Here is a 57,671-nt window from a genome sequence, read left to right as displayed (position 1 = left end):
ACTGCGGAAGTATCTGGATTTTGAATTTTTTCATACGCTAACTGTGCATCTTTTTCAACTGGCGCATCAATTCCTGGCGTATCGATAAGTACGTTACCATCTTGTAAAAGCGGATGATGACAATAATATTCAATTCGTTTTAACACAGCACTATTACTACCACGACGCGCATAATTTGCTGCTTCTTTAATATTGCTAAAGTTAAATTGTGCCATTGAATAAGTAGCATTATTAACTGTGTGGATATGTTGACGATTGGCGATATATCCTTCCAGCAATAACATTAAAGCCTTGGCTTGTTTTGCGCGTTCCGATTTATTTTCCCCACCCTCTTGTTGGAGAATTGCTTTACAACCTTGATTGAGTAAATTAATGACATCTGGTTGATTAATATTAGCAACTGTGGTAAATCCTAATTCTTTACATAAAGATAAAGCTTGTTCGCGAATTTCCGCTTCATTTAAAAATGTGAACACTACTCTTTCTTTTTCGGCTTCAGCATAGGCAATTTTACACTCTGTACCTGTAGCATGTCCTTCAGCGCTATATAATAATTCTCTTTCTAACAGCGCATTAATTAACATTGATTTACCAGCACTAAATGCACCAGCAAAAACAATTTCAAATTGCGGAGAAATCGCTTTATCTAAAGAAGTTTGAATAGGTGTAATCTCATAAGAGCGAAATGTCGGTTCTTGCTGTAAAAGTTTTAGGATATACTCAACTTGTTCTTTTAAATTTTGGCAATGAAGCGACAATTCCGACATAGTTCTATCCCGACTACATTACATATATATGCTATTCAAGTTTTTAGCTAACTTGAATCAGTGACAATACTGATAAGCTGGTAAGTGCAATTAAAGATAGCTGTCATTAGTCATTGGTAATTAGATGTAGGTTGGGTTGAGGGACGAAACCCAACGCTTTAATACCTTTAGAACTTACGCACACTCTATGAATTCTTCTCCCAAGAGGAGACGCTGCGCGTTGGCGGAAGCCTCTCGCAGAGACGGCGGTTCGATAAATTAAGCTTTTTGGCAATTTTTGCGTAAGTCCTTACCTTGTAGATGTTGGGTTTCACTACCCTACCCTTCGGGAACGACTTCGTCGAACGGGAAGCCGCTCCGCGTCTACGTTCTACCCAACCTACGGATTTAGATTTATATAAATGCAGAGAACACAGAGGAGAATTTCAAATTATTTGCAAATATTCAGGCGGTACATTATCAACTAACCAAACACCATTATCGGAACAATAAAATTGATAACCGGCTTGATACATTGAGGCTGCATCTATAGCAAAAACTACAGGTCTTCCATGTCTTGCACCAACGGTTTTAGCTGTGGCAATATCGGCAGATAAATGCACATGGTGGCGTGACATTTTGGCAATTCCTGTTTGCATAATTGACTCCACAGATTTGTGTCCTGTACCGTGATACAACACATTTGGCGGTGTCAATGGTTCTAACTGCAAATCAACTTCTACACTATGTCCTTGATTTGCACGGATGAGAGTACCTGTAGAGTCGAAGGAAAAGCGTTTTTTATCATTATTAGCCACTACTTCTTGTAATTCCTGCAAGGTAATGGGGAATTGATGTTTTGCACAAGCTGCTAGTAGTTCTTGGACATTCACCCAGCCACCAGATTCTAGTTTAATTCCCAGGCTTTCGGGTTGATGGCGCAGATATTTGCTGAGAAATTTACTGATTTTAATTAAACGGTTGGTCATTATTTTGGTCAATAGTCAATAGTCAATAGTCAATAGTCATTTGTTAATTTAATTATGAATTACAAATTACGAATTACGAATTACGAATTACGAATTACGAATTACGAATTACGAATTATTAATGATTGTTGACCAAATCTGTTTGCTGATGATGGTTAATGCGATGAAAATCATGATAGTGAGTGTGGCTTTACCACCGGGGACGAGTGATTGATATACTTTATTTGTATGTTCCTTTCGTTGTTTCCATGTCATCAATGCGGGGATGATTCCGCCTAAAACTGAGATGTTAAATGTACCAACATAATCTAATGCAGTGAAGAAAATTTTGGGACTGATGACACCGACACTCATCGCTGGTAAAAGAATCATGGAGTAGAGGCGCAAGCGGCTGGTAAATTGGATTTGCGTAGATAAAAATATTTCTTGAAAAAAGTCTAGCAATCCATAGACAAAGCCGATGAATGATGTGGCGATCGCAAATTCTGAGAAAATTGACACTAGCACTCCTAACCATTCTCCCGCACCACCAGAGCGCAAAGTTTCTAAGGGGTCAAATATTCCTTGACTATTACCAGCATTATGCAGGATATCTGGGCTAACACTTCCCAAAATGACTGCATTCCACGCTAGGAACATAATTAAGGGAATCGCTGAACCAATGACAATTGATTGACGAATTTTTTTGGTGTCTGCTTCTAGCTGTGTTACGACCACTGGCACAATGTTATGGTAAAACAAGGCTACTGCCATGACAGATACAGCGCTACCTACTGCACTCCAATTCTGAAATAAAAACTGTGTAGTCTTAACTTGTCCGCCAGCGAGTAATAATAGTCCTAAAAATGAAGCCAGAACAATGGCGACAAATACGCTATTTAGCTTTTCGACAAACTTATCTCGCCCAAAATACATGATTCCACCAAATACCAGGGTAAACGCAGTGGTTCCTACCCATGCAGGTACAGCATTTTGAACACCGAATAAATTAGCGATCGCATTTCCTAAAATCTCGCCGCCTTGGGTGGTGTAAGCTACTAGTAAGGCATAGTGTAAAAATAAGTAAGTACCCGCAGCAATTCGCCCACCAATTAAGCCCAAGGTGTTCTCAATCATCGCTAACATCCCCACATTTGGACGCCCTGCTAGCCGCATAGTATTGACTGTGGCTTCTGCAATCAATAAACCAGATACTAAAGTGTATACCCAAACCGCAATTAATAAGACTGTGGATGGAACAATACCAGAGGGTAAAGTTACCGCCGGTAAGGCGAGAATTCCCGCACCTACCGTAGTTCCCGCAATTAATGCTGTACTACCTAATACGCTTCCTGGTTGATGACTTAGACGCTTACCATCAAATTCCAGATTAGAAAACAAGCGATTATTTGGTTCTTCATCGGATTTGATTGCAGTTTGCATAGGTGTCTTGCTCAAGTATGGGTGCAATTTGCCAGGTTAACATTACATTATGTAACCAATCTTAGCAAAACTCTAAAAGTAGTTTTAAGCAATCCCCTTTCCTTGTCCTCCTAGTAGTCTGTCAGGGTTGAAATGAGGGACAGTAGTGTGAGCGTCTCGCTCACGCGGGCAAGATGCCCGCACTACCAAAAACCCCTCAAAACAAAATTGACAGAGTACTAGTAGTCTGGCAACTCAACTTTAAAGGGTAAAGAAACGAACCACGAAGGCACGAAGGGCGCTAAGAAAGAGGTAAAGAAGAGAAGTAAAAAAATGATTCACCCAGCAAAGTTGGGTTGCCAGAGTACTAGTATGCCAATCATTAACTTAAGTCGGCAACTCGTAGGGGCGGGGTGACCCCGCCCCTACAATTTGGGATAATTTATTTTTGGATTTCCCTAAGAACAAATCCGTAGGCGTAACCCAACCTAGACATCGCCAAAAACAACAAAGCATAACTAAACAAGCGCTTATTGTCAAACATGGCAATTTTTTCGCCAGCAATATACCTTTTTACCTGCGGAAAACACTAAAATGAGTGCGTGATTTACCCAAATGAGTAGGTGAAATGGCTTTTCACTTGCGGAAAACACCAAAACGAGTACGCGATTTACCCAAACGAGTAGGCGATATAGCTTTTTGAGTAGGTGAAATGGTATTTCACTTGCGGAAAACACCGTTAGGAGAACTCGTTAAGGCTTAACGAGAAGGTGAAATGGCTTTTTGCTTACTTAAAACAGGAAAATGAGTACTTGATTTTGATAAATGAGAAAGCGAAATGCTTTTTTGTTTACGAAAAATTTAAAAATGAGTCCTGAATATGTGTAAATGATAAAGTTGACTCATTTTGTGCAAAAAAACTTAACTTCAAGACTTTGCCCTACACAATCGAATTGTTTGTCAATGGGATGTCTACGACAAGCCACTCCGCGTCTATCCATTTTCAGCCCATATACCATTCCATAAATTATTTAGTAGTTTGAAAAATCTAACTATAATAACTGTGAAATGAATCCCAATAACCAAGATGAACCTACTCAGCCGCAAAAAATAGATCCCTATGAAGAAATTTTATTTAGTGGATACAAAGATGCAGAGATTGCTGAAATGAAGACACTTATGGTGAATTGGGATAAAAGCACTTATCCAACATTGGCTCATAGCATTGTTAATCATGCTGATAGACATGATTTTACCAACAATTATTTAAAATATTTAAGAAAAGCAAATAATTTCAACAAAAAAGGCGCTCGTAAAAAAATCCTTAGTGATGGTGCAGAAAGATGGAATAAGGGAAATGAATTTATAATTGAAAGAAATGGCAAAATTGTTTCCTACGGTGAAAACTAGCAATTTGTATGCAAAACCTGACAGAATCTAATATACCCAAAAAATCCCAGATTGCTAAACAATACATTAGTAATGTATTGCAGCAGTTGTTAATAGATTATAAAAATACGCGCGAAGAAAGGCGAAAAATAGCTATTTGGGAAGAATCGCAGGATTTCAGCATATTAGGAGAAATAGAAATTTTCACAACTGATATTGAAGGATACGCATCTCAAGTAATTGCCAATGATGACTTAGAACAATATCAGAAAATGATGCAAAAATTAACAAAAATGAATATATTTGATATTGCTGATTTTGCCGATTGGTACTTTGCTGAAGAAAGTCAATTTCCGCAAGTAAAATTATATATAGAAAAACTTAACTATCTGCGGTTGTTAGTGATTGAGTATATAAATGATACCATCGCGCTGCAACCGCAATAGACAATTCACGTCGCCAATTTACATCGCATAGCTTCTTTCACTTGCAGGCGATCGCCTGAGCGCGAAATATTTTAAAATTGAATAGGGACGAGAAAACTTTAGCCCCAAATGCGTTCGCTGCAATTAAAGTTGTAATTTCGCTTGTTAATGGTAGAATCCTTGGAAAATCGACTCTTAGTGAAAGAAAAATTACAAGCCAAGCTAGAGCAGCTGCAAACCAAAAGCAAAGGCTCACCTGTTACTAATTTAAAGCTAGACCAAGCCGTAGCTGCAGAAGTTGAACAACTGACGGTGGAACTAGAAAGCCTCAATCCCAATCCATCCCCCCTACTGAATGCAACTGCATTATTAAACGGTGCTTGGCAATTGCAATATTCTACTGCGAGAGAGATTCGCGCTTTAGATTCATTACCTTTTGGATTAAAGGTAGGTACAGTTTATCAAGTAATTGATGTTGCCAATAAAGCATTTTTTAATCTCGCTAATGTCAAACATCCTCTGGGGCTAATTTCTGGCTTTGTCAAAGTCACCGCTAGCTTTGAACCAGCACCGGAAGATGTATCACCACCAGCAAATAAACGCATCAATGTTTATTTTGATAAGCGTTACTTAGCAATTGAGCAAATAGTCGGGATTAACACGCCCAAACTCAATCCTTTTAAGGTAGTTTCCGCAAATAATCCGCAAAATCGAGTTGCTAGCCTTGACATTACCTACCTGGATGAAACCTTCAGAATCGGTAGGGGTGGCGATGGGAGTTTATTCATTTTGCGTAAAGCTGATGATTTTGTTGATACTATCAAATCTCAATGATTTATCTACATTTACTATATCTAGATTTGCAAATTCCCGACATTCCGCCAAGAACTGAAGTTCTTGGCTAATAGCATAAGTCCACTTAAGTGGACTGAAATCAACAATTGAGTCTACTTTAGTAGACTTTAGCTATTAGCCTGGGAATTGATTCCCAGGCGTTTTAGCGGGGAAGCACGATCAGATTTGCCAAATGTGACTAATAAGGGACTTCCAAATAAAAAAACATCCCAATCATTAACTTACCAAGCCCGCAACTCGTAGGGGCGGGTTTACCCCGCCCCTACAATTTGGGATAATTTATTTTCTGGAGTTCCCTAAATATGCGTCAACCTGCGAGCGATATATCGGGTAGGCGATATTAAGATTTGTCAAAATATGCAGATTTCTCACTTACCCGACAAACCGCCGTCACCCTCAAGGGTGCGGCTAACAGTACAAAGCCTGCCTCCGCAGGCTTAATTTAGCCCACAAAGCTGGGCTTGCTAACAATAGCCCCATGCCCCATGCCCTATGCCCAATAATAATCAACCCGGCGGCCATTTTAACGGACGCCCGCCAAGAACGTGCAGATGCAAATGATACACAGTTTGCCCGCCATCATTCCCACTATTAATCACCACCCGATAACCATTTTCTAACCCAACTTGTTCTGCAACTCGCTTGGCTGTTAATAACAAATGTCCTAATACTGCATGATCCTGCGATTCTGCATCAGCTAGTTTAGCAATTGGCTTTTTCGGTATCACCAGAAAATGCACTGGCGCTTGGGGTTGAATATCATTGAAAGCTAAAGCTAAATCATCCTCATAAATAATGTCGGCGGGAATCTCGCGCCGAATGATTTTGCTGAAAATTGTCTCTGTAGTTTCACTCATGTCAATCGATTTACTCATCTGCTAGAGATTTTAAAGGTTTATTCTTATATAAGAAATGCTAGCTAGAGTCTGGAGTGCATCAATTGTTGGCATCGACGCCGTTAAAGTAGGTGTGGAAGTCGATGTATCAGGGGGATTACCAGGAATTGTATTATTAGGACTTCCAGATTCAGCCGTGCAAGAATCCAAGGAAAGGGTAAAGGCGACGTTAAAAAATGCGGGTTTTGCTTTTCCCCAACGAAAGATTGTGATTAACTTAACACCTGCTGATTTACGTAAGGAAGGCCCCAGCTTTGATTTACCCATCAGTGTAGGCATTTTAGCCGCTTCCGAACAAGTTAACGCCGATTTACTGGGTGATTTTTTATTCTTAGGTGAAGTTTCCCTTGATGGTAGTTTAAGGGCTGTTGCTGGCGTACTCCCCATTGCAGCCACAGCGCAAAAAATGGGAATTGCAGGTTTAGTTGTCCCCATTGATAATGCCCAAGAAGCAGCAGTAGTAGAAGGTTTAACTGTTTACGGCTGCAAAACTTTATCGGAGGTAGCCGATTTATTAAATCGTCCTTCCGCCCACAAACCAGTAAAACTTGATGAAACTATCAAAACTGGTGAGAATCCAGGGCTACATTTTGCTAATGTAGATTTACAGGATGTCAAAGGACAAGCTCACGCGCGTCGTGCTTTGGAAATTGCTGCTGCTGGCGGACATAATTTAATCTTTGTCGGCCCTCCAGGAAGCGGTAAAACCATGTTAGCAAGACGATTACCGGGTATTCTGCCGCCGCTAAGTTTTGCGGAAGCTTTAGAAGTGACGCGGATTCATTCGGTAGCTGGGTTATTAAAAAATCGCGGTTCCTTAGTACGCGATCGCCCTTTTCGCAGTCCTCATCATTCGGCTTCTGGCCCTTCCCTTGTCGGTGGTGGTAGTTTTCCCCGTCCTGGCGAAATCTCCTTATCTCACCGGGGTATCTTATTTTTAGACGAATTAACCGAATTTAAACGGGATGTCTTAGAATTTCTCCGCCAGCCTTTAGAAGATGGCTATGTGACGATTTCCCGCACTAGACAATCAATTACCTTACCAGCGCAGTTTACCTTAGTAGCGAGTACTAATCCTTGTCCTTGCGGTTTCTACGGCGATACAATTCAACCATGTACTTGTTCGCCTCGACAAAGAGAAAGTTACTGGGCGAAACTTTCCGGCCCTTTAATGGACAGAATAGATTTACAAGTAGCTGTGAATCGCCTGAAACCAGAGGAAATTACCCAACAACCCACAGGGGAATCATCGATATCAGTAGCCAAACGAGTCCAACAAGCACGCGATCGCGCCCTCACCCGCTTTCAATCCGAACCAAATCTGCGTTGTAATGCCCAAATGCAAAGTCGCCACTTACAGAAATGGTGTCAACTCGATGATACTGCCAGGAATTTATTAGAAGCTGCTATAAGGAAATTAGGCTTATCAGCCAGAGCAAGCGATCGCATTCTCAAAGTAGCCCGTACCATTGCAGATTTAGCGGGCGAAGAAGAGTTGCAAGCTAATCACGTAGCCGAAGCAATTCAATATCGGACAATCGATCGAATGCAGTAATTTTGATATCTCAGCTAGAGACAATGCAACAAATTGTAGGGGCACTGGCACTGCCATGCCCTCTAGAATATATTAATGTATCGCCAATATTTATTATAAATTCTTTATTATTAATGTATTCTTAGAGCAGATTTAATTAGATTTTTGCCAAACGTAATCAATTTATCTGTTTGCAAACCCTAAATATGAATCAATAAAGATATAAATTAAATTTTATTCACTCGCTACCAGGAATTTAAATATTCTAACGCGATGCACTGAGATAGCGAAAATGCTGTTTAATTCCTGAATATCAGAGCAATGATGTATTCAGAATGAAACCCAATTATAAATAACAACAAATATATCTCTTATCATCCTTAAATAAGTTTTTTAAAATTCCTAAATCCACATTAAATAGGACTCACAAAACTTATCCCATAAAAATTAAAGTTATTTGCTTGTAGTCAATACATCAATTCGATTTTTTTGAGTACTTTAGTCCTCACTAACAGACCAGAGATGATATGCCAGTTACGTTACTCCTGTCAAGAATACTGCGATGCAAATAACAAAAGAAAAATATCAGTATTAATTTCAGTGCGTCTACTGCCTAATCTCTGCCATAAGTATATTGTGTAACAAGGGAGTAAGGAAACAAACTGAAAAAAACAAAGTAAATTTTATCTCCTTCCCAATCCTTTGTCAGACTCCAAAACTAGTTGAATTTTTAGCCAACAAATAAAAAAGGTGACACTTCATGCAAAGTAGAAATCAAAGTAATTGGTTACGATACTCAAGAAATTTCTGTACAAGTACAGTTTTAAGCTTGGTAACATTATTCTCTTGCTTACCACCAGTTACAGTTGACTCCAACTTTGCCAAAGCCAACGCAGCCTCCCCAGAAAATCAGCAAAAATCCGCACCTCGTTGGATTGAAATTGATCTATCAGAACAACGGTTAATTGCTTGGGAAGGTAAAAAACGCATCTATTCATACCGCATTTCCACGGGTAAGCGTACAACTCCCACACCCAAAGGTAAATTCTGGATTAATTCTAAATATCGCACTCACCGAATGCGGGGTCAAGATTACGACATTCCCGATGTCCCCTATGCCATGTACTTTTACGGTGGTTATGCAATTCACGGTGCTTACTGGCACAACAAATTTGGCACACCAGTTAGCCACGGTTGTGTAAATTTGCGCGTCAAACAAGCCCGTCAACTTTACAACTGGGCGAAAATTGGGACTTTAGTTGTAGTACATAAATAAGTCAGAGACGCGATTAATCGCGTCTCTACAAGAGTCATTTGTCTCCCTTCCCTTCCACTATGTACGCCACGGCTCATTCTCATCTAAAATCTAAAAGCTCAAGTTTAAAACTGGCAGTGTAGGATATGGCAAAAGGTGACAAAATTAATTTCTCTACCCCAAGCGGGTTTCCTGAGTTCCTCCCTAGCGAGAAACGTCTAGAAGTATATTTGCTTGATATCATCCGCAGAGTTTTTGAAAGTTACGGCTTTACGCCCATCGAAACCCCTGCTGTCGAACGTTTAGAAGTATTACAAGCAAAAGGCAACCAAGGAGATAACATCATTTATGGTATCGATCCCATCCTGCCACCAAATCGGCAAGCGGAGAAAGACAAAGCCGGGGAAACTGGTTCAGAAGCTAGGGCATTAAAATTTGACCAAACAGTACCTTTAGCAGCATACATTGCCCGTCACCTCAATGAATTAACCTTTCCCTTTGCGCGTTACCAAATGGACGTTGTATTTCGTGGCGAACGGGCAAAAGATGGAAGATTTCGCCAATTTCGCCAGTGTGATATTGATGTCGTAGCGCGGAATCAACTCAGCTTGCTTTATGATGCGCAAATGCCCGCAATTATAGCTGAAATATTTGAGGCTATTAACATCGGTGATTTTGTTATCCGCATCAATAACCGCAAAATTCTTACTGGATTTTTTCAATCTTTAGGTATTGCCGAAAATCAAATTAAATCTTGTATCGGCATCATTGATAACTTAGAAAAAATTGGCGAAGCTAAAGTTAAACAAGAATTAGATAAAGAAGGAATTACCCCAGAACAAACCCAACAAATTATTGAATTTATTAACATTGATGGTGCTGTTGATGAAGTATTAGATAAACTCAAACACCTATCACAAAATCTCCCTGATGCCGAACAATTTAATTTAGGTGTGAGCGAAATCGAAACAGTAATTGCAGGCGTGCGGAATTTAGGCGTTCCCGAAAAGCGTTTCTGTATTGATTTATCTATAGCTCGTGGTTTAAATTACTATACTGGCACAGTTTACGAAACAACTCTCATCGGACATGAAGCTTTAGGCAGTATTTGTTCTGGTGGTAGATATGAAGAATTAGTAGGCATGTTTATTGGTGAGAAAATGCCTGGTGTTGGCATTTCCATCGGCTTAACTCGCTTAATTAGTCGCTTACTCAAAGCAGGTATTCTCAATACCTTAGCGGCTACACCTGCACAGGTGATGGTTGTGAATATGCAAGAAGATTTAATGCCGACTTATTTAAAAGTGTCACAAAATCTGCGTCAGGCGGGAATTAATGTTATAACTAATTTTGATAAGCGTCCCTTAGGAAAACAATTCCAGTTAGCAGATAAGCAAGGAATTCAATTCTGCGTCATTATTGGTGCTGAAGAAGCAGCAGCGCAAAAGTCATCGCTGAAAGATTTGAAAACAGGCGAGCAAGTAGAAGTGATGCTGAATAATTTGGCAGAGGAAGTTAAAAGAAGATTAGCGTAAATCTAAAAGTCATCAGGGTGCTATGAACAAACCAATAAAAAGAGCCTTTTTAGATACTGAAGATGGGCAAATTCTTTACCGCATTGCTGGTGAGGGAGAACCTCTACTTTTACTACATCAGAACCAACAGAGTAGTAATGAATATCTAGAGATGATGCCAATTTTGGCAAAAAATTATTTTGTCATAGCAATGGATTTTCTGGGTTTTGGTGATTCAGACAAGCCACCTAGAATGTATGGAATTGAGGACTATGCTAAGACAGTTATCTTGCTGCTAGACAAATTAGAAATTGATCAAATCAGCATCTTAGGTAATCATACAGGTGCTTTTGTCGCTGGAGAAGTAGCAGCAGCCTATCCTCAAAGAGTTAAACAACTGATATTATCGAATCCAGTTGTCTTTGCAAAAGAAGGAAAAGCAGCTTTATTAAAAAGATTTGACCAAGGCTTCCAAATTAAAGCAGATGGTTCTCATCTTATGGAAAGATGGGCTGCTCGTATACAGTATGTGGATTCAGCAGAATTAAATCATCGGTTAATTTTAGATGATTTAAAGTGCTTTGGCTACCCTTTATATGCTGTTTGGGCTGTAGCAAATTACTGTCTGGGTATGGAACAGAGATTTTCTAAAATTAAATTTCCTACCTTGATTCTTTGGGGAACAGTTGATATGAAACAGTTTGAGAAACTGGGATTAGCAAGGTCAGATAATAGGTATCTAGTTTTAAAAGCCATTCCTCAAGCAAAGATTCAAGATATTGAAGGCGGAACAATATCTATGATGAACCAGATGCCTGAAGAAATATCAAAAGTAGTATTAGAATTTTTAGAATATACAGGTATTTAAAAATTAAATTAGTATCTTTATCCAAAAGATTATGGCAAGAAATCACGTTGAGTTTATTCAGTCAGCAGATGTCACTCCAAAACCTTGGCTTGTCAATGGTTTGTTAGAAGGTGCTTTGGCACGTATTCTAAGTTTTGATACTGAAACTGGTGCTTCTACCGAACTAATCGAGTGGACACAAGACTGGGAAAGTAGTTCAGGTTATTTCAACTGCAATGTGGAAGTGTTTGTTCTCAGTGGAGAAATGCGAATTGGACAACTTCGGCTTGGACGCTACACTTATGCCTTTATTCCAGAAGGTGTCTGTATTGAAACATGGAAAGTTAGAGGAGATACTACAGCTTTGTGGATGCCTGAACACCATCCCCATTTTACAAAATCATTGAATGATGCATCAGGAGCAAAAAGAGAATTATATATACCCTCATCCAGTTCTGAACTGATTCCTTGGTCTGCTACTATCACTCCTGGCTTTCCCCCAGGCGCAATGAGAAAAACTTTACGCAAGGGGCTAGAGGGTCAAAGAAGCACTTGGCTTTTGGGGTGTTTGCCTCAGTTTGTCGAACCTTTTGCAGAATATCATCCAATTCCCGAAGAGGAATTTGTCCTTCAAGGTAGTCTTACAACACAAGCTGGTCATATGACTCCCGGTTGCTATTTTTGGCGTCCGCCATTGATTTCACATGCCCCAGCATACACGGAAACTGGTTACTTTGCTTTTGTGCGAGGAGGCAATCCTCATCTTTCTTACCATGCATGGGAACCGCCATTACATACATACTATCCTTGGGATTGGAATAAGTAGACATCAGAATATGAAGTCATCTTGTCTCTATTCTCAACTTGCAAATACTTTCATGTAGAGGGAGTTATTTAAGACAGTCGCTACGTCCTTGAAGGTTTTTGGCGCTAACCGGAGATACGTAAATGATTAGACAAAATAATTTTTTTAGTGTTTTTTGTGGATTGACTATTTCAGTTTTGATTTTACCACTTGCAGCTTTTACCCAGTTGGAAAATCTCGCGGCTTCGGCACAAAATATACCAAATAATTCTACTACTACCCAATCAAAGAAAGTAGTCGCACGCATTTGGCATGGTATAGTCCCGACTTCAAAAGCGGATGAATACTATGGTTATTTGGTAGAATCTGGAATTTAAAAAATCGAGTCAATTCCTGGTAATTTGGGAGCGCAAGTACTTCGCCGCATTGATGGAAATCATACAGAATTTACTGTTATTTCTTACTGGGAATCGCGGGATGCAATTCGTAAGTTTGCTGGTAATGATATCCAAAAAGTCAGACCTCTTCCTAGAGATAACGAATATCTTATAAACCCGGAAACCACAGTTAAACACTTTGATGTCATGCTCGACGATCGCAAATAATTTTTTAATCTGGGGGTATCCCTGTTTCCCCCTGTTAATACTGATTTAGCTCAAGTAATTACTGCTGCTCTGAAAAATCAATTACTACTTTGAATATTTCTTCCGGCATTTGATTAACCATCCACAGGGTTCCACCTTCTAGTTCAACACTTTGACTATGAGGAATGGCTTCCTGAGTCCAAGATTGATTCTCAGCTTTAGCTAAACCATATTTTTCTAAAGGTTCTAATGCTTTTTCTGCCGACAAAATCAAAGTCGGACAATTAATCAAACGAAATCTTTCTGGGGCAGAAAGACAATAGTTTGCTACTGCTAAACCAGGATATATAGGAGAGCCAAAGGACTTCAAATCATCTAAAACACAACGGTGATTTAACTCTCCATTTCCGACGTAATTGACGCGAGACAACCATTGTGGCATCAAATGAGAGCCATCTTCTTTAATTTGCGATCCTTGAGAATATCTCTTGAGGATTTTTGCTTGTTCTTCTGCATCAAATCCAACTACATTGCAGAGAATAAGTTTGTCAACTCGTTCTGGATAAGCTGCTGCAACTTCTCCGGCGATATAGCCTCCTGTGAGACTGCCGAAAATGCTGGTTTTTTGTATGCCTAATTCGTCCAAAAGTGCGATCGCAGTTTTAGCATAATCTGCAACAGAATAAACTCTTGGGGGTTTATCAGAATCACCTAACCCCATTAAATCCATTGCAATGACTAATTTTTTGGCAGCCAACAGAGGCATCAATTCTTTAAATTCATCACTACTGCGGGGAGTCATGTGCAGTAAAAGTATGGGTTCACCTTCTCCACCTATACGGTAAAGAATTTGTCCATCTTCTGTGTCTAAAAATGCTCGTTTGATTCGTTGGCTCATTTTTTATACACCCTACCTGACTAGAGTTTAGATCTAGATTTGAGATTACGGAACCACAATAATTTTCCCGTTCAAATCTCGATTTTGTATTTTGATCAGTGCGCCAGACACCCCTTCTAGATTAACTATCTCATCAATTGTGGGCTGTATCTTTCCCTGAGCAACTGCGGGAATCACTAAATTCCGAAGTGTCGCCAAACTTGAGTGATAATCGCTGTTATACCAGAGAGCGATGCCGTAAACTGTAATATTGCGCCCCAGCAGTTTCCCCAGAGGCAGGGCAGCATCCAGGCCAGTTGTAGTGCCATAGCTGATAATACATCCATTATTGGCGATCGCTTCTAAACAATCAGCAAATGTTACTTTTCCCGCACCATCGAGTGCCACCTGTACCCCTGAATTGTCAGTAATCCTCCGCACCTCGGAAGCTACATCTTGAATACTGTAATCAATTCCATGTAATGCACCTAAATCGAGTAATCGCTGTACCTTTGCTTGATTACCCGCAGTCGCGATCGCTCGCGCTCCTAGCAACTGCGCCAGTTGAATTGCTGCGCTGCCAACACCGCCGCTACCTGGATGTACCAAAACCCATTCTCCAGGCTGGACATTGGCTTTGTGAATCAGTGCCATCCCAGCAGTTAGATAGACGATAGGCAAGCTGGCTGCTACTGTAAACGATACTTCATCAGCCAGAGGTAACAACTCAGTTGCTAGAGCATATGCCATTTCTGCAAACGCACCCCTCACACGTCCAACTACACGCATTCCTGGCACAAATTCCTTCACCCCCAATCCCACAGCATCAACCTCACCAGCTGCTTCTTGACCCAGGATACAGGGTAGTTCTTTATTACGGTATGCTTGATAAGTTCCATAGGTTGTCTGTAAGTCAGAATTGTTAATTCCTGCCGCCCCTACCCGAATTCTGACTTCACCGGGGCCAGGTGGCAAAACTTCTACCTCATCTATCTGCACAGCAGTTGCACCACTGTACTCATAAATACGTGCTGCTTTCATCTTATGAACACCTATGGTTTTATTCCAGAATGGGAGCGTTTTAAATAACGTCCTGTAGGTGAACCTAATACCTGTCCGTTGTGATAAATTAGGTTTCCGCGCAAAAATGTACTCTTAACTTTTCCGGTTAATTCTACACCTTCAAATGGTGTATAGCCTTGTTTCGACTCAGATTCAGCCGCTCTGACTATAAAGCTTTCATGGGGATTTACTAATACTAAATCAGCATCATAACCAATAGCAATATCCCCTTTTTGTAATACACCAAAACGTCGCGATGGGTTCCAAGATAATAATTTAGCCATCTGATTGTAAGACATTCCTCGTTTACTTCCTTCACTTAATAAGCCAGAAAGTAAATATTCTGTACCGCCAAAACCAGATTTTGCTAACCAAATATTATCTGGGTATTTTGCACTACGTTTTTGTTCAGCAGAACAGCAAGCATGATCGCTAACTATCCAATCTACTTGATTATTAAGTACTGCTTGCCATAAATATTCCACATCAGCACGGGGGCGAATTGGTGGATTAACTTTTGCCCAAGTACCATTAGGAGTATCAATATCTAATAATAAATGTCCAACGGTGACTTCGCGCCTAAAATTGATGTGAGGAAAAGCAGTTTGCATTGTTAAAGCTGCTTCCATTGCTTTGCGCGAACTCAGATGTAATAAATTGATATTTGCACAATTTGTTTCATGGGCTAAATAAGAAGCAATACATATTGCTAACCCTTCAGAATGAGGTGGACGCGCTGCGCTGTAAGCTTTTAGTCCGCTAAGACTGGAATCATTTTCGACAATTTTTGTATAAGCGTTGAGAATTTCTGCAATTTCACAATGCAAACTTAAGCTAATAGTTTCTCTCGCTTCTGGATGCGCTTCTATTAAACGTGTCAGACCGCGCATAATAAATTCAAAATGAGCGAAATCATACCTCTCTTCTTTATTGATCATTAAAAAGAGGTTTTGTTGGTCTGATAAACCATGTAACCCATAACCGCCATAAAACATGAATATTTTAAAGGAAGAGACACCAAACTGTTCATAAAGTAGGGGTATTTCTTCAATATGCTGACTCGCTATAGGTGCGATGTGATAACTGTAATCAACAAAAAAGTTACCTACAGATAAGGCTAATACTTCTGGGAAAAAATCTTGATAGGAGCCGCCTTTGTTGAGATAATATTGCCCAGTACGGATGTAATTGAGGCTGGTAGTCACACCCCCCATTGCAGCTGCTTTACTTTCCGTCAGCGCATCTTTATCTAAGGGCTGATAGATACCGATATGCATGTGAGCATCTACCACCCCAGGAAAGCCTAGCAGATTTTGAGCATCAAATACTTCTTTGGCTTGCTCTGGGCTAATATTAGGAGCAATTTGGGCAAATTTGCCATCTTTAATCCCTAAATCTAGTAATTCGACAGTATCATTATGGGGACGAACTACACGCACATTCTTGATAATTTTATCTAATAGAGAAGTTTCTGACACAATAGACCTCACATAAAAATGAGTACAGAGCCTCAAGTTTTAATCATCAAAGACTATCTAAGGCATCAAGTAAAAATAAGTAGTGCGAGCATCTTGCTCGCGCGGGCAAGATTTCGGCGTGAGCGCTCAGTCGAACGCTGCCTGCACTACAAATATTAAATTGTTCAACTTATTTTTACACGACTCCTAAATACAAATATTTTACAAGTCCAGATTTGAGAACTTTAGCAACTAATCTTTTAACTGTGATAACTACTCTACTATAGTGCGATCGCTCTTGCATTTCTTTAATTTTATTCATAACCGTTATCGCACATGGCTTGGACTGCGAGATGAGTCGATACGAACTGTCCCAAGCTTGTTGAAATTCTGTAACCGCTTGTTCGCAAAGTTATTCACTGTAGGCTAACCAAATTTGGACTTACACAAAAGTTGACTATGTAAATAATTTCAGATATCAAACCGGATTTCTAGTGAATCTTGTTTTGATGACAGAGGATATGGATAAAATATCAAAATTGGTAATTGTGATAAAATTCTTCAGTCTATGCAACATAAATTAATTATCAGAGATGCTCAACCCACCTCCAAATTGTTCGCTTTATTAATAGGGATTGATGCTTATCTCCCAAACAGATTAGCTGATGGTTCTTCTTACAAAAGCCTTTGGGGATGTTCACGCGATATTAATCATGTAGAATTTTTTTTAAAAAATACCCTGCAAGTACCAGAAGCGCAGATTTTTAAATTAACAGCTTCTCACTCGGATACTCCTAATCAGCCAAAAGAGACAGGGGAAACCTTACCAACCTATGAGAATATTATTATCCAATTTCAAAAACTAATTGATTTGGCTCAACCTCAAGACCAAGTATACATTCACTATTCCGGTCACGGCGGACGTGCGGCAACAATTTATCCAGAAGTTAAAGGAAAATATGGTGTTGATGAGGTCATTGTACCGATGAATATTGGCAACTCAGAAAGCCGCTATATTCGTGATTTAGAATTAGCAAAAATCCTCCAGAATATGGTGGATAAAGGGTTAATTGTCACAATGGTGCTAGACAGTTGTCATTCTGGAGGTGCAACAAGGGGAGGAGTAGATGAGCCTGGAATTCGCGGTTTGAGTAGTAATGTCATAGATACAACAATACGACCCCAAAATAGTCTAGTTGCATCTGCTGAAGAATTATTGCAAAACTGGCAACAGTTAACACAAAAACAAGTAATAACCCGCAAACTGACAGCCACCAGTGGTTGGTTACCCCAACCCCAAGGCTATGTTTTATTAGCTGCTTGTCGGGATAATGAGTATGCTTATGAGTATCCTTTCAATGGTACAGAACGCAACGGTGCATTAACTTATTGGCTATTAGACTCTCTGCAAACACTAGGAAATGAAGTTACTTACAAGGTATTACACTCACGTATCCTCGCAAAAATCAATAGCCAGTTTAAACAGCAAACACCTATGTTGCAAGGTGAGGGAAATCGCATTATTTTCAGTGGAAAATCAATAGTTTCTCCCTCTGCTGTGATTGTTAAAAAAGTAGATGTAGCAAATAATCGAGTGCTGTTGCAAGTAGGGAAAGCACAAGGTTTGTCTAGAGGTGTAGAGTTTGCTATCTACGAATTAGGCACAACAGATTTAACCCAGACTCACAAGCGAGTTGCTCTAGCTAAAATTGTAGAATTGAATGCTGAGGAATCCTGGGCAGAAATTACTCAACTTCTGGTAAAACAAGAGGTAATTCGTACACTGATTCAGCCAGTACCTACTTTAAAAGCAGGAATGATTCAAGATGGAGCTTATGCCTTACAACTTAGTTCTAGTGTAAAGCTTGTCCGCAGGGTACGCCTGTTATCTTCTACAGATAATCAACTGATTTCAGAAATCAATATTACACAAGCCTTGGCAGCAGTCAAAACCGCAAAAACAAGAGTTGAAGGCAATAGCTGGATAGAATTTTTGTCTGTTGATGAACCTAGTGATGAACCTGTCAGTTATCAGGTATCTGTCAATACACAAGGCGAGTATGAAATTCTTGATGCTGGGGGAGAATTAATTAATTTGCGACCATCATTAATAGTAGGTGAACTAAATGCTGCTAGTAAAGTGGTCAACCGCTTGGTACATTTGGCTAAATATCAAGCCACTTTAGAGTTAGATAATAATGATCCCTTGTCTTCATTAGCAGGTAAGCTGCAAATTGAGTTATGCCAAGGAGAAAATCGACATGAATTATTACCATTGAATACTTCTGATAATTATCCTATCCTGAACGTTGATGAAAACGTCATTCTACGTATCCGTAATCAATCTGCTCAAATTTTAAATATTACCGTTTTAGCAATTCAGCCAGATTGGAGTATTTCTCAGATATATCCTAGCGGTGCAGCTGACTTTGAACCTTTAGATTCAGGAATGGAAACATTTGTTCGTATCCATACTAGCCTTCCAGATGGATATCAAGAAGGTGTGAATTTTATTAAGGTGTTTGCAACTGTAGGAGCAACTAATTTCCGTTGTCTAGAATTACCAGCTTTAGATAAACCTCGTAGGGTAACACGTGCATGGAGAGCAACAAGTAACCCATTGGAAGAATTGTTGGCGGTTATTGCTAGTGAAAAACCCCCCAATAGAAAGTTGAGCGCGGCAGCTTATACCAGCGATAATTGGACAACAGAGCAGGTACAGTTTGTTATCACTCAGGTCTAGAGCGTTTTGTCAAGACCTATTTTGAGAACCATAGTTTTAAAAGTAGTGGGAGCATCTTGCTCCCTGGTGGTAGTAGCGGGCAAGAATTCGGCGTTAGCGCTCAGTCGAACGCTGCTTACAAAAAATAAATTACCCATATTCCGTAGTGCGTAAAGCCTTCTCCTATCGGAGACGCTACGCGAACGGCATAGCTTCGCTTAGCGCGTAGCGTGTCCGTAAAGCCTGCGGCATAGCTTCGCTTAGGGCGCAGCCTCTCGCAGGGAAGGACAAACATCTTGCTCGCTGGTGTTCAAAAGCGAGCAAGACTTCGGCGTGAGCGCTCAGTCGAACGCTGCTCGCGCTACAAATTTATTGGGTATTTAAAAAATTGGATGTCCCTTAAATAAGGTTTCAGACCCTAAAATCCTCGCTTATGCTTCCAGATTCTGACAAATTTTGGGTCTAGCTACAGTCAATTTTACTACAGGAGGTTAAATTCACCAAATTTAACAAATCGTGCCAATCAGCACCTAGCCATGCAGTAATTTTAGTTAGATGTGGCTGAAGTCTTCCTATTGCAGAGGCAAACCCTTCGGCTTTTTTGGCATATTTCAAAGCTCGGTTTAATGCATCACCCACCTCATCTTTATCTGGCTGTGGCTTATTTAGCTCCTCCTGGGCATCTTCAAAGGCATTATCAATTTTACGACGGTCTGAAGTTTCTAATTTCGCCAGTATTTCACGTAAAGCGTTGATTTCTGCCTCTATGTTGACAGTTGCAGGTGCGGGTAAACTGACTGGTTGAAAATTGATGCTTGCAGTGTTGTTGTCTCCCGTGATAATTGCGCCACCTGTGACATTATTACCAACAGAAACTGAACGGTTTTGTCCGACCTTGCGATCGCCTATGATAATTACACTATCTTTGACACGACCCCCGACAGAAACGGAACTGTCTTCTTTGTCTTTGTTATTGTTACTACTATTAATATTGTCAGATTTGACGGGATTTATTGCCTGTTCTGTCTGATAACGTCGTCGCCGAATTTTTATTTCTGGGGTTGCGTATTCGGGAATTCCCTGCAAGTCAATGGAGGTACAACCCATTTGAAAACAATCTTCATAATTCATTCCAGCCCCGAAAGCGGTATAAAATCCGACGCTAAATTTAATTGCTGCTTGATCCCCAATCGCTTGATTCATCCCCACCACGCAATCAATATATTGGTGAATAGAATCAGCTTGTGCTTCACTGTAACAGGCGTTGAGTAAAACACATTCAACTTGTTGCTGAAACAAATCAAATAGTTTTGCCAAAGCTTGGGTACTGACAAGTTGCACGTTTCCAGAATTATCTTCCAAGACTAATCCATCAGTACCAGAGCCATGTCCCGAAAAGTGAACAATTGTTGGTTGATGGTAAGACAGGAAGCGGGTTAAATCATCGACTCGTACCGCAGATTCTGTGATGATTTGAAATTCGTCTCGATGGGGAGATATAGCAAGTGTGTTTTTGATTTCCCGCACTTCTTCATCTAGGCGCAGATTTGCTGTGTTTTTGGGGTTAGCGGAGAGGATGAGGATTTTTTTCACGGTGTTATTTGATATGGTTTTTTAATTACGAATAAGACTTACATAGCTTGCTTCTGCGTAGTGGTATTACGAATTACCAACACCATCACACATGTGCTTGTCACTCTCATGATTAGGGGGATTAACTTTATAATACTCGCGCATAAAATTGCACCCTTTCTGGAGTAAATAATCAAAATCCAGCTTCCACAGTCTTACCGTGTTGTCATCACTAGCAGAAGCTAGCATATTGCCATCCTGGCTGAAGCTGATTCCATTAACTGGGTTTATATGCCCGGTAAGAATTTTGATTTCGTCGTAGGTGCTGGCGTCCCACAGTTTCACCGTCTTGTCAACACTGGCAGAAGCAAGCATCTTGCCATCGGGACTAAAACTGACGTTCTGAACCGTGCTTGTATGCCCGGTAAGGGTTTTGATTTCGTCGTAGGTGCTGGTATCCCACAGTTTTACCGTGGTGTCACCACTGGCAGAAGCAAGCATCTTGCCATTCGGGCTGAAGCTGATACTCCAAACCCACCCTGTATGGCCAGTAAAAGTTTTCATTTCCTCATAGGTGCTGGTATCCCACAGTTTCACCGTCTTGTCATAACTGGAAGAAGCAAGCATCTTGCCATTCGGGCTGAAGCTAATGCCCCAAACCTCTTTTGTATGCCCGGTAAGGGTTTTGATTTCGTCGTAAGTGCTGGTATCCCACAGTTTCACCGTGGTGTCATCACTGACTGTTGCTAACATCTTGCCATCGGGACTAAAGCTGACACCATTAACCGAACCTGTATGCCCAGGTAGGGTTTTGATTTCATCGTAGGTGCTGGTATCCCACAGTTTCACCGTCTTGTCAGCACTGGCTGTTGCTAAAATCTTGCCATCTGGGCTAAAGCTGACACCATTAACCGAACCTTTATGCCCAGTTAGGTTTCTGATTAATATGCCGGTGCTAGTATTCCATAGTTTTACCGTATTGTCAGCACTGGCAGAAGCAAGTATCTTGCCATCTGGGCTAAAGCTGACATCATTAACCGAATCTGTATGCCCAGTTAGGTTTCTGATTAATGTGCTGGTGCTGGGATTCCACAGTTTCACCGTCATGTCCTCGCCACCACTGGCTGTTGCTAGCTTGCCATCCCGGCTAAAGCTGACATCCATGACTAAGCCTGTATGCCTAATTAGGGTTTTGATTTCCTTGCCTGTGCTGGTATCCCACAGTTGCACCTTGTTGTTATCACTAGCAGAAGCTAGCATATTGCCATCTGGGCTGAAGCTGATGCCCATGACATCCCACTTCCCAGCCAGGGTTTTGGTTTCCTTACGGGTGCTGGTATCCCACAGTTTCACCCTGTCGTCTTGACTGGCTGTTGCTAACATCTTGCCATCTGGGCTAAACCTAACGCGAGAAACCCACTTTTTATGCCCAGTTAGGGTTGTGATTAATGTGCGAGTGCTGATATCCCAAAGTTTCGCCGTCTTGTCACCACTAGCAGAAGCTAACATCTTGCCATCTGGGCTAAAGCTGACATCATTAACCGAGTCTGTATGCCCAGGTAGGGTTTTGATTTCATCGTAGGTGCTGGTATCCCAAAGTTTCACCGTGTTGTCAGCACTGGCAGAAGCAAGCATTTTGCCATCTGGGCTAAAGGTAATGGCTTTAACCCAGCGTGTATGCCCAGTTAGGGTTTTGATTTCCTCGTAGGTGCTGATATTCCACAGTTTTACAGTCTTGTCGTCACTGGCTGTTGCTAACATCTTGCCATCTGGGCTAAAGCTGACACCATTAACTGAACCTGTATGCCCAGTTAAGGTTTTGATTTCTTTGCCAGTGGTGGTATCCCAAAGTTTCACTGTGTTATCAGCACTGGCAGAAGCAAGCATCTTGCCATCTGGGCTAAAGCTGATGCCTCGAACCTCGCCTGCGTGTCTTCCCAAGGTGTTAGGTGCGGCAACACGGTGAACTGTTTTTAATAATGCGAGTTTTACCTGAGTGCGGGTATTCTCATCTACCCCCCATAATTGACCTCGCATTTTTACAGCAGCTTTTACGCTTGATTCAAGAGCTTTTCGCCCATCTAAACCCACAAACCCATCAGAACTTTGGGCAAAGGCATTAATTTGACTGATTTCAGCATTCCCCCAGCCTATACCCGCTAGTCCAGATAAACCCAAAGCTAACACCAAACCCCCTGCCAGTCCGGAAAAAGTCAGCCTTCTTCTGCGTTCCCGTTGCTTTTGTTCCCTATCCCTCAATGCTACACTAGCTTGAATAAACTCTTGCTCGGCTGCGCTAATATCCTCTCGCCGTTGTTTTAACTTTTCTTCTCCCTCTACCAACGCTGCACCCCGCAACAATGCCCCTTCATCCCGTTGCGTCTGTTCCCATTGATACATTGCGGAGCGCAAACGGTCTTGCCAAGCCCGGAAGCTACGGTCTGCATTCATCCATTGCCGAAGTTCACCCCAATTACGGATCAACGCTTCATGGACAACTTCTACTGTCTCTTGGTTAGCAGAATTTTGACTGGTGACTACTAATCGATTATCCGCCAACTGTTTCACCAATCCCCAGCTGGCTTCACCCAATTCCGCCTTCATCGCCACCCGTCGCGTATCCTCCGTTCCTTCCCCTGGATGCACCAACTGGATAAAAATTCGCCGCACCTGTTCTTGTTCATTGGCGCTCAACTTACCATAATTCTCATCTGCATGACGAGCCAAGGCTCCTTTTACCTCACCAATTTCCTCATAAGCTGTATGAGTTAACTGTTTACCCGTTCGCCGCTTCCACAACTGAGTTAAGGCAAACTCTAAAAGGGGTAAATTCCCTGGGTTATCTTCCACATCATCCAAAATGCGTTTTACCAGCCCATCTTGAAATGTTACCCCCAGCTTAGAAGCAGGCTTTGCAATCACCTGTGAAAGTTCCTCACGGTTCATCGGCCCCAGCTTGATGTCAGCATTTTTCAACACATCAGCAAGTGGACGATAGGAAAGGAGATTCCCCAAGAAATCCGCCCGCATGGTTCCAACCAGCACAGTATTATTGTCAGGGTCAGATTGAAAGCAAGTTAATAAGGTATCTAGGAAACTATGGCGAATTTTTTGATCCGCACACAAAGTATAAAGTTCTTCAAATTGGTCGGCAATCAACAACACCCGATGATTGGGATAATTCCGTGTAATTTTGGCGAAAACATCTTGCAGAGGAACAGAACCATTGGCAAAGTATTCAGCTAACTTACGAGCTTGAAACATTTGCTCAGTAGCATCTTTATCTGGCTCGTAAAGGGGAACCAGTGACTCAGCCAGAGCTTGGAATGGTTCTGAACCCGGACGGAAGTGAGTAAATTTCCAATAACCTTGTTTTTGTAACTTCGGCACTAATCCCGCCAACACTACCGAAGATTTACCACTTCCCGATGCACCCAACACTGGTATAAACTTCCGGCTTTGAGTCGCCGCAAATAGTTCTTCTACAAATACCTCACGTCCAAAGAAAACATCAGCATCATCGGGGCCAAAGTGAAATAAACCGCGATAAGGACAGGGAAGATTTTCGTCAGCAGCATCCGTAGAGTCAACAGGTAATACTGTTGTATTTTCACGGTAATAGTAATTGGTGATGGTGATAGTGGCAGTATTGCGATCGCCCGTAATAATAGCACTGCTGAGGGCACTCCCTCCAACATTGGCGCTGTGGTCTTCTTCTGTCATACTCCCTCACTTATCGATTCTGTATTGCTTGTACTGATTTCATCCGTCACACTTTGATACAGAGGTTGGCGAAAACCATTAATAACCGCCTGCTGAGTAGCATCTTTATCTAAGAGTGTATGTAAATGGATCTGATATCCACCCTTATCTACCCGTCCTTGTAAATAGTCTTTGATTGCAGTTACATCGTTTACACAAGCCTGCAATGGAGAAACAGGAAGTAAATATTCATCAATTCCAACCAAAAAAGCATATAAATTAAGCGTCATAGTCTTTTCTTGACGTTCTAGTTCAATTAGTGAAATTTGTCTAATTTCTGTTTTGATTTACTCTGCTCAAATCTGGCTAGCTCATTGTTAGTCCACACAAACTATGAGTAGTAGCTCCATACGTCTTAACTCGTATGCAACACAAAATTATATAAACCACATCTATTTTGAGAACCATAGTTTTAAAAGTAGTGGGAGTATCTTGCTCCCTGGGCTTCTTAGCGGGCTTTCCGGCACGCACTACTCCAGGTTTCAAAATGGACGAGGTTTAGCTACTATTTTTCAGATGATAATTGTACAAATTTATAGAACAGCGTTAAAAAGTATATTAACAGCATTAGTAAATTTACGATAGTCATTTACTATAAGAAATTTTAATTTAAATAATTGCTATTCCAACGTTACTACAAGCTGAAGAATCGAACTGATTACACCAGCATTGCTGAAAACTGCAATAGCAGTAGCAGCAAACTAAAATCATAAGTAAAACTTTGCCTGTTGACCGGCGGTAATGTATTTATGGGGGTGAAGTGGCAAGTATTTATATTCAAAAAGCTGAAAATTTATGCCATTGCTGGGGCTGAGGTTATGGTGTAGTTGAGGGACAAAATTACTGATATGACTGGCTGGAAATTCAAAATTATCATTGATAATCAATATAAGTAGGTCAAGGACAAACGTCTCGCTCACTGGTGTTCACTCATCGTGCAAGACTTCGGCGTGAGCGCTCAGTCGAACGCTGCTCGCACTACGAAATATGGGTAATTTATTTTTTGGAAGTCCCTAAGGTAAATTACTGCAAGTCATGCTTTTATTAGGCAACGAAGAAAATATTTTTCTCATATTATCTTAAGCTCCATCACTTATTTGCTTTTGTATGAGTATTTGCATGAGATTGGTATGAGATTATCCAGTAAGATAATTGTTAAATTCAAAAGTAAGCTCAAATTGTTGCTCTAAAAAACCTTTCAAGACTTTTCTTAACAAGGCTTGAAGAATTTACTAATTGAAGATTGCTTATGGTTTGTACATCTGGTACTGCTTATACTGTACAGGTAGGAGACACGCTTTATTTAATTGCCGAGCGCTTATTAGGTAATGGTAACCGTTGGACTGAAATCACAAACCCAGATGGCAGCTCGCCCAATCCCGCTAGTTTGCAACCTGGGCAGGAACTCTGCATTCATAGCACTGTTGTAACGCCACCATCAGGTAGTGGTTTCGCAAGTATTGTGTCGCGCCAGACTTACGAAGCTATGTTCCCAAACTGTAACGCTCTGTACACCTACGATAGCTTAGTTACAGCCGCCCAAAAATACCCGCAGTTTTGTAACGAAGGTTCAGACGAACAACGCCAACGCGAGGCTGCTGCTTTCTTAGCTAACATTGCCCACGAGACAACAGGAGGATGGGACACGGCTCCTGGTGGGCGCTATGCTTGGGGTTTGTACTTTATTGAAGAAGTAGGTTGCGAGAATGGCAATTGTACTCAATACTGCGATCCCAGCAATAGCATCTATCCCTGCGTACCAGGTAAAACATATCACGGTCGCGGCCCAATCCAATTATCATGGAATTATAACTATGGTGCCGTGGGTCAGGCTCTAGGTATAGATTTACTCGCTAACCCCGATTTAGTGAAATCAGATGGTGCGATCGCCTTTCAAACTGCTTTATGGTTTTGGATGACTGCTCAACCTCCCAAACCATCCTGCCACGCCGTCATCAGTGGCGGTTGGACTCCTTCGGCAGATGATGCCAGCAAAGGACGTATACCTGGATTTGGTATGACTATCAATATTATTAACGGTGGACTTGAATGCAGTATTCCTACAAATGCCAAGGTTGAGGACAGAGTAGGCTTTTATCAGCGTTTTTGCCAAATGTTGGGCATAAGTATGGGTGAGAGCATCTACTGCGATCGCATGGCGCACTATTAATCCCCCGTCTCGACTTTCATGCATGGGGGTGAAATAGTATTTCGGTTACGCATAGATGAAAGCAATCGATAAATAATTAAAACAGAAACCATGACCGCACAAACAAACCAAACCAGTAACCTTTACGCCTTACTGATTGGCATTGATTTCTATTTACCTAACCGTCTACCTGATGGTAGTTCTTACAAAAATCTTGGTGGTTGCGTGCGAGACATCAATCATGTGGAAGCTTTTCTCAAACAGATGCGGAAAGTTCCAGATGCTCAAATTTTGAAATTAACAGCTTCTCAAAATCCTGCCGAAGCCACAAAACCACTGGAGCCGCCAGAAAAATTACCGACGCGCCAAAACATTGTCGATTACTTTAGAAAACTCGGCGCGATCGCTCCACCCGGATCGCAAGTATATATTCACTATTCTGGACATGGTGGACGCGCAAAAACTATTTTCCCAGATATTAAAGATCCAGATGGCATTGATGAAGGATTAGTCCCCGCAGATATCGGTACTTCAGAAGGGCAGTATTTGCGCGACTTAGAGCTAGCACAATTGTTGCAGGATTTAGTAAATCAGCAATTAACTGTGACGCTGGTGTTGGATTGCTGCCACTCCGGAGGGGCAACCAGAGGTGATGCAGAAATTCGCGGCATGAATGTGGTTGACGATAAGCCCCTGCAAGCAGGTCAAGAACTTGTAGCACCCCTAAAAACTCTGGCAACAACTTGGCAATCTTTAACAGCCGGAGAAACTCGCGGACTGAAAGCAGGAGGTTTGCCACAATCAGAAGATTATGTAGTATTAGCAGCTTGTCGTCCCAATGAATTTGCCTTTGAGTATGCCTTTAACCGTGAAACCAAAGAACGCAATGGAGCGCTTACCTACTGGTTGTTAGATACCTTGAGGCAACAAAATCCCGGACAGACATATAAGGATTTATACGATCGCATCAACGCCAAAATTCACAGTCAGTTCCCCCAACAAACCCCAATGCTGATGGGTACAGGCAATCGGGAATTGTTTGGTAGTGATTCAGCAACAACTGTCTATGCTGTACCTGTGCTAAAAGTCCAGACCTTACCCACAGGTGAAACCCAAGCGGAACTAGGAATCGGTCAAGCAAACGGGGTTGGCAAAGGAGCAGAATTTGCCATCTACCCGCGTGGAACAACTAACCTGAGCGCCCAAGAAAATCGCATCGCGATCGCCAGAATTATTCAACGGGGAGCCACTGAATCGCAGTGTCGGCTAGAACCGATTGAAGGCAAGGAACTGAAAGTTGAACAGGGAGACCAAGCTGTTTTAATCTCTGCTTCGGTGAATCTTGTCCGCAAAATTTCCCTTTCCTTGGAAGCACAAGCCACAGTTCAACAAGATGCTTTAGAGCAGATTAAGCAAGCCTTAGCTGGAAATGGTTGGATAGAACTAGCAGAAGATGTTGCAACTACCGATGATGATGAAGGCGTTGCTTATCAGGTGGTAGTGAACAAAAACGCAGAGTATGAAATTTGCGATCGCACTGGTTATCCTTATGAAAATATGAAGCCAGTTATCAAAGTTGGCGACCCAAATGCTGCAAAAACAATCGTCAACCGCCTTGTGCATCTAGCAAAATATCATGCAACAGCAGAGCTAGATAATACTGATAAAGACTCCCCCTTAGCTGGCAAGTTGGCGGTTGAATGGCTAGGCACATCCGACACCTACGAATTAGGCGATAAAATTCCACCCAAGTCGCAGTTGAAAATGTTTGCAGTCCCCAGTCAGCCAAAGGTGACAACTGGTGAATATATTTTCCTGCTGATTCGCAATAATTATTCCCAACCTCTAAATATTGCCGTCTTAAACTTAGCGTCAGACTGGGAAATTGAGCAAATTCACCCTAGAGGACAAGGAGAATATTTCACCACCCTCGACCCCGGTAAGACAGAAGTCATACCCTTAGAACCCTCACTCGAAGGGGATGGTGCTGCCGTAGAAAACACTGTGAAAGTTTTTGCCACAGTTGGTGCGGCTAACTTTCGCTGGTTAGAGCTACCATCCCTCGACGAGCAACTGCAATCGAAGGGATTTAGTATTCATTTGGGAAATCCACTCGAAGCCCTATTGGCAGCAATTGATGACGAGCAACCGCAAACACGTAAGCTTACCGTTGCTGCATCTGCCAGTAGTGAGTGGACAACCAAGCAAGTGACACTCAAAATTGCCAAATAATCAAATCTATATTACGAGGTCAACCATGAATATACAAGGTTTTGTGGGCACAAAGGAAAAGTACAGTGTTGAGGCGATCGCTCAAGACAGTATGCTAGCTTATGAAATTCAAGAGATACTCATTGAAATTGGCGATCTACAACCTCCATCTGGGGAAGAATCCTTATCAGAAAAAGGTTTTGATGATGTTTGCATAGCTGCCTTGTTGAGATTTCAAGCTGAATACTTGCCAGAAACTAGTACAGAACGGCTGTATGGCTTCTTCGGCACGGAAACTGCATCCAGCCTTATAGATGCCAAACCCAACGCTAGAGCCGCAGTTCAGCTCAAGAGTTCCAAAAGTAATGGCAAATCCCAAACTGGCGACATGGCTAGTCGGATTTACAACTACATGGTAAAAAAGGGCTACACCGTCTTCACAGAAAGACAGGAATACAACATCGTCTATATAGAAGGCATGAATGTAGATCTGACACTCAACGACGATCGCCCAAACTCTTTCAACGATCTGCGCTTGGTGCTGGAAATTCAAGAAGGCAAGCCTGTAATCTTAGACCAATGGGAGGGAACAACCGAACCAGGAGTCAGGTACACTAATACACCTCTAAATCCCAAGGGTGCTGCCAGGATTAAGTTTGGACAGTATCGAGCTTGGCAGGTAGGAACGCACCAAGCAGGCAAACCAACGGCACATGAGGCATTAGTGCAAACAGGCGGTGAGGTGAACGTTCATAGAGACTTTGATAAAAACTTCTTGCGTACTAATGACAAAATTGATACTGGATTTTTCGGTATTAACCAGCATTGGGGATTTGACTTTCCCCAAAACGATATTAAGACAGCCAGTGCTGGTTGCCTAGTGGGGCGCACGACAGCAGGACACAGACAATTTATGGAATTGGTGAAGCAAGATAAGCGCTATCAAGCAGATAAAAAGTATACATTCTATTCAACTGTAATTGCAGGTGATGACCTGATGAAGCCGGAAAATGATGTCACCGTAAGTTAAAAAATTCTCGTCACAGCTTAAGGGACTTCCAACTAAAAAAATATTCCATCGCTGTGTATGCAGAGGAAGCAGAGGAGGCAGAGGAAGCAGAGGAGAAATAATTTGCCACTATGAAAATGGGATAATTTATTTTCTGGAAGTCCTTAAGGTAATGTAAATCAACGCAGATATGGAGCGATCGTAGCGAAGCTTAAAGCCATGACGCACAGTGCAGTGAAAATGGTCAGAGAATGAGAGCGATCGCGTCTAAGCTAAACCACATCTAGTTTGCATAATCTGAAATTGTATATTTCTTGTGGGGTGGGCATCTTGCTCGCCCAATATATATAAATTAAGAAATCTGATCGGCTGTTAACTCTATTAAATACTAGATGATAACATGAATACTATTTTAGTAATAGATGAGAATCACGAAACTAAAAACCTCTTACTTAAATGTTTGAAAACAGCAGGATTTGAGGTAATTAGTACAGAGAATGGTCTTGTTCGCGTGCATTTAGAAAAGGATAAATTGTCTACTATCGAAGAATGTAAAAAATTAAATAATCCTCAATCCATATTTCCATCAATACCTCGGCTACGTAAAGTATTTGAATTTATAGAATCAAATTATCATCAACCTATTAGTTTAAAAGAAGTAGCTCGCGCTGTTGGTTATTCCTCAGCTTACTTAACTGATTTAGTACGAAAAATTACGGGAAAAACTGTCAATGATTGGATTATTGAGCGTCGGATAGCCCAAGCATGTACTTTGCTTTTAGAAACTAACAACTCCGTTAATCAGATTGCTTTACAAGTAGGCTATCAAAATATCAATCATTTTTATTGTCAGTTCCGGAATTATCATAGCACTACCCCCCATGCTTGGAGAGAAGCACAACGCTATCAACTATAGCAGTCCTAAATTATTTATGAATTTACGGAATAGCCAAAATGGCTGTTATTGGGGCAGGTAGGATGCCTGCCCCACTGTCCTTGTTCACAAATCAAATAGAATTGCTATAGCTACAGCAGATTGCCAGTTGGTGAAGTACAGATTATATCGTTGATTGTAGGGGCACTGGCACTGCCATGCCCCAAAGCGCGTACCTCATTTACCTGAAATCTGCTGTATCTTGGTGAAATGCCAATATCAGTTGATCGGGCAATTCTACTGGTTAAAATATATATGGACCAGCTTCCCTTAGAACAAAGTAACCATTTGAGTTACTAGAACAATAAGCAATCCAAAAACTCCCACTAGCCCATGTACCCGTGACGTGGGGACTATTACGGTTAACAGTCCATTGCCACTGGTTTGTTAGGTATCCCCGAGGATCGTTGCTAGGCGGACGGTTGTACAAAGCTACGTAATCATAGTTACCGATGTTGTCTGCACGCCAATTAAGTGCGACATAGCCGCCTGAGTTTGTTAGCGAGATTTCGATATTATCCGCAGCAGCTTGAATACCACCTGAGGCATGTGCTTGGAGCATTTCTTGTTCTACTGCTGCTGGATCTAAATTGGAAGGTGTTACAGTCATGATTTTCCCTTTAATAAATAGAGATTCTTGGAATCTAATGTTTAGCTTTTTGGCTAACCATTTCGTTCTTTATTAATATCAATATTATTCTTTTTTAATTTAATTTATAATTAAATATCTTTAGATGATTGAGAAAAAATAAGTAATTATTTTTAGACTATCGTAATTAATCAATATCTATATAGATTCCGTGATTTTAAAATTTACAAACATGAATTTAGCTATTTAAGTCTAAATTTGATAAATATTTTATGGCAAAACTAAAAATAGTTAACTGGCAATTATTTTTTTCTAAATATAGTTCATTACTACTCCAATCTCGCCAAGATAATATATGTATATGGAAGGCAAAAGAATTTGCAAAAAATATTCATTTTTATTGAAAAGTTTAGATTTCACCCATGATTTCTATAACTTTTCACAAAAAGCTTTCCATCGAAAAACCTTCTACACAACATAACTCAATTCATTAAAGGAAATAATCATGACTACAACACGTAATTTCGATTTAGACAAAGCAACATCTGCGCCAGCTATTGATGAACCTGTAAGTATTGAACTTGAAAATACTGTTCAGGAGATAGCTGCATCTTGTGATGTTGCAGATCCCTCACCCATAGATTTGGCAACCATATCTGTAATTCAGCAAGTACTTGATATCGTTAATAACGAACGGAGCCGAGTAGGATTATCGCCACTGCGGCTTCACTCCCAACTAACTGCAGCAGCTCAAGCACATTCCAACGATATGGCAAGAAATAACTTTATGAGCCACACTGGCTCTGATGGTTCATCACCATTCGATCGTATGAAGCGATATGGTTATAATTACCGACAAGCTGCCGAAAATGTAGCATCAGGTTATTCTTCGCCTCAAGATGTGATGCGCGGTTGGATGAATAGTAGTGGGCATCGTGCAAACATTCTCAATCCCAACTACCGTGACATTGGCATTGGATATGCTAACGGGAATCAACTTTATTGGACGCAAACCTTTGGTGCATAGTTATCTCACGAAGATAAGCTAGGGATGCTGGGAAATAAAGAGTAATTACTCATCTCAAAATCCCTTCTTTATTCTTCAATAAGTTCCAAATTATTTACCTATCTTTTTAACTAAGTAAGAGGCTAGTAGCCAAATGATAAACAATCAGAACCAAACAACTGAACTAACCGGAAAATATCTAGTTTTGTTCCGTGAAGATGCAGTCACTGACGGTATACAAATGTTGAGCGATACGGCCAGTATCGATATACCTACTGCTAGACAATCCCAAACAGAACAAAGCACGCTTTTAAATACTTTGGGTGTTGCAGTGGTGAGCGCAAATCCAGAACAAATCGGCTCTGTGAGAAGTTCTACCACAGGAGATAGCCCCATCTTGTCAATTGAGCCAGAAAGGGTACTTTACACCCTGGCAGATGTAGGTTCTAGGAATTTACAACTTGCAAAATCTACTACTGATATCAAAGTAGATTACCTACAAGGTTATCGGGATGCAGTAAATCATTTGGTTGGCTCTTTAGTTCCTGGGGAACAAACTCAGCTTGTTAATGCACTTGCAGATGAGTCTGTGACAACTTGGGGACTGAAGGTAACCAATGCAGAGAAATCATCTCTTAGCGGTCAGGGTATTAAGATTGCAGTTCTAGATACTGGATTCGATTTTAACCATCCCGACTTTATCGGGCGAAATATTATTAGCAAGTCCTTTATTGAAGGGGAAGATGTGCAAGATGAGAACGGACATGGCACTCACTGCATTGGTACTGCTTGCGGCTCCTACCGACCAAATAAATTACCACGCTACGGTGTAGCTTACAACTCGGAAATTTATGTAGGTAAAGTGCTAAGTAATGAAGGAAGCGGAAGTGATGGAGGAATCCTCCAAGGTATTGAGTGGGCGTTAGCAAATGGATGCCATATTATCTCTATGTCCTTAGGTGGTTTTACCCAAGTCGGCACGCCGTTCTCTCCTATATATGAAGCAATCGCCCAACGAGTGCTACGTCGCGGTTCCTTGATAGTTGCAGCCGCCGGAAATGATAGTAGGCGTGGCTCAGGCATTATCAATCCAGTTGCTCGTCCAGCTAACTGTCCTTCAATTATGGCAGTTGCAGCTCTTGATTCACAGTTACAAATTGCTGGTTTTTCAAATCGAGGCATCAATCCAGAAGGTGGTCAAGTGGACATTGCAGCCCCTGGTGTAGAAGTCTACTCTAGCTGGTTAATGCCTACAGAATACAGAACCATTAACGGTACCAGTATGGCTACACCACATGTTGCAGGCATAGCTGCTCTCCATGCTGAGGCAACTGGTTTGAGAGGACAAGAACTCTGGAATCATCTCATGCGGACAGCTCGTCGCTTACCCTTGGCTTCAGAAGATGTTGGTGCTGGTCTTGTGCAAGCACCCTAATTAACTCTTAACAGTTCGCGGAAGTCCCCACCCTCAGCGCAGCAGGGTGGGGTAGTGACGCTTCGACGACGAAAACATCTCCGACCGATATCAACCTTCCGGTTGATTAGGGAGTGAGATGGTTGTTAGCGAAGCGGTAGCGACGAAGGAGCGTCGGAGTCGTCAATAGCTGGACTTGGTAGTCGGTCAATCCAGTCTTCAATCAATTGTGTCATCGTTTTTTCTTTGCTATTAGCATATAGTTTAAGCTTGTTGTATCTACGCTCAGACATCCGAAAACGTAATGATTTCTCTTTCATGGGTGTGTACACGTTACGCCATTTCTATGCTAATATATAAATGGTTGTTGACCCACCCACACGGCTCATAACAAACGGTCACAGTAGCGGCTCGACGCTTACCAAGTCTAAGAGCGTGAGAAAGGGGGAAAGACCTCGGTCACTGGTTCGCATGATTGCGCTCTGCTGTAAAAAATAAGCCACACAGAGGTGTACGTCCAAGTAATAAAACTGCCTGCGGGAGGCGGGCGGCTGCGCGGGTTCTCCCCATGAGGAGATAAAGGTAGCAATACCAGAAACGCTGTGTAAGACCATAATCGGGTTCAGTCCCGAATATCCTTGTGATATACCCAACGTGGCAACGGCGAATGAGACGCGAAACGTTGATGGTTGTTTTGATGAGCGATACGCAAAGAGCGAAGCAAGCCGGAGTACTTCACTTCTTATCTTTTGCCAGACTTACTCAGGTATTACCTAGTAGTCTGGTAGTTATGCTGTATTGAACTTCGTACACCACCAACAATATAAGGGACTTCCAAATAAAAAAAATAAAAAAATATTCCAATCATTAACTTACCAAACCCGCAACTCGTAGGGGCGGGGTTACCCCCATACGTGTCAACTTAAGCTTAAAACTTTTCTCTATCTCGTTTCCAGGCTCCGGCTGGAAATGCATATTGCGAGGCTCTGCCTCGAAAGCTGTTAACAATTCAAAATTCAAAATTCAAAATTCAAAATTAAAGACATTTTCAGTCGGGGATTTAAACCCTGACTGAAAATGATACTACGTATAGACGTAGGGGTCTTAAACCCTTTTATGTACGATAAATTGAGGCAGCAGCCCACGGATCATCGCTCCCACGCAGAGCATGGGAGCCAGTTAGGATAAGGTTTTTGCGTTAAGTTGACACCAATGGGGGTTACCCCGCCCCTACAATTTGGCATAATTTATTTTTGGAGTTCTATCTCGTTTCCAGCCTCCGGCTGGAAATGCGTATTGCGAGGCTCCGCCTCGTCTTCTGAATAAATTGAGGCAGCAGCCCACGGAACATCGCTCCTACGCAGAGCATGGGAGCCAGTTAGGATAAGGGTTTCACGTTAAGTTGACACCAATGGGTTACCCCGCCCCTACAATTTGGCCTAATTTATTTTTGCAGTTCCCTAAGTAGTTTTATTCCAATACCGTTTTTCTATTTCTCTACTTACAGGTTAAAAGAAACTAGTTATGTCTAAGGTAACTTTATTAATTTCTGTTGACGATCAATATAAACAGCAAATCCTTGAAGTCGTTAAGTCTTTACAAGCATCTGGGATGAAAATAGAACAGATAATGGAGCAAATTGGAGTCATTACAGGTTCAATTGACTCTGCACAAATTGAAGGGATTTCTCAAGTTGAAGGTGTTGCTGCTGTTGAAGTTTCACAGCAATACCAGCTTGACCCGCCAGAATCAGAAATTCAATGAATTCTGAAGAAATGCCAGAATTTCTAATATTAGGATTCACATTTGATTTTTGCACAAATACGTAGTGGACTGACACGCCTAAAATGTGGCAATATAATTTTCTTGTGGGGGAGCCACTGCGTTGCGCGGGTTAAGAGCGTTGTAGCAAGTGGCATTGGACATCTTGTCCGCCCAGGACGGGCGAGACGCCCATCCCACAAGAGTTTTCCTAATGCACTATTTTAGCTGTGTCAGTCCACTACATATACTTAGATGTTTTCAGAAATCAAATCGGATTTCTATATGTTTCCGAATCGCTACTTATTTTTTACTTTAGTGAGATTAGCGAAATAATATCTCATGCAAATATCATATAAAATCTCATATAAATTTTATGGAGTATATGTAAACAAATAATACAGATTTTAAATACGAGTAGAAGTTTATTGAACAGCAGAAAATAGTATCAATTTCTATCAATACTATTAGATATTTAAATAATGCAATTATCTGGAAAATTAGAACATGAACTTGTAGATTAACGCATTCTGGCAAATCTCAAATTTAATCAAACGAGTCAGTCGCATCTATGAATCTCGATACTCTCCTTGAGTTTATTAACAGCAAGCTGGTTGAGAGCCAAAATCGCCCGCTTAATACTACTGAAGTACTGGTTTTGCAGGGTATATGGCAGTATCAAACCTATAACCAAATTGCCCAAAAAGAGGGTTATAGCCCTGGCTACTTCACCAATGTTGTGGCTCCAGAATTATGGCAACGCCTTTCTGGGGTGATTGGCAGACGCGTAACTAAAAAAAACTGTCGAGCATTGCTAGAGTCTTATGCTGTAAAAAGCGCATCACAAACAAATGTATTTTCCCCTACCGATCCCCAGGATATATCGCCCAGCTACCCCAGTGGTTCAGTACCTGTTAACTCGCCTTTTTACATTCAGCATTCCACCATTGAGGCTCAAGCCTATGCAGAAATTACAAAACCAGGAGCCTTGGTGCGAATTAAAGCTCCCAGAGAAAGGGGCAAAACTTCACTAATGCTGAGAATGCTTGACTATGCCAACTCCCAAGGCTACCGCACAGTGAGCTTAAATCTAGAGCAAATTGATTACACAATTTTGAGCGATCTCAATCGATTTTTACGCTGGTTATGTGCTAACGTTTCCCATCAGTTGCAGTTACAGCCTCAACTCAACGACTATTGGGATGATGATATCGGCAGCAAAGTTAGCTGTACTCTCTACTTTCGCAATTATTTACTAGAGCAACTTAACTCTCCTGTGGTTTTAGCATTGGATGAAGTGAACAAAATTTTTGAGCATCCGCAGGTAGCGAAAGATTTTTTCCCTATGTTGCGTTCGTGGTATGAAGAAGCTAAAAGGATACCCTCGTGGCAAAAGCTACGCCTAATTGTGGTACATTCCACAGAAGTTTATGTTCCTCTGCAACTGAACCAGTCTCCTTTCAATGTAGGGCTACCAATTCAGTTAAGCAAATTCAGTTTAGAGCAGGTGCAGCAGTTAGCTCAACGCTATGGGCTTGATGGGAATGCACAAGAAGCTCACCAGCTGATGGCTTTAATAGGAGGACATCCAGCACTGGTACATCTAGCACTCTATCACCTGAGCCGTGAAGATGTCAGTATGGCGCAACTACTGCAATTTGCACCTACATCTACGGGGATTTACTCCCATCACTTACAGCGTCATTGGGCAGTTTTGGAACAACAGCCAGAATTAGCAGCAGCTCTTTATACCGTTATAGATGCTGGGGAACCCGTACAAATAGAACCTATTCTAGGTTACAAATTATCTAGTATGGGGCTAATTGAGTTATATGGGAACAAAGCAACACTCAGTTGCCAGCTATATCGACAGTATTTTGAAAATCAACAATCAAATTGCAGGCGTGCTGAGAAAATATCTACGATGCAGCGCTAAAATCAAGGCTGGGAAGATATTTGAGCGCTTTGGTAATAAGTGCGATCGCTCTTAAAAGTAAGATTTAATATTTTGAGTGGAGAGGAATATTTAATATAGGCGATCGCACTTAACTAATAGCAAAATCCTCTATAGTTATATCATAATCACTGTATTCATCTAAATAGCGGAGAATAGAGACGCTAAATTCATCGTGGGATGAAGGATTTTTTAATAGCAGGTTTGCCATTCCATAAGGGCCGCGCAAGTGTGCAGCTGCGAGAATACCAGAAAGAGTCATAGTAATTGTTTTTGACTCCCCTCCATCATCAAAAGTCTTTTCCTGACCAAGGTAACTTTCTAGAGATTTTCCTTGTTTTTTCAGTGTCTTGTCAATCAGATTCCAGTTGAGAGTAAAAGCTTCACGAATGGCAATTTCTTGAACCTTTGGGGATTGCAGAAATTTTTCTTTACTATCAATATCATGCTTTCCCGTCCACTTATCTTGCCAGTAATTCTTGTCAGATCCATGTCCATAATAAATATTAGTTTTGTAGTAGCCTAGCTCGATTAATATAGGTTCTCCAAACTGATACTTACCGATAAAACCCAATATATTTTCAACCTGATATTGCTTGGGGTCTCCTATTGGTAGCCCTGATTGAAATGCTGCCATAACTTCTAGCATCTCTAAAAAATTGCCTTTGCTTTGATGATTTCTCAAGAGTTCGGGGGAGATTTTTGGACTTTCCTGCAAAAGTTTAGCTTTTTCTGTAAATTGGTTATGATCTGAATTCATAATCTCATTTTTAATATTTACCATCTCATCTAAAATACTTCTTACTTTTATCCTAAATAATGATATTTACACATAAGTAGATGACAGTTTATACTACTATAGCTACTATTCCAGCTATTGTTTTACAGAAATCTCATATAAATTCTCATATAAATCTTCAGTAGGATGCGTTTTTATAATGCATCCTACAATTTTTCATATCTTGAATAAGTTAGCTATAGCAAATCTCATCGAATATCTGGAGAATAGACCTCTTGCATCATAATTTTCGCGTTCTTCTTTGCGTCTTTGCGACTTTGCGTGAGCTTTTCAAACTCCTAGTCAACACAGCGACAATATTTATGCAAGAAGTCTAATGATATGAGATTTATATGAGTTTTATGTGTTCACACGTGCTGAAATTAATTTTAAGATTTAGATGTCTGCCAAAATACTCTGCTGAGGAATTTTGGCGGAGTCGCATAACTTAGTTCTTATTTTGCCTCGAATGTCAAGTATTTTTCTAATTACTCTTCGAGAGGCAATCAAAGTTGAAACTTTTTCCATATCCAAGGATAAATATATGGTTCAGGCATCTCCCAAAGTCCCGCTATCGATTATGAATGCGAATCGGGATGAACTTCCCGATCTGACAATGCAGATTGCTGAAGGAAATCTACCTAACGATCTACAGGGTCATGTTTTTCTGGTTGCACCAGCAGGCACAATCGATTCCAAAGAACTTCCCTACAAAAATGGAAATACTTGTTTGAATGGCGATGGCATGATTTATCGATTTGACTTCAATCAACCTGGTGAAGTGAAATGGAAGCAACGACTTGCCAAACCACTAGACTACATATTTGATAAGAAAACTCAAAACATACGCAAACCCTTTTTAGGAAAGTTGTTTCGATTCCACAACCACGGACTGATCAGATTTTCTGTCTTGCTCGGCTCGCGCAATGAGTTAAATACAGGCTTCTTGCCGATGAAATTTCCAGGGGAATCAAACGAGCGTCTACTAGTTACTTATGATGCAGGACGTCCCTACGAAGTTGATACACAAACTCTGGAGTTAGTAACTCCAGTTGGGAAACTAAATGAATGGGAAGGAGCAATAGACTTTCCTATTTATCCCTTTAAGCCAATTTTAAGCACTGCCCATCCTGTGTTTGATACCTACAAACACGAGATGTTTACAGTCAATTATGCCAGAACGCTAAGTCAATATTTAAAAGATATTATTCGTAACTTAAATGCGGAAACAGAAAAACAACAAGAGCCAGAAAAATATCAACGGCTATCAGTAATTTGTGAATTACTGGAGCAAGTATTACATGGCAATTTCTGGAATAATGATTTTGTCCATCTGATGCGGTGGGATGGTAAAGGTGAATTGAAAAAATGGCAGCTATTTGACCCCGATAATTCGCCAATCACTATTAAGCAGAGTATGCATCAGATTGGGTTAACTGAAGATTATATTGTGCTGATGGATACAGCATTTACCACTGGAATTGAGCAAATTTTGACTAATATTCCAGATATTCCCTTAATAGACGAAAGAAAATTAGTCCGGGTTGAGCCGTTACCAGACTCTATCATATATATTATTCGCCGCGACGATCTACAAGAAGGCAAAACAAAGGTTGTAGCGCAAAAGATAGTTATCCCGCTCGAAGCGGCTCACTTTTTGCTGGACTATGAAAATCCTGGCAACAAAATTACACTTCATGCTGCCCATATTTGTGCTTGGGATGTTGCTGAATGGTTGCGTCAAAGCGATCGCTCTCCTTATGATACATCTCAACCTGTTTCGCCTAATTTGAGTGGCACCCAACAGAGTCCGATGGATATTAGCCGCATGGGGCGTTATGTGATAGATGTTGATAACTTGAGCGTTAAAGAAAAAAAAGTCATTAGCGATCGCGATTGTACCTGGGGAGCCGGTTTATTCACTTATCTTGACAGACTACCATCGTCAGGTATGACTCCCAAAAAACTAGATAATATTTACTGGGTGTCTTTTGGACTTTGGGAAGAACTGACAACTGAATCTATGCGCGAGCAATATGAGGACTATCGTAATAGAGAAGTGCCTCTGGATGAAGTGCTGCAACTTGCTAAAGAAGGTAAACCGTCTTGCTTATTCCGATTAAACACTGCATCAAATGAATCAATGCGGATAGAAGATTACTACAAATTTCCTCAAGGCCATATAGCACTTTCGCCCCAGTTTATTCCTCGCAGTGTCGGCGAAGAAAGTTCAACTAACGGTTATATCATGTGTACCGTTTTTACTCCAGAGCGCGATGAAATTTGGATTTTTGATGCTAAAAAACTAAATGCCGAACCCTTATGTAAGCTGTATCATCCTCAACTTAACTTTGGTCTATCATTGCACACAACATGGTTGCAGAATCTCAGCCCTGCACAGGATAAGTATCGGGTTCCGGACGAGAAAGATGATATAAACTGGGCACTACAGCAGTTGCTGAAATTTGTGGACAGCTTGTCTTCTCTTGACGAAGTTTCTGTACCAAGGGGTGGTCAAGATCTCAAGACAGAGATGAAGGAGGAAATTCAAAATCTATTTCAGTGATAGATTGATCAATAGTTTGAGAATACAGTAGGATGCGTTGATAACGCATCCTACTGCTGCTGAGGAAAGTTATTATGTTCGTGCTACCAGGATACGACGTAAAAGAAACTATTTACGAAAAACTAAAAACAACTATTTACAGAGGTGTAGACGAGCGATCGCAACAGCCAGTTCTAATTAAAATAGTTAAAACAGAATACCCTAACCTTGAAGAAATTACTGGTTTGAAACAAGAGTATACAATTACTCATGATTTAAATTTTCAAGGTACTTTGAAAGCTGATAAACTGGAAAAATACCAAAATAACTTAGCTCTGATTTTAGAAGATATTGGCGGTCAACTTCTATCTCAGTTACTCCCCACAAATCAACTCTCCCTAACTGAGTTTCTTACTATTGCAATTTCTCTGAGTCAAACATTAGTTCAACTGCATAGCTGTGCAATTATTCATAAAGATATCAAACCTGATAATATTATTATCAATTTGCAAACAAATCAGGTAAAGCTGACTGGTTTTAATAGTGCTATCACCCTACCAAAAGAGCAACAAATAATTAATAGCCCTAACTTAATAGAAGGCACGCTAACTTATATCTCACCGGAACAAACCGGGAGAATGAATCGTTCCCTGGACTACCGCACTGACTTTTACAGTTTAGGCGTTACCTTTTATGAAATGCTGACTGGAGTTGTGCCCTTTCCTAGCTCCGATCCAATGGAGTTGGTTTATTGCCATATAGCAAAGCAACCAGTACCACCTTCAGAAATCAGAAAAATTCCCGCAGCAGTTTCACATATTGTGATGAAACTATTAGCCAAAAATGCTGACGACAGATATCAAAATGCTGCGGGACTAAAGTTTGATTTAGAAAACTGCCTACTTCAACTCCAAACGACAGGAAACATTGAAAGCTTTCCACTAGGGAGACGCGATCGCGGTAGTCAACTTTTCATCCCCCAACAACTTTATGGACGAGAACAAGAAGTACAGCTGCTCTTGGATACTTTTGCTAGAGTTGCGCAGGGAGCAACTGAAATTGTCATGGTTTCTGGTTACTCAGGTATTGGCAAAACTGCCATTGTGAATGAGGTTAATAAACCGATTGTAGAAGCACGGGGATATTTTATTGCTGGTAAATTTGACCAGTTTAAGCGCAATATACCCTACGACGCTTTAATTCAGGCTTTTCGCGAATTAATTCGTCAGTTGCTAACAGAAAGCGAAGCAAAAATTGCTGCTTGGAAACAGCAGCTTTTAGATGCTTTAGCGCCCAACGGACAGATTATTATTGATGTGATTCCAGAAATAGAACTAATTATTGGAAAGCAACCAGAGGTAGCACAACTGGGGCTAACTGAGTCGCAAAATAGGTTCAATCGCGTATTTCAGCAGTTTATTAATGCATTCTGCCAACCAGAACATCCGCTTGTAATTTTCCTCGATGATTTACAGTGGGCAGATGCAGCATCTCTAAAATTAATTCAACTCTTGACTGCTGATGATAACAGTCAATATTTGTTTGTGATTGGAGCATATCGAGATAATGAGGTAGATTTGACTCACCCACTAGTTCAGACAATCGAGAAAATTAGAACAAATGGAACTGCGATCGCTAATCTCACTATTGCACCTTTATCTGATATCCATGTAACTCAATTAATAGAAGATATCTTAGGCGAAAATGTCCAAACAGAGCAGGTGCAGCAGTTATCAGAGTTAGTTTTTAATAAAACCCAAGGCAATCCCTTTTTTATCACCCAGTTTATCCAAACACTATATAAAGAAAAATTACTAATTTATCGAGTAGATTGTGATTCATGGTATTGGGACATAGAGCAAATCCAAGCTATTGGTATCCTTGATTGCAATATTGTTGAACTGATCGCTAGAAATATTCGCCAACTACCACCAGAAACTCAGAAAGTTTTAAAACTTGCGGCTTGCATTGGTAACTATTTTAATTTAAAAGTTCTGGCAATTGTCACTGAAGAATCGGAATTATCTACAGCTAGAAAACTTTGGCCAGCACTGCAAGCTGGTTTAATTTTACCTCAATCTCATACATATAAAATTCCTCTGGCTTTCTCTGAACTAGAAGCAATAGAATTGCCATTACATGATGTACGAGTAGACTACAAGTTTTTGCATGACAGAGTGCAACAAGCTGCTTATTCTCTGATTCCCGCAAATGAGAACCAATCAACTCATTATCAAATTGGTAAATTATTACAAAAAAATATGTCTAGGCAAGAGCAAAATGATAATATTTTTGCTCTTGTCAATCAATTAAATTTTGGTGTCGAGCTACTCACTAACCAAGCGCAAAAAGATGAATTAGCTAACTTAAATTTTATTGCAGGACGGAAAGCGAAGGCAGCTATAGCATACGAAGCTGCGGTCAATTACTTAAATATAGGTTTAAATATTTTAGGAACAGATAGCTGGGAATATCAATATAATTTGACTGCTAACCTCTATTTAGAAACCTCAGAAGCGCAATATCTTAACTCTAATTTAGAACAGGCGGCAAGATTATGTAATATTGCCTTTCAACATATCAAAACAGTAATAGAAAAAGTCAAAATCTACAAAATTAAAATTAAGCTGGCGCTGGCTCAAAATCAGATTGAACTAGCAATAGACATAGGCTTGCAAGTTTTGGAAATGCTGGGAGTGACTTTAGTGCGATCGCTACCACAAGAACTCGATATTGGGGAGATAGCCCAATTATCAAGCATGAACGCTCCCGATAAGCTGGCAGCGATGGAAATTTTAATGCTCATACACCCACCAGCTTGTTTTGGAGAAAGTGAGTTAGCGCTACCTATCATATATACAATGGTCGAACTCTCCAGGCAATATGGAAATTCGCCACCATCTATTTACGCATATGTTGTTTATGGCAATATTAGGATTTGGCTATTACCAAATATAGATTTTGCGTATCAACTCGGTCAATTATCTCAGCTATTATTAGAGCGGTTGAATGCTAGAGAGTTTCAAGCTAAATCATTACTGCCAATTTCTATTAATATTACTCATTGGAAGCAGCACACCAGAGAAACTATAGAACCGTTGCTGCGAGCAATTCAAGACGCATTAGAAGTTGGCGATATAGAATTTGCTTGCCATGCTGCTCATTTTTACTGCGCTCATATATTCTTCAACGGCAATAACTTAGAATACGTGCAAGATAAGCAGAAACAATATATTAAATTTATCGACAAATTTAGGCAGGAACATCAGCTTTACTTAGCAAGAATTGATGGACAGTTAGTAGATAATTTAAGAGAGCTTGCCCCAGATAAATTAGTTTTAACTGGCGAGTATCTGAACGAAGAAGAAACCATCGCATATTTTCAACAACATAATAATTTAATCTCTTTATTCAGCATATACTTTGCCAAATGTATGGTTTGTTATTTATTTAAAAATTATGAAAAATCTCTAGACTCAGCCCAAATAGGAGCCAGATATTCTGGATATGTTCAAAGTGAAATTATTTTTGTTCAACATAATTTTTACTATTCCCTGGCACTGCTAGCTCACCATTTTCCTACTGGGGTGCAGGTAAATTTAGGCAGCAAAAATGAGAAACACCAGTACTTAAGCCAAGTATTGGAGAATCAAGAAAAAATGCAATATTGGGCGCAACATTGCCCAATGAATTATCAGCACAAGTACGAGTTAGTGGAGGCAGAAAAAGCCCGTGTCTTGGGGCAAACTCTTGTAGCAATGGAGTATTACGATCGCGCAATTCAAGGAGCTAGACAACAGGGCTATATTCAAGAAGAAGCCTTGGCTTATGAATTAGCAGCAGAATTTTATTTGTCTTTAGGTAGAAAAGAGATTGCTCAAAGCTACATGGCGAAAGCTCATTATTGCTATGTGCGTTGGGGAGCAACTGCGAAGGTAAGAGATTTAGAGTCAAGATATCCACAATTCTTTTTGCAGACATTTGCGTCAGAAACGAGCAATACTGGCGCTTTAGACTTGGCGACTACAATCAAAGCTTCACAAGCGCTAGCGAGTGAAATCGTTACCGACAAGCTCCTCAATAAGCTGATGAAAATTGTGATGGAGAATGCTGGCGCTCAAGTCAGTTGTTTGATTTTAGAAAGAAATGGTCAATTGGTAGTAGAAGCTAGGGGTTCTGTAGAAAAAGATGAATTTATTGTTTGTCAGTCTTCACCGATAAAAATTGCTGATTGTCTTCCCTTATCTCTTATTAATTATGTCAAAAGAACAAAAGAATATGTAGTTTTAAATGATGCAACCCATGAGGGAAGATTTATTAACGATCCTTATATTATTAGGCATCAACCTAAATCTATATTGTGCATCCCGATTATCCATCAAGGTCAGCTAATTGGTCTGCTGTATTTGGAAAATTATCTGACTACCGATGCCTTTACTTCCGAAAGATTAGAAGTATTAAAAATACTCTCCTCTCAGGCAGCAATCTCGCTAAAAAATGCTCAACTATACGCAGAAATGACTGCCTTAAATCTCAACTTAAAGCAAGAAATTGGCAAACGCCAACAAGCAGAAGAAGCATTGCGTGAAAGTGAAAGAAGATTAGCTCAATTTTTGGAAGCTGTCCCTGTGGGTATATTCGTTGTTGATGCTCATGGCAAACCCTACTATGCCAATCAAACCGCACAACAGATACTTGGCAAAGGTATCCTCACCGAAGCTACAACTGCTGAATTAAGTGAGATATATCAAGTCTACATAAGTGGAACTGAGCAGTTATACCCTACCGAACAGCAACCTATTGTCCAAGCATTGAGTGGCGATTGCATCACCATTGATAATATGGAGATTCGCCAAACAGATAAAATTTTCCCTCTAGAGGTATCAGCTACCCCAATTTTTGATGAAAAAAGTCAAATTGTCTATGCCATAGCTGCCTTTACCGACATCAGCCAACGCAAACGAGCGGAAGCTGAACGGATTCAATTTACTCAAGAACTTGCTATTAAGAATGTTGCCTTGGAACAGGCGACAAAAGCATTAGCTGAGTCCAACTCTTCTTTAGAACAAAAAGTTGAGGAACGCACTCAAGAACTGTTACAAACGCTAGAAATTCTTAAAGCTACCCAAGCCAAACTTGTATTTGAAAACGCTCTATTGCAAAATGCAGCACAACCTTCAAACTACGATTATCAAGTTGGGGGTAGTTTGCCTATGGATGCTCTGACTTATGTAGTGCGTTCTGCCGATCGCCAGCTCTACAAGGCATTGAAGCGTGGAGAGTTTTGTTACATTCTCAATGCACGGCAGATGGGCAAATCAAGCCTTATGGTACGCATGATGCACCATTTTCAGCAAGAGGGGTTTCGCTGTGCGGCGATCGACATGACTCGCCTTGGTAGTGAAAATATCACTCCTCATCAATGGTACAAAGGATTAGCGGTGGAGTTATGGCAGAGTTTTGACCTGCAAGAATTGGTAAATCTCAAAGCTTGGTGGAATGAGCAAAAAGATTTGTCGCCTATCCAGTGCTTGAGTCAGTTTATAGAAAATATCTTGCTAGAGCAAGTTGACAGTGAACAAATTTTTATATTTGTGGATGAAATTGATAGCATCTTAGGTTTAAATTTCCCCGTTAATGACTTTTTTGCACTGATTCGCTTCTGCTACAATCAGCGCAGTATTAATCCCAAGTATCGGCGTTTAACTTTTGCTTTATTTGGGGTAGCTACACCTTCAGATTTAATCAGTGATTACAAGAGAACGCCGTTTAACATTGGTCAAGCAATTCAACTAGAGGGATTTAAAGAACATGAAGCTCAACCACTGCTGCAAGGGTTAATAGAAAAAGTTAGCAATCCTCAAGTAGTACTGAAAGAAATATTAGCTTGGACAAATGGTCAGCCTTTTCTCACTCAAAAGCTTTGTCGCCTCATTCGTAATTCTTCGTTTTCTATTCCCACAAAAGGTGAAGCCGCATGGATAGAGAATCTGATCCAAACTCAGGTAATAGAAAATTGGGAATCTCAGGACGAGCCAGAGCATTTAAGAACGATTCGCGATCGCATTCTCAACAGCGAACTACAACCCGCTCGCTTGTTAGAGATTTACCGACAAATTTTGCAACAAGGAGAAATTCCTGTTATTGATACTCCACAAGCAAGGGAATTACTTTTGTCAGGGCTGGTGGTTAAACAACAAGGTTGTCTCAAAGTCCATAATAGAATTTATAAATTGATTTTTGATAGCAGTTGGATGGAACAGATAGACTTTAACCCGGAAAATACTAGAAATAACTAGTAAAAACTGTGTATTAGGCGCTATCTTGCCTGTCTCTGGTTAATCAACCAGAGATTGTTTTTAGGAAAATATTAATACTTCCATTAACATCCCTATCAACTTTATAGCAGCTTTTGGTTGATACCGAAATAACGCCGTCACCCTAGAAGGGTGCGGCTAATACAACAAAGCCCACAAAGCTGGGCTTGGTAACGATAGCCCCAGGCTTTAGCCTGTGGGCGTTATTTCGGGTAAGTGAGGAATCAGAATCTTTTTGCTGACTTCTTCTAATACTTTTAATCCTTGTAAAGAACCGCGAATTAAACGAATAGCAGCAATTGGCTGTTTAATAAATGTCATTGCTAAAGGTAACGGGCGCAGGGAACCATCGGGGCTAATGGCTGATGTTAAATCGGGGATATCATGGTGACAATCATCGCTGACGACACGCAATATTGCGACTGCTACGCCAAGGGAATTGAAGAATTCTAAGGCTGCAAATCCTTCCATATCGACAACATCAGCGCCTAGCGTTTCACCAAGCTGGCGTTTTTCTGTTGCAGAACAAATTACGCGATCGCTTGTTAGTCCCTTAACTAAGGTAAGCTGTGAATTCAATTGCGATCGCATCTGTACTGTAAAAGCGCGTTCCCCGAAGGGGTTGCCGTAGGCATCGCACTCTTGCACTTTTCCCTGATAAATACAGTTTTCATACAATACAATCTTTCCCACTGGGTAATTGGGCGATAAACTACCACACAAACCCATCAGCAGTATTCTTAACTGTGGTTGATTGCTAAATATTCCATCTGCTTGCAATTTGTGCAGATATGTGGTTAATGGTTTTATACCTACAGGAATAGGAATGATATTTGGCTTGGTGATAGTGACACGGTTTAAGCCACGACACACAGCTTGATATTCTGCGCCTTGAGGGACAAGGATTAATGGGGCATTGGGCATGGGGCATTGGGCATTGGGAATGGGGTAAGCTTGAGCTTTGAGATTAAAAAATTAATGAATGAGGTTCAAAGACTCATTAATCAGGCTCAAAGACTCATTAATCAGGCTCAAAGACTCGTTAATCAGGCTCAAAGACTCATTAATCAGGCTCAAAGACTCGTTAATCAGTCTCAAAGACTCATTAATTAGTCTCAAAGACTCGTTAATCAGGCTCAAAGACTCGTTAATCAGGCTCAAAGACTCGTTAATCAGTCTCAGATACTCATTAATCAGTCTCAGATACTCGTTAATCAGTCTCAAAGACTCAAAAAGCACTGTCAATGGACAATGCTTTTTGTTTCTATTCTCTTATTTTTCTGAGATAGCATGGGCGCGATCGCTTAAAGCTCAATACGGTTCAGTGAAGGATAAATTGTAGGTTGAGCTTACCGTGTGTAAACCCAACAAGCAGCCGAAAATGTTGGGTTTCGGGACATCCAATTTTTTAAATACCCAATCAATTTGTAGTGCGTTCGCGTAGCGTGTCCGAAGGACAAACGTCTCGCTCGTTTTAGAACAACAGCGAGCAAGACTTCGGCGTGAGCGCTCAGTCGAACGCTGCTCGCACTACGGAATATGGGTAATTTATTTTTTGTAAGTAATTTTTTAATCAAATATGATATTGTCTGTTTTCTCCTTAAAATTGTGCTGCTGGCGCTTCTTGGGGATTAGTTGCAAAGTGCGGTAGGCAATAGTAGCCAGTTTGGGCATTAATTCAGGTTTGAGTAAGCGCTCGTCATACTTGCTCATGCGCTGGTAATTTTCCTGAATGCATACGCTGAGAAACTTTTCTAATGTCAAGTCGTCGGTGAAAATGCTAGCACCAGTGGCGGTAAAACCTGTACCGCTAGAATCGGCATCGCCAAAGGCGGTAATTAAATTACTCAGTGCTTTGCCATAGTATCCTAAAGTTCTGACGATTCGCAGAGGGAGAAATCCTTGACGGCGATTAATCTGAATGTAGGTAAACCAGTTGACAAAAAAGACAATATGCCTTGCTTCTTCGTTCAAGATTGGATCGAAAATGGTGAAGAGTGCTTCTGGAAAGACTTTGGCGTCACGGGCAATACCAAATAGCCCAAAGGCAAAGAAAGAATCCAGGCATTCTTCAAAGCCAAAGGTGGTGAATGCTGGCTCAATCTTGGGGGGTAGTACCACCGGCGGACGTTCCGGCATGTTGATACTATAACGGTCAATTAGGGTTTTAATCAGCCTAGCATGGCGCGATTCTTCTCTACCTTGGAGAGCGATCGCTTCATGTAAGAGGGGATCTGTAACAGTGGCGGCGTAACTGCTAACCATTGCGCCGGCTTCCCGTTCAATATCTAGTGCTTTCTCCCAAAAGGGAATTGCTTGCAAACGAGCTAAATCTGCTTCATTTAAATTCGGCCAAGGTAGATTTTCTGGCTCATATTCTAAGTGGCTATCTAAAAAGCTGCGGCAGAATAATTCCTTGTGTTCAATAGAGCCAAGTTTCATATCTCAAATTCCATTTAGTATAAAAAATTAATTCATACCAAGGTGAGAACATTCAGCAATCTTGCTAATTGGGGATTACCCGAACTCGTAAACTGTAAGTGATTACTGTAGCATGTCAATAATTGTGTCACCTGCACGATGATTTTCCAAGATGGTCAAGCCTAATAGCCCTAAATCTGCAAGAGAACGCTTCAATATTTCTAAATTGGCCATTGAATTTTCGTGGCTGACGGTAAGTTTTTGGATTGCTGTGACGGTAGCTGGGCTTTTAGCTTTCAGTTCCCTCAAGTATGCTTTGTTTCCAGATATTACCTTTCCGGTGGTGGTAGTAAATGCGACTGCGCCTATCTCCACAGCCCTGGATACTGAGACAAAACTTACCCAACCACTCGAACAGCAGTTAAAATCCCTGGAAGGAGTTGAGGATATCCGCTCATCTACTTATCCGGGACAAACTGCTGTTAGCTTATCTTTTGTCGTCGGCACAAATTTAGAAACATCGACGCGCCAAGTTGAGAATACAATCAAGAATTTGACTCTAACTGAGGGGGCAAAGTATAAGATTATTCCCCTAAACTTAAATGAGTCTTCAGCGATTAGTTATGCAATTGAGAGTCCTAACGGGAATCTCACGGATTTGGCGAAGTTGGCAAAGGATAAAATTGTGCCAGCGATCGCTAAATTGCCAGGAGTGCTAAAAGTAATACTGTTAGGCGAACCGAGTAATTCCCCACCGCAGTTATCAGCCGATACAGCAGCTTTACCGGAAGGTGGCGCAACTTTAATTCGCTTTAACGGTAAGGATGCTTTAGCATTTCAGGTAATTAAAAAGGGGACGGCGAATACTTTAGAAGTTGTCAGCCTGGTAGAAGATGAAGTCAAAAAGCTGCAATCTTCCCTCAAGGATGTAAAACTCACCTTAGCTGCAACTCAAGCCGAGTATATCCACAACGCCACCCAATCAACAATCAATGCACTGATTGAAGCTGTAGTGTTGTCAATTATCGTCATTTTTCCTTTTTTGTGGAATTGGCGAGCAACTCTGATTTCCGCCTTGGCGATTCCCACCTCTTTGTTGGGCACATTTATCATCATGGCGTTTTTTGGTTTTAACTTAGAAACGATTACATTGTTAGCCTTGGCGTTAGTTATCGGCAGCGTCATCGATGATGCGATTATTGATGTAGAAAACATCATGCGCCACATTGATGATGGGGAAAGTCCCTGCCAAGCCGCCTATTCAGCTACCAATGAAATTGGATTAACAGTTGTCGCCACCACTGCTACAGCAGTAGCAGTTTTTTTACCCATAGGTTTGATGGGTGGGGTAGTTGGACAATTTTTTAAGCCATTTGGAATCACGGTTTCCGGTGCTTTTATTGCTTCTACATTAGTTGCTCGAACTTTGTCACCAGTTTTGGCTATTTACTGGCTAAAACCTAAACCTTCCCATACCCCGCACCAAGAAGCAAAAATTTGGGTGAGTTTTACCCAATTTTACAGAGAATTGCTGCGGTGGTCTTTAACTCACAGAAAGATAGTCATGGGATTAGCTTTACTTAGCTTAATTGGCGGTATGGCGCTGGTACCTTTGATTCCCAAAGGTTTTATTCCCAAACTCGATCGCGGCGAATTTAATATTACTTACAACACTCCTTTAACTGTACCTGATGCTTTTCGTTCAGCAGTAGATGCAGCAGCGCAGTTAGTTTTGGGGGGACAAGGGGGAGGAAATACTTCATCTATCCCTAATCCTTTAGAAGATTCGCTACAAGTGGCGAAGAAAATAGAAGCGGTGGTGAGAAAATCGCCAGATGTGCAAACAGTATTTACTACTGTGGGTTCTCGTGAAGGTGAGCCGAACAAAGGCACAATTTACGTCAAACTTAAAGAAGACCGCAAAATTACAACTGCGGAATTACAAGAGCAATTTCGTGCTTCTTTACCAAGTCTTCCCAATGTAACTACCAGTGTGGAAGATATTCAATTTGTTGATACTGGTGGTCAAAAACCCTTACAGTTGGCATTAAGAGGTGATAATCTTCAAGAACTCAGCCAGACAGCCAAAGCAATTAAAGACCGAGTAGTCAAATTACCGGGATTTGCTGATGTGACTGTAACAGGTGAAAAAAATATCAACGACCAAATTTTTCAAATCGAGCGACTAAATAATCAACGAGTAGCTTATATTAGCGCTAACTTAGGCAAAGATTTGTCCTTAGGTGATGCTACCGATGAAGTAGTAGCAGCAGCTAAAGCAGTGTTACCGCCTACTGTTTCTTTAGATTTGGGAGGAGATTCTGCCCGTCTGGGTGAAGTTGTGGGTAGTTTTGCCACTACTCTAGTTTTATCAGCACTGTGTATTGTCGGAGTACTGATTTTGCTGTTTAGAAGCTGGGTAGATCCGGTAGTGATTGGTGTTTCTTTGCCATTAGCACTAGTAGGCGCATTACTAGCATTACTCATTACTAAAAGTGACTTTGGCATGATTTCGCTGATTGGTTTTGTCTTCTTGCTGGGTTTGGCAAATAAAAATGCGATTTTGCTTGTAGATTATATCAATCAGCTACGTCAATCTGGCTTAGAGCGTACCGAAGCGATTTTAAAAACTGGAGTAGTGCGCCTGAGACCAATTATGATGACTACTGCTTCAACTATCTTAGGGATGCTTCCCATTGCTTTAGGATTTGGTGCAGGTTCAGAATTGCGATCGCCTATGGCGGTGGCTATTGCTGGCGGGTTAGTCAGTTCTACAGTCCTCAGTTTAATTGTCGTGCCTGTAGTCTACGCCATTTTAGATGATTGGTTTCCCCGATTTAAAAAGAGGTGGAATCCTTGATGCAAGCTTTTGTCACCGGTGGAACTGGTTTTATAGGTGCCCATGTGGTTCGCTTGTTGCTGCAAGAAGGATATGCAGTCAAAGCACTGGTACGTCCTAGCAGCAACCTAGAAAACTTGCAAGGGTTAAATGTGGAACTTGTCAAGGGCGATTTAAATGATGCTAACTTGGCAGAGAAAATGCAAGGTTGTCAGTATTTATTTCATATCGCCGCTTATTATTCTCTGTGGCAAACAGACAAAGAGCTACTTTACCAGCATAACGTCCAAGGTACGCGCAACGTACTTGCCGCCGCCCAACAAGCGGGGATTGAACGCACAGTATATACTAGCTCCGTTGCTGCCATTGGCGTCGGGGAATCTGGTAAAGTCGTAGATGAAACTCATCAGAGTCCCTTAGAAAAATTGGTTGGTCACTATAAAAAGTCTAAATTTCTGGCAGAACAAGTAGCTATGCAAGCAGCTATTAAAGGTCAGGAAATCGTTGTAGTTAATCCTAGCAGCCCAATTGGGCCATTGGATATTAAACCGACGCCAACAGGTGATATTATTCTGCGATTTTTGCGGCGACAGATGCCATTTTATGTAGATACAGGACTGAATTTCATTGATGTGCGAGATGTAGCCTGGGGACATTTACTAGCTTTACAGCGAGGTAAAAAAGGCGATCGCTATATTTTAGGACATCAAAATCTCAGCCTCAAGCAACTGCTAGAACAACTCGCCGAAATTACAGGATTACCAGCACCACAAACCGCCGTACCTAGTTGGCTACCCCTGAGTGTTGCTTGGATTGATGAAAAAATTCTTGCACCCTTAGGTAAACCACCCTCAGTCCCCTTAGATGGTGTACGCATGGCGCAACAACCAATGTATTACAATCCAGCAAAAGCAGTCACAGAATTGGGCTTACCTCAGTCTTCCCTGAAAACAGCGCTACAAGACGCTGTTGATTGGTTTACGAGTAAGGGATACGTCAAATGAGGCAAACTTCCCAGATAACACCAATGCCCCATGCCCAATGCCCAATGCCCCATGCCCCCTAAAAGGGAGTGAGCTTTTCGTGGTGTTTTTCTACTTAATCGAGGAGTGAACAGAGTCAATGGCAATTAATTTACAACAAGCTATAGATATCGGGAAATATTTGGTAACTCAGCGTTTAAAAGGACGCAAACGCTTTCCCTTAGTATTAATGTTAGAACCGCTATTTCGGTGTAACCTTGCCTGTAACGGTTGCGGTAAAATCCAACATCCACCGGAAATCCTCAAGCAAAACCTCACCCCAGAACAATGCTTCGCTGCTGTAGAAGAATGCGGCGCACCAGTAGTTTCCATTCCTGGGGGAGAACCCTTACTACATCCGCAAATTGATGAGATTGTTCGCGGATTAGTCCAACGCAAGAAATATATTTACTTGTGTACGAATGGTTTATTACTAGAGAAAAGTCTGCATAAATTCCAACCTTCCCCTTACTTAACTTTTAGCGTCCATTTAGATGGAATGCGCGAGTTACACGATCAATGTGTTGACCGTCAAGGGGTTTTTGATATTGCTATCAAAGCCATTCGCGCCGCTAAAGCCCAAGGTTTCCGCGTCACAACTAACACCACTATCTTTAAGGATACTGACCCCACAGAAATCCAGAACTTTTTCGATTTTCTGGAAACCTTAAATACTGATGGAATGATGATTTCCCCAGGCTACAGCTACGAATGGGCACCAGATCAAGAGCATTTTCTCAAACGCGAACAAGCCCACGCCTTATTTAGAGAAATTCTTGCACCCCATCAATCGGGCAAGAAAAACTGGAATTTCAACCACAACCCCTTATTCCTAGACTTCCTCACTGGTGAAAAAGACTATGAATGTACGCCTTGGGGTAGCCCTAGCTATAGCGTTCTGGGCTGGCAAAAACCATGCTATTTATTAAATGAAGGCTATTATGCCACCTTTAAAGAATTACTAGAAGACACCGACTGGAGTCAATACGGTCGTGCTAGCGGTAATCCCAAATGTGCCGATTGCATGGTTCACTGCGGCTATGAACCCACAGCCGCAATGGATGCAATGCAACCGCAAAATATCGCCCGTTCCTTGGGTACAGTGTTTGGTAAATAACTTATTGAGCGGGGGAAACCCCGCCTTTTAGGGAACTCCAAAAAATAAATTATTCCGTTAAACGTTGACTGTTGACAGTTGACGGTTCACAGTTAACAGTCAACCGTCTGTAGGGGCGGTTTTTGTGAGATATTCATGTCGAAAACAGATATGTCGGTTAAACCCGCCCGTACAACAATAGCAATGGAATATTTTTTTACTTGGAAGTCCCTTACCGCAATCCTAGAAAATCAAGTTGCTTTGATTAAAGTTACCAGCAGTAAAGTTGTTAATTGTAACTAACGTGCTAAAACTAGCATTGCTACCCAAACCATCAGTGTCAATCTGAATCAAAGTATTTGCGCCAGATTGTATGGCTCTAACATAACCATCAGCAATGGGATTAGTGCCGCTATAGTTCAAATTAACCAATAGGTTTTGCAACACTAACACATCACTTGTACGGCTAAAGTCGGTAATGGTATCATTGCCTTCACTTAAACTCTCAAAAACAAATCTATCATTACCAGAACCACCACTTAGCTGATCTTGACCAAATCCACCCACTAGTACATCGTTACCTGCACCACCAGATAAACTATCATTGCCATCGTTACCATAAAGGCTATCATCGCCGTTATTTCCTCTCAAAGTGTTAGCACCAGAGTTACCGATGAGGATGTTATTGCGATCGTTACCTGTACCAGTATTGTTAGCAGTTCCACTTAGGGTTAAGTTTTCCAGGTTATTGCCCAAAGTCCAACTAACAGAAGAATTAACTAAATCTGTCCCCGCATCTAATTCTTCGGTAATTACATCAGTACTACTGTTGACTACGTAAGTGTCATCACCTAAACCACCAATGAGACTATCCTGATTGGAACCACCATCAAGAAAATCGTTACCTTCGCCACCAAATAAGGTGTCATTACCTGAACCACCATCTAGGCGATCGTCACCGTTATCACCTGATAAGGTATCATTCCCAGAGTTACCGAGTAGGCTATCATTACCTACACCGCCAGATAAGTTATCATTACCAGAGTTACCATCTATGGTATCCTCCCCATCTCCGCCACTCAGAACGTTAGCCCCAGTACCGCCCCTAATAAAGTTATTGAGATTGTTACCTGTACCATTAATTGCCGAACTAACAGTGAGAGTGAGATTTTCCAGGTTATTGCCCAGAGTCCAGGTTATGGAAGAATTAACTAAATCCGTACCAGCATCTACACCCTCAATTACAACATCATTGATACTATCTACGGTGTAATTATCATTACCTAATCCACCAACTAAGGTGTCACTGCCTGTGCCACCATCTAGGCTATCGTTACCGTCACCACCAACTAAGTTGTCATTACCTCCGCTACCAACTAGGGTGTCATTCCCATCTGCACCACTTAAAGAGTTAGCCGCACTATTCCCCGTAATCAAGTTATTGAGATTGTTACCTGTACCGTTAATTGCTGAACTACCACTCAGAGTCAAATTTTCTACATTTTCGCTTAGAGTCCAGGTTACAGAGGAATTAACTAAATCCGTACCAGCATCTAAAGCCTCAATTAGAACATCATTGATACTATCTACGGTGTAATTATCATTGCCTGTGCCACCATCAAGAATATCATTGCCTGTGCCACCATCTAGCCTATCGTTACCGTCACCACCAACTAAAGTGTCATTGCCGGAACTACCAACTAGGCTATCGTTGCCGTCACCACCAACTAAGGTATCATTGCCGGAACTACCAACTAGGCTATCGTTACCTGCATCTCCAAACAAACTGTCATTGCCCGATCCTCCAGTAAGACTATCATCACCATCGTTACCACTGAGGAGGTCGTTATTATCCAGCCCTGAGATTGTATCATTACCCTGAAGTCCGGAGATCATATCTCTTTGTGTAGTACCAGTTAAATTGTCTGCACCTGAGGTTCCATTAATCACATTGAAATTAGGATTAATTGTCAAGTTGACAGTGGCAGTGCTGGTGAGTCCTAATACATCACTGATAGTGTAAGTGAAGCTATCAGAACCAAAATAGCCAGTAACGGGAGTGTAAATGTAAGCGCCATTGCTGTTAACTAAAGTTCCTTGGCTAGGTTGGCTAAAAGAAATAATACTTAAGACATCTGTAACATCGACATCGCTATCATTGCTTAGTAATGTAGCTGCACTGATTTCAATGTTTGGATTTTGAACATTAGTATTAGTGAAGGTATCATTTCTCGCAATAGGTGCATCATTGACAGCAGCCAGATTGAAAAATTGAGTCGCCGCAACAGTACCACCATTACCATCGACTACATTGTAAGTGAGGTTAACTCTACCGTTGAAGTTGTTATTTGGCTCGAAGATGTAATTACTATTACCATTGTCTTTCAATATACCGTTAGTCGCGCTCAAGTTGGCTACTGAGAGACTATTAGCATCGACATCGTTAAATCCTTGGAGTAAATCTGAAACCTTAATGGTGTAATTCTCATCTTCTGTGCCATTTTCTAAGGTTGCGCTAGCAACACCTGTGGGTGCATCATTCACAGCAGACAGATTGAAAGATTGAGAAGCAGCTACTGTACCACCATTACCATCAACTACATTGTAAGTGAGGTTGACTGTGCCGTTAAAGTTGTCATTTGGCTCGAAGGTGTAAGTACCATCATTGTTGTTACTAATGGTGCCGTTAGTTGCTGTCAAGTTAGCTACTGCGAGATTATCGCCATCGACATCGCTAAATCCAAGCAGTAAATCTGAGACATTAATGGCGTAAGCAATATCTTCTGTGCCATTTTCTAAGGATGCGCTAGCAACACCTGTGGGTGCATCATTGACAGCAGACAGATTGAAAGATTGAGTCGCCGCAACAGTACCACCATTACCATCGACGACATTGTAGCTGAGGTTAACTGTACCGTTAAAGTTGTTATTTGG

41 protein-coding genes (1 of these 41 running past the window's edge) are annotated in these 57,671 nt (G+C 41.1%); 25 read left to right on the top strand and 16 right to left on the bottom strand.

What is annotated here, in order from left to right:
• The 3 genes from AACW45_RS21470 to AACW45_RS21460 form a co-directional block, all read right to left on the bottom strand.
• Window positions 1-767, bottom strand: partial view of a dynamin-like GTPase family protein gene (locus tag AACW45_RS21470; RefSeq protein ID WP_190634606.1) — the beginning only. It extends 1,699 nt beyond the left edge of the window; 767 of the gene's 2,466 nt are visible here — the first part of the coding sequence; it begins with the start codon at window positions 765-767; the stop codon falls past the left edge of the window.
• Window positions 768-1,192: 425 nt separating this feature from the next.
• Window positions 1,193-1,735, bottom strand: coding sequence for an RNA 2'-phosphotransferase (locus tag AACW45_RS21465; RefSeq protein WP_199331196.1), 543 nt, complete (start codon window positions 1,733-1,735; stop codon window positions 1,193-1,195).
• 108 nt (window positions 1,736-1,843) lie between these two features.
• Entirely contained in the window at window positions 1,844-3,157 is a 1,314-nt protein-coding gene (locus tag AACW45_RS21460; RefSeq protein ID WP_190634604.1) for an amino acid permease, read from the bottom strand.
• Window positions 3,158-4,204: 1,047 nt separating this feature from the next.
• On the opposite strand from AACW45_RS21460, the gene AACW45_RS21455 reads away from it, so the two are divergent.
• The 3 genes from AACW45_RS21455 to AACW45_RS21445 all read left to right on the top strand — a co-directional run bounded on the left by AACW45_RS21455 (window position 4,205) and on the right by AACW45_RS21445 (window position 5,784).
• Window positions 4,205-4,546: a hypothetical protein gene (locus AACW45_RS21455; RefSeq protein WP_190634602.1), complete on the top strand. Its 342-nt coding sequence runs from the start codon at window positions 4,205-4,207 to the stop codon at window positions 4,544-4,546.
• A gap of 8 nt (window positions 4,547-4,554) precedes the next feature.
• Window positions 4,555-4,971, top strand: a complete 417-nt coding sequence (locus AACW45_RS21450) for a hypothetical protein (RefSeq protein ID WP_242045605.1) — start codon at window positions 4,555-4,557, stop codon at window positions 4,969-4,971.
• 159 nt (window positions 4,972-5,130) lie between these two features.
• On the top strand, window positions 5,131-5,784 hold the full coding sequence (locus AACW45_RS21445) for a PAP/fibrillin family protein (protein WP_242045604.1): 654 nt from the start codon (window positions 5,131-5,133) through the stop codon (window positions 5,782-5,784).
• A gap of 527 nt (window positions 5,785-6,311) precedes the next feature.
• Here AACW45_RS21445 and AACW45_RS21440 read toward each other — a convergent pair.
• Entirely contained in the window at window positions 6,312-6,662 is a 351-nt protein-coding gene (locus tag AACW45_RS21440; RefSeq protein ID WP_190634653.1) for a histidine triad nucleotide-binding protein, read from the bottom strand.
• A gap of 55 nt (window positions 6,663-6,717) precedes the next feature.
• Here AACW45_RS21440 and AACW45_RS21435 point away from each other — a divergent pair, with 55 nt between their 5' ends.
• The 7 genes from AACW45_RS21435 to AACW45_RS21405 all read left to right on the top strand — a co-directional run bounded on the left by AACW45_RS21435 (window position 6,718) and on the right by AACW45_RS21405 (window position 13,261).
• Window positions 6,718-8,256 (top strand): YifB family Mg chelatase-like AAA ATPase, encoded by a 1,539-nt coding sequence (locus AACW45_RS21435; protein WP_190634598.1) that lies wholly within the window; start codon window positions 6,718-6,720, stop codon window positions 8,254-8,256.
• A gap of 739 nt (window positions 8,257-8,995) precedes the next feature.
• Window positions 8,996-9,511, top strand: coding sequence for a L,D-transpeptidase (locus tag AACW45_RS21430; protein WP_190634596.1), 516 nt, complete (start codon window positions 8,996-8,998; stop codon window positions 9,509-9,511).
• A gap of 125 nt (window positions 9,512-9,636) precedes the next feature.
• Window positions 9,637-11,025, top strand: a complete 1,389-nt coding sequence (hisS, locus tag AACW45_RS21425; protein ID WP_190634594.1) for a histidine--tRNA ligase — start codon at window positions 9,637-9,639, stop codon at window positions 11,023-11,025.
• A 22-nt stretch (window positions 11,026-11,047) separates the two neighbouring features.
• Window positions 11,048-11,872, top strand: coding sequence for an alpha/beta fold hydrolase (locus tag AACW45_RS21420; RefSeq protein WP_190634592.1), 825 nt, complete (start codon window positions 11,048-11,050; stop codon window positions 11,870-11,872).
• A 31-nt stretch (window positions 11,873-11,903) separates the two neighbouring features.
• Complete coding sequence (locus tag AACW45_RS21415) at window positions 11,904-12,677, top strand: DUF4437 domain-containing protein (protein ID WP_190634590.1); 774 nt, start codon at window positions 11,904-11,906, stop codon at window positions 12,675-12,677.
• 122 nt (window positions 12,678-12,799) lie between these two features.
• Window positions 12,800-13,033, top strand: coding sequence for a hypothetical protein (locus AACW45_RS21410; protein WP_242045603.1), 234 nt, complete (start codon window positions 12,800-12,802; stop codon window positions 13,031-13,033).
• A gap of 3 nt (window positions 13,034-13,036) precedes the next feature.
• Window positions 13,037-13,261 (top strand): antibiotic biosynthesis monooxygenase family protein, encoded by a 225-nt coding sequence (locus AACW45_RS21405; RefSeq protein ID WP_313933795.1) that lies wholly within the window; start codon window positions 13,037-13,039, stop codon window positions 13,259-13,261.
• A gap of 58 nt (window positions 13,262-13,319) precedes the next feature.
• On the opposite strand, the gene AACW45_RS21400 is transcribed toward AACW45_RS21405, so the two are convergent.
• The 4 genes from AACW45_RS21400 to AACW45_RS21385 form a co-directional block, all read right to left on the bottom strand.
• On the bottom strand, window positions 13,320-14,138 hold the full coding sequence (locus AACW45_RS21400; RefSeq protein ID WP_190634588.1) for an alpha/beta fold hydrolase: 819 nt from the start codon (window positions 14,136-14,138) through the stop codon (window positions 13,320-13,322).
• Window positions 14,139-14,183: 45 nt separating this feature from the next.
• Window positions 14,184-15,158, bottom strand: a complete 975-nt coding sequence (locus tag AACW45_RS21395) for a quinone oxidoreductase family protein (protein WP_190634586.1) — start codon at window positions 15,156-15,158, stop codon at window positions 14,184-14,186.
• A gap of 11 nt (window positions 15,159-15,169) precedes the next feature.
• Window positions 15,170-16,657: a dihydroorotase gene (locus tag AACW45_RS21390; protein ID WP_190634583.1), complete on the bottom strand. Its 1,488-nt coding sequence runs from the start codon at window positions 16,655-16,657 to the stop codon at window positions 15,170-15,172.
• A 175-nt stretch (window positions 16,658-16,832) separates the two neighbouring features.
• A complete protein-coding gene (locus AACW45_RS21385; protein ID WP_277880420.1) occupies window positions 16,833-16,958 on the bottom strand; it encodes a hypothetical protein in 126 nt (41 codons plus the stop codon).
• 246 nt (window positions 16,959-17,204) lie between these two features.
• On the opposite strand from AACW45_RS21385, the gene AACW45_RS21380 reads away from it, so the two are divergent.
• Window positions 17,205-19,379 carry a caspase family protein gene (locus AACW45_RS21380; protein WP_190634581.1) on the top strand — a complete coding sequence of 725 codons (2,175 nt, stop codon included), beginning with the start codon at window positions 17,205-17,207 and terminating at the stop codon, window positions 19,377-19,379.
• Window positions 19,380-19,820: 441 nt separating this feature from the next.
• Here the strand turns inward: AACW45_RS21380 and AACW45_RS21375 are convergent, their stop codons facing one another.
• The 3 genes from AACW45_RS21375 to AACW45_RS21365 form a co-directional block, all read right to left on the bottom strand.
• Window positions 19,821-20,951, bottom strand: coding sequence for a CHAT domain-containing protein (locus AACW45_RS21375; RefSeq protein WP_190634579.1), 1,131 nt, complete (start codon window positions 20,949-20,951; stop codon window positions 19,821-19,823).
• A gap of 66 nt (window positions 20,952-21,017) precedes the next feature.
• Complete coding sequence (locus tag AACW45_RS21370; RefSeq protein ID WP_190634577.1) at window positions 21,018-24,653, bottom strand: NACHT and WD repeat domain-containing protein; 3,636 nt, start codon at window positions 24,651-24,653, stop codon at window positions 21,018-21,020.
• Window positions 24,650-24,922, bottom strand: a complete 273-nt coding sequence (locus AACW45_RS21365; protein WP_190634576.1) for a caspase family protein — start codon at window positions 24,920-24,922, stop codon at window positions 24,650-24,652. The genes AACW45_RS21370 and AACW45_RS21365 overlap by 4 nt, the downstream gene beginning before the upstream one ends.
• A 1,019-nt stretch (window positions 24,923-25,941) precedes the next feature.
• Between AACW45_RS21365 and AACW45_RS21360 the strand changes: the two genes are divergently transcribed.
• The 4 genes from AACW45_RS21360 (at window position 25,942) to AACW45_RS21345 (ending at window position 30,977) form a co-directional block, all read left to right on the top strand.
• Window positions 25,942-26,862 carry a glycoside hydrolase family 19 protein gene (locus tag AACW45_RS21360; protein ID WP_190634574.1) on the top strand — a complete coding sequence of 307 codons (921 nt, stop codon included), beginning with the start codon at window positions 25,942-25,944 and terminating at the stop codon, window positions 26,860-26,862.
• Window positions 26,863-26,952: 90 nt separating this feature from the next.
• The gene (locus tag AACW45_RS21355) at window positions 26,953-29,073 is read left to right on the top strand and encodes a caspase family protein (protein WP_190634572.1); all 2,121 of its coding nucleotides are present in this window, start codon (window positions 26,953-26,955) and stop codon (window positions 29,071-29,073) included.
• 25 nt (window positions 29,074-29,098) lie between these two features.
• Entirely contained in the window at window positions 29,099-30,082 is a 984-nt protein-coding gene (locus tag AACW45_RS21350; protein WP_190634570.1) for a peptidoglycan-binding protein, read from the top strand.
• A gap of 379 nt (window positions 30,083-30,461) precedes the next feature.
• Entirely contained in the window at window positions 30,462-30,977 is a 516-nt protein-coding gene (locus AACW45_RS21345) for a helix-turn-helix transcriptional regulator (protein WP_190634568.1), read from the top strand.
• Window positions 30,978-31,239: 262 nt separating this feature from the next.
• Here AACW45_RS21345 and AACW45_RS21340 read toward each other — a convergent pair whose 3' ends face one another.
• Entirely contained in the window at window positions 31,240-31,605 is a 366-nt protein-coding gene (locus AACW45_RS21340; RefSeq protein WP_190634567.1) for a hypothetical protein, read from the bottom strand.
• A 484-nt stretch (window positions 31,606-32,089) separates the two neighbouring features.
• On the opposite strand from AACW45_RS21340, the gene AACW45_RS21335 reads away from it, so the two are divergent.
• From AACW45_RS21335 to AACW45_RS21315, 5 genes are all read left to right on the top strand, one after another.
• On the top strand, window positions 32,090-32,611 hold the full coding sequence (locus tag AACW45_RS21335) for a CAP domain-containing protein (protein WP_190634565.1): 522 nt from the start codon (window positions 32,090-32,092) through the stop codon (window positions 32,609-32,611).
• Window positions 32,612-32,744: 133 nt separating this feature from the next.
• The gene (locus tag AACW45_RS21330) at window positions 32,745-34,025 is read left to right on the top strand and encodes a S8 family peptidase (RefSeq protein ID WP_190634563.1); all 1,281 of its coding nucleotides are present in this window, start codon (window positions 32,745-32,747) and stop codon (window positions 34,023-34,025) included.
• A 646-nt stretch (window positions 34,026-34,671) separates the two neighbouring features.
• Window positions 34,672-34,806, top strand: a complete 135-nt coding sequence (locus AACW45_RS21325) for a hypothetical protein (protein ID WP_277880419.1) — start codon at window positions 34,672-34,674, stop codon at window positions 34,804-34,806.
• Between the two features lie 722 nt (window positions 34,807-35,528).
• Entirely contained in the window at window positions 35,529-35,768 is a 240-nt protein-coding gene (locus AACW45_RS21320) for a ketohydroxyglutarate aldolase (protein ID WP_190634562.1), read from the top strand.
• A gap of 568 nt (window positions 35,769-36,336) precedes the next feature.
• Window positions 36,337-37,701, top strand: a complete 1,365-nt coding sequence (locus AACW45_RS21315; RefSeq protein ID WP_190634560.1) for an AAA-like domain-containing protein — start codon at window positions 36,337-36,339, stop codon at window positions 37,699-37,701.
• Window positions 37,702-37,810: 109 nt separating this feature from the next.
• On the opposite strand, the gene AACW45_RS21310 is transcribed toward AACW45_RS21315, so the two are convergent.
• Entirely contained in the window at window positions 37,811-38,479 is a 669-nt protein-coding gene (locus AACW45_RS21310; RefSeq protein WP_190634558.1) for a hypothetical protein, read from the bottom strand.
• 562 nt (window positions 38,480-39,041) lie between these two features.
• Between AACW45_RS21310 and AACW45_RS21305 the strand changes: the two genes are divergently transcribed.
• Both AACW45_RS21305 and AACW45_RS21300 read left to right on the top strand, forming a co-directional pair.
• Entirely contained in the window at window positions 39,042-41,063 is a 2,022-nt protein-coding gene (locus AACW45_RS21305) for a carotenoid oxygenase family protein (RefSeq protein WP_190634557.1), read from the top strand.
• A 74-nt stretch (window positions 41,064-41,137) separates the two neighbouring features.
• On the top strand, window positions 41,138-47,341 hold the full coding sequence (locus AACW45_RS21300; RefSeq protein ID WP_190634555.1) for an AAA family ATPase: 6,204 nt from the start codon (window positions 41,138-41,140) through the stop codon (window positions 47,339-47,341).
• A gap of 207 nt (window positions 47,342-47,548) precedes the next feature.
• Here AACW45_RS21300 and AACW45_RS21295 read toward each other — a convergent pair whose 3' ends face one another.
• Window positions 47,549-48,283, bottom strand: a complete 735-nt coding sequence (locus tag AACW45_RS21295; protein ID WP_190634553.1) for a 5'-methylthioadenosine/S-adenosylhomocysteine nucleosidase family protein — start codon at window positions 48,281-48,283, stop codon at window positions 47,549-47,551.
• A gap of 645 nt (window positions 48,284-48,928) precedes the next feature.
• Window positions 48,929-49,801 (bottom strand): ferritin-like domain-containing protein, encoded by an 873-nt coding sequence (locus tag AACW45_RS21290; RefSeq protein WP_190634551.1) that lies wholly within the window; start codon window positions 49,799-49,801, stop codon window positions 48,929-48,931.
• 151 nt (window positions 49,802-49,952) lie between these two features.
• Here AACW45_RS21290 and AACW45_RS21285 point away from each other — a divergent pair, with 151 nt between their 5' ends.
• The 3 genes from AACW45_RS21285 to hpnH all read left to right on the top strand — a co-directional run bounded on the left by AACW45_RS21285 (window position 49,953) and on the right by hpnH (window position 54,758).
• Complete coding sequence (locus AACW45_RS21285; RefSeq protein ID WP_190634549.1) at window positions 49,953-52,640, top strand: efflux RND transporter permease subunit; 2,688 nt, start codon at window positions 49,953-49,955, stop codon at window positions 52,638-52,640.
• On the top strand, window positions 52,640-53,623 hold the full coding sequence (gene hpnA, locus AACW45_RS21280; RefSeq protein WP_190634651.1) for a hopanoid-associated sugar epimerase: 984 nt from the start codon (window positions 52,640-52,642) through the stop codon (window positions 53,621-53,623). The genes AACW45_RS21285 and hpnA overlap by 1 nt, the downstream gene beginning before the upstream one ends.
• Before the next feature lie 118 nt (window positions 53,624-53,741).
• Window positions 53,742-54,758 carry an adenosyl-hopene transferase HpnH gene (gene hpnH, locus AACW45_RS21275; protein WP_190634547.1) on the top strand — a complete coding sequence of 339 codons (1,017 nt, stop codon included), beginning with the start codon at window positions 53,742-53,744 and terminating at the stop codon, window positions 54,756-54,758.
• Window positions 54,759-54,980: 222 nt separating this feature from the next.
• On the opposite strand, the gene AACW45_RS21270 is transcribed toward hpnH, so the two are convergent.
• A partial coding sequence (locus AACW45_RS21270; protein ID WP_190634546.1) for a beta strand repeat-containing protein occupies window positions 54,981-57,671 on the bottom strand: 2,691 nt, incomplete at its 5' end.

Source organism: Calothrix sp. FACHB-168 (assembly GCF_963889195.1).
GTDB lineage: Bacteria > Cyanobacteriota > Cyanobacteriia > Cyanobacteriales > Nostocaceae > Aulosira > Aulosira anomala_A.
This window is presented reverse-complemented; position numbering and strand designations above follow the sequence as displayed.

Excerpts from the sequence above, each read along its gene's own strand:
- AACW45_RS21355 (WP_190634572.1), top strand. The coding sequence starts at position 26,953 with ATGACCGCACAAACAAACCAAACCAGTAACCTTTACGCCTTACTGATT.
- AACW45_RS21325 (WP_277880419.1), top strand. The coding sequence starts at position 34,672 with ATGAGACGCGAAACGTTGATGGTTGTTTTGATGAGCGATACGCAAAGA.
- AACW45_RS21295 (WP_190634553.1), bottom strand. The coding sequence starts at position 48,283 with ATGCCCAATGCCCCATTAATCCTTGTCCCTCAAGGCGCAGAATATCAA.
- AACW45_RS21430 (WP_190634596.1), top strand. The coding sequence starts at position 8,996 with ATGCAAAGTAGAAATCAAAGTAATTGGTTACGATACTCAAGAAATTTC.
- AACW45_RS21415 (WP_190634590.1), top strand. The coding sequence starts at position 11,904 with ATGGCAAGAAATCACGTTGAGTTTATTCAGTCAGCAGATGTCACTCCA.
- AACW45_RS21340 (WP_190634567.1), bottom strand. The coding sequence starts at position 31,605 with ATGACTGTAACACCTTCCAATTTAGATCCAGCAGCAGTAGAACAAGAA.
- AACW45_RS21285 (WP_190634549.1), top strand. The coding sequence starts at position 49,953 with ATGGTCAAGCCTAATAGCCCTAAATCTGCAAGAGAACGCTTCAATATT.
- AACW45_RS21465 (WP_199331196.1), bottom strand. The coding sequence starts at position 1,735 with ATGACCAACCGTTTAATTAAAATCAGTAAATTTCTCAGCAAATATCTG.
- AACW45_RS21360 (WP_190634574.1), top strand. The coding sequence starts at position 25,942 with ATGGTTTGTACATCTGGTACTGCTTATACTGTACAGGTAGGAGACACG.
- AACW45_RS21455 (WP_190634602.1), top strand. The coding sequence starts at position 4,205 with ATGAATCCCAATAACCAAGATGAACCTACTCAGCCGCAAAAAATAGAT.
- AACW45_RS21385 (WP_277880420.1), bottom strand. The coding sequence starts at position 16,958 with ATGAATAAAATTAAAGAAATGCAAGAGCGATCGCACTATAGTAGAGTA.
- hpnH (WP_190634547.1), top strand. The coding sequence starts at position 53,742 with ATGGCAATTAATTTACAACAAGCTATAGATATCGGGAAATATTTGGTA.
- hisS (WP_190634594.1), top strand. The coding sequence starts at position 9,637 with ATGGCAAAAGGTGACAAAATTAATTTCTCTACCCCAAGCGGGTTTCCT.
- AACW45_RS21300 (WP_190634555.1), top strand. The coding sequence starts at position 41,138 with ATGTTCGTGCTACCAGGATACGACGTAAAAGAAACTATTTACGAAAAA.
- AACW45_RS21400 (WP_190634588.1), bottom strand. The coding sequence starts at position 14,138 with ATGAGCCAACGAATCAAACGAGCATTTTTAGACACAGAAGATGGACAA.
- AACW45_RS21450 (WP_242045605.1), top strand. The coding sequence starts at position 4,555 with ATGCAAAACCTGACAGAATCTAATATACCCAAAAAATCCCAGATTGCT.
- AACW45_RS21395 (WP_190634586.1), bottom strand. The coding sequence starts at position 15,158 with ATGAAAGCAGCACGTATTTATGAGTACAGTGGTGCAACTGCTGTGCAG.
- AACW45_RS21440 (WP_190634653.1), bottom strand. The coding sequence starts at position 6,662 with ATGAGTGAAACTACAGAGACAATTTTCAGCAAAATCATTCGGCGCGAG.
- AACW45_RS21315 (WP_190634560.1), top strand. The coding sequence starts at position 36,337 with ATGAATCTCGATACTCTCCTTGAGTTTATTAACAGCAAGCTGGTTGAG.
- AACW45_RS21310 (WP_190634558.1), bottom strand. The coding sequence starts at position 38,479 with ATGAATTCAGATCATAACCAATTTACAGAAAAAGCTAAACTTTTGCAG.
- AACW45_RS21435 (WP_190634598.1), top strand. The coding sequence starts at position 6,718 with ATGCTAGCTAGAGTCTGGAGTGCATCAATTGTTGGCATCGACGCCGTT.
- AACW45_RS21380 (WP_190634581.1), top strand. The coding sequence starts at position 17,205 with ATGCAACATAAATTAATTATCAGAGATGCTCAACCCACCTCCAAATTG.
- AACW45_RS21330 (WP_190634563.1), top strand. The coding sequence starts at position 32,745 with ATGATAAACAATCAGAACCAAACAACTGAACTAACCGGAAAATATCTA.
- AACW45_RS21305 (WP_190634557.1), top strand. The coding sequence starts at position 39,042 with ATGGTTCAGGCATCTCCCAAAGTCCCGCTATCGATTATGAATGCGAAT.
- AACW45_RS21420 (WP_190634592.1), top strand. The coding sequence starts at position 11,048 with ATGAACAAACCAATAAAAAGAGCCTTTTTAGATACTGAAGATGGGCAA.
- AACW45_RS21365 (WP_190634576.1), bottom strand. The coding sequence starts at position 24,922 with ATGACGCTTAATTTATATGCTTTTTTGGTTGGAATTGATGAATATTTA.
- AACW45_RS21335 (WP_190634565.1), top strand. The coding sequence starts at position 32,090 with ATGACTACAACACGTAATTTCGATTTAGACAAAGCAACATCTGCGCCA.
- AACW45_RS21350 (WP_190634570.1), top strand. The coding sequence starts at position 29,099 with ATGAATATACAAGGTTTTGTGGGCACAAAGGAAAAGTACAGTGTTGAG.
- hpnA (WP_190634651.1), top strand. The coding sequence starts at position 52,640 with ATGCAAGCTTTTGTCACCGGTGGAACTGGTTTTATAGGTGCCCATGTG.
- AACW45_RS21370 (WP_190634577.1), bottom strand. The coding sequence starts at position 24,653 with ATGACAGAAGAAGACCACAGCGCCAATGTTGGAGGGAGTGCCCTCAGC.
- AACW45_RS21320 (WP_190634562.1), top strand. The coding sequence starts at position 35,529 with ATGTCTAAGGTAACTTTATTAATTTCTGTTGACGATCAATATAAACAG.
- AACW45_RS21345 (WP_190634568.1), top strand. The coding sequence starts at position 30,462 with ATGAATACTATTTTAGTAATAGATGAGAATCACGAAACTAAAAACCTC.
- AACW45_RS21460 (WP_190634604.1), bottom strand. The coding sequence starts at position 3,157 with ATGCAAACTGCAATCAAATCCGATGAAGAACCAAATAATCGCTTGTTT.
- AACW45_RS21410 (WP_242045603.1), top strand. The coding sequence starts at position 12,800 with ATGATTAGACAAAATAATTTTTTTAGTGTTTTTTGTGGATTGACTATT.
- AACW45_RS21290 (WP_190634551.1), bottom strand. The coding sequence starts at position 49,801 with ATGAAACTTGGCTCTATTGAACACAAGGAATTATTCTGCCGCAGCTTT.